Annotated in this window: 48 protein-coding genes and 1 riboswitch (2 of these 49 cut by a window edge); of the genes, 35 read left to right on the forward strand and 13 right to left on the reverse strand. The window is 48.5% G+C overall.

Annotated features, from left to right (window positions below; translation table 11 throughout):
* Positions 1-222 carry the 5' portion of a LysR family transcriptional regulator gene (locus OCU49_RS07385; protein WP_261844338.1) on the reverse strand. The gene continues 723 nt to the left of window position 1, outside the view, so only the first 222 of its 945 coding nucleotides appear in the window; its start codon is at positions 220-222; its stop codon lies beyond the left edge, outside the window.
* Positions 223-402: 180 nt separating this feature from the next.
* Between OCU49_RS07385 and OCU49_RS07390 the strand changes: the two genes are divergently transcribed.
* The 12 genes from OCU49_RS07390 to OCU49_RS07445 all read left to right on the forward strand — a co-directional run bounded on the left by OCU49_RS07390 (position 403) and on the right by OCU49_RS07445 (position 18,928).
* Positions 403-1,869, forward strand: coding sequence for an NAD-dependent succinate-semialdehyde dehydrogenase (locus OCU49_RS07390; RefSeq protein WP_261844339.1), 1,467 nt, complete (start codon positions 403-405; stop codon positions 1,867-1,869).
* Between the two features lie 69 nt (positions 1,870-1,938).
* Complete coding sequence (locus OCU49_RS07395; RefSeq protein ID WP_261844340.1) at positions 1,939-3,291, forward strand: aminotransferase; 1,353 nt, start codon at positions 1,939-1,941, stop codon at positions 3,289-3,291.
* A 234-nt stretch (positions 3,292-3,525) separates the two neighbouring features.
* The gene (locus tag OCU49_RS07400) at positions 3,526-4,869 is read left to right on the forward strand and encodes a DUF3422 family protein (RefSeq protein WP_261844341.1); all 1,344 of its coding nucleotides are present in this window, start codon (positions 3,526-3,528) and stop codon (positions 4,867-4,869) included.
* 123 nt (positions 4,870-4,992) lie between these two features.
* Positions 4,993-6,000: a metal-dependent hydrolase gene (locus OCU49_RS07405; protein WP_261844342.1), complete on the forward strand. Its 1,008-nt coding sequence runs from the start codon at positions 4,993-4,995 to the stop codon at positions 5,998-6,000.
* A gap of 260 nt (positions 6,001-6,260) precedes the next feature.
* Entirely contained in the window at positions 6,261-7,217 is a 957-nt protein-coding gene (locus OCU49_RS07410) for an EamA family transporter (RefSeq protein ID WP_261844343.1), read from the forward strand.
* Between the two features lie 96 nt (positions 7,218-7,313).
* Positions 7,314-9,191 carry an exonuclease subunit SbcD gene (gene sbcD, locus OCU49_RS07415; protein WP_261844344.1) on the forward strand — a complete coding sequence of 626 codons (1,878 nt, stop codon included), beginning with the start codon at positions 7,314-7,316 and terminating at the stop codon, positions 9,189-9,191.
* A 12-nt stretch (positions 9,192-9,203) separates the two neighbouring features.
* Positions 9,204-13,040 (forward strand): AAA family ATPase, encoded by a 3,837-nt coding sequence (locus tag OCU49_RS07420; protein WP_261844345.1) that lies wholly within the window; start codon positions 9,204-9,206, stop codon positions 13,038-13,040.
* Between the two features lie 674 nt (positions 13,041-13,714).
* Positions 13,715-14,224, forward strand: a complete 510-nt coding sequence (locus OCU49_RS07425; protein WP_261844346.1) for a hypothetical protein — start codon at positions 13,715-13,717, stop codon at positions 14,222-14,224.
* A 352-nt stretch (positions 14,225-14,576) separates the two neighbouring features.
* Positions 14,577-16,298, forward strand: a complete 1,722-nt coding sequence (locus tag OCU49_RS07430) for a protein adenylyltransferase SelO (protein WP_261844347.1) — start codon at positions 14,577-14,579, stop codon at positions 16,296-16,298.
* A gap of 83 nt (positions 16,299-16,381) precedes the next feature.
* Entirely contained in the window at positions 16,382-16,990 is a 609-nt protein-coding gene (locus OCU49_RS07435; RefSeq protein ID WP_261844348.1) for a 3'-5' exonuclease, read from the forward strand.
* Between the two features lie 277 nt (positions 16,991-17,267).
* The gene (locus tag OCU49_RS07440) at positions 17,268-18,125 is read left to right on the forward strand and encodes a PA4780 family RIO1-like protein kinase (protein ID WP_261844349.1); all 858 of its coding nucleotides are present in this window, start codon (positions 17,268-17,270) and stop codon (positions 18,123-18,125) included.
* Between the two features lie 440 nt (positions 18,126-18,565).
* Positions 18,566-18,928 (forward strand): SpoIIAA family protein, encoded by a 363-nt coding sequence (locus tag OCU49_RS07445; RefSeq protein ID WP_261844350.1) that lies wholly within the window; start codon positions 18,566-18,568, stop codon positions 18,926-18,928.
* 82 nt (positions 18,929-19,010) lie between these two features.
* Here the strand turns inward: OCU49_RS07445 and OCU49_RS07450 are convergent, their stop codons facing one another.
* From OCU49_RS07450 to OCU49_RS07465, 4 genes are all read right to left on the reverse strand, one after another.
* Positions 19,011-20,222, reverse strand: a complete 1,212-nt coding sequence (locus OCU49_RS07450; RefSeq protein ID WP_261844351.1) for a DUF790 family protein — start codon at positions 20,220-20,222, stop codon at positions 19,011-19,013.
* Entirely contained in the window at positions 20,222-21,643 is a 1,422-nt protein-coding gene (locus OCU49_RS07455) for a DEAD/DEAH box helicase family protein (protein ID WP_261844352.1), read from the reverse strand. Before OCU49_RS07455 ends, OCU49_RS07450 begins: the two co-directional genes overlap by 1 nt.
* Positions 21,644-21,841: 198 nt before the next feature.
* Positions 21,842-22,291: a GNAT family N-acetyltransferase gene (locus tag OCU49_RS07460; protein WP_261844353.1), complete on the reverse strand. Its 450-nt coding sequence runs from the start codon at positions 22,289-22,291 to the stop codon at positions 21,842-21,844.
* A gap of 25 nt (positions 22,292-22,316) precedes the next feature.
* The gene (locus tag OCU49_RS07465) at positions 22,317-23,060 is read right to left on the reverse strand and encodes a GNAT family N-acetyltransferase (RefSeq protein WP_261844354.1); all 744 of its coding nucleotides are present in this window, start codon (positions 23,058-23,060) and stop codon (positions 22,317-22,319) included.
* Positions 23,061-23,201: 141 nt separating this feature from the next.
* Here OCU49_RS07465 and pdxR point away from each other — a divergent pair, with 141 nt between their 5' ends.
* The 8 genes from pdxR (at position 23,202) to bluB (ending at position 33,467) form a co-directional block, all read left to right on the forward strand.
* A complete protein-coding gene (pdxR, locus tag OCU49_RS07470; protein ID WP_261844355.1) occupies positions 23,202-24,671 on the forward strand; it encodes a MocR-like pyridoxine biosynthesis transcription factor PdxR in 1,470 nt (489 codons plus the stop codon).
* 261 nt (positions 24,672-24,932) lie between these two features.
* Positions 24,933-25,910, forward strand: coding sequence for an AAA family ATPase (locus tag OCU49_RS07475; RefSeq protein ID WP_261844356.1), 978 nt, complete (start codon positions 24,933-24,935; stop codon positions 25,908-25,910).
* Positions 25,911-25,932: 22 nt separating this feature from the next.
* Positions 25,933-26,991: a DUF58 domain-containing protein gene (locus OCU49_RS07480; RefSeq protein ID WP_261844357.1), complete on the forward strand. Its 1,059-nt coding sequence runs from the start codon at positions 25,933-25,935 to the stop codon at positions 26,989-26,991.
* Entirely contained in the window at positions 26,991-27,560 is a 570-nt protein-coding gene (locus OCU49_RS07485; RefSeq protein WP_261844358.1) for a DUF4381 domain-containing protein, read from the forward strand. Before OCU49_RS07480 ends, OCU49_RS07485 begins: the two co-directional genes overlap by 1 nt.
* On the forward strand, positions 27,553-28,578 hold the full coding sequence (locus OCU49_RS07490) for a vWA domain-containing protein (RefSeq protein WP_261844359.1): 1,026 nt from the start codon (positions 27,553-27,555) through the stop codon (positions 28,576-28,578). Before OCU49_RS07485 ends, OCU49_RS07490 begins: the two co-directional genes overlap by 8 nt.
* The gene (locus tag OCU49_RS07495) at positions 28,568-30,541 is read left to right on the forward strand and encodes a VWA domain-containing protein (protein WP_261844360.1); all 1,974 of its coding nucleotides are present in this window, start codon (positions 28,568-28,570) and stop codon (positions 30,539-30,541) included. Before OCU49_RS07490 ends, OCU49_RS07495 begins: the two co-directional genes overlap by 11 nt.
* Positions 30,538-32,262 (forward strand): BatD family protein, encoded by a 1,725-nt coding sequence (locus OCU49_RS07500; RefSeq protein ID WP_261844361.1) that lies wholly within the window; start codon positions 30,538-30,540, stop codon positions 32,260-32,262. Before OCU49_RS07495 ends, OCU49_RS07500 begins: the two co-directional genes overlap by 4 nt.
* Positions 32,263-32,466: 204 nt before the next feature.
* A riboswitch (cobalamin riboswitch) is annotated at positions 32,467-32,667 on the forward strand.
* A 44-nt stretch (positions 32,668-32,711) separates the two neighbouring features.
* On the forward strand, positions 32,712-33,467 hold the full coding sequence (bluB, locus tag OCU49_RS07505; RefSeq protein WP_261844362.1) for a 5,6-dimethylbenzimidazole synthase: 756 nt from the start codon (positions 32,712-32,714) through the stop codon (positions 33,465-33,467).
* A 65-nt stretch (positions 33,468-33,532) separates the two neighbouring features.
* Here bluB and OCU49_RS07510 read toward each other — a convergent pair whose 3' ends face one another.
* Positions 33,533-34,636 carry a sensor domain-containing diguanylate cyclase gene (locus OCU49_RS07510; RefSeq protein ID WP_261844363.1) on the reverse strand — a complete coding sequence of 368 codons (1,104 nt, stop codon included), beginning with the start codon at positions 34,634-34,636 and terminating at the stop codon, positions 33,533-33,535.
* Between the two features lie 216 nt (positions 34,637-34,852).
* On the opposite strand from OCU49_RS07510, the gene OCU49_RS07515 reads away from it, so the two are divergent.
* The 7 genes from OCU49_RS07515 to OCU49_RS07545 all read left to right on the forward strand — a co-directional run bounded on the left by OCU49_RS07515 (position 34,853) and on the right by OCU49_RS07545 (position 41,385).
* A complete protein-coding gene (locus tag OCU49_RS07515; protein ID WP_261844364.1) occupies positions 34,853-36,040 on the forward strand; it encodes an acyl-CoA dehydrogenase in 1,188 nt (395 codons plus the stop codon).
* A 21-nt stretch (positions 36,041-36,061) separates the two neighbouring features.
* Positions 36,062-37,267: a CaiB/BaiF CoA transferase family protein gene (locus tag OCU49_RS07520; protein WP_261844365.1), complete on the forward strand. Its 1,206-nt coding sequence runs from the start codon at positions 36,062-36,064 to the stop codon at positions 37,265-37,267.
* Positions 37,268-37,457: 190 nt separating this feature from the next.
* Positions 37,458-38,921, forward strand: a complete 1,464-nt coding sequence (locus OCU49_RS07525; RefSeq protein ID WP_261844366.1) for an NAD-dependent succinate-semialdehyde dehydrogenase — start codon at positions 37,458-37,460, stop codon at positions 38,919-38,921.
* Between the two features lie 182 nt (positions 38,922-39,103).
* Positions 39,104-39,640, forward strand: a complete 537-nt coding sequence (locus OCU49_RS07530) for a GNAT family N-acetyltransferase (RefSeq protein WP_261844367.1) — start codon at positions 39,104-39,106, stop codon at positions 39,638-39,640.
* 59 nt (positions 39,641-39,699) lie between these two features.
* Positions 39,700-40,026 (forward strand): hypothetical protein, encoded by a 327-nt coding sequence (locus OCU49_RS07535; protein ID WP_261844368.1) that lies wholly within the window; start codon positions 39,700-39,702, stop codon positions 40,024-40,026.
* Between the two features lie 113 nt (positions 40,027-40,139).
* A complete protein-coding gene (locus OCU49_RS07540) occupies positions 40,140-40,655 on the forward strand; it encodes a DUF2799 domain-containing protein (protein WP_261844369.1) in 516 nt (171 codons plus the stop codon).
* Positions 40,656-40,731: 76 nt separating this feature from the next.
* On the forward strand, positions 40,732-41,385 hold the full coding sequence (locus OCU49_RS07545; RefSeq protein WP_261844370.1) for a class I SAM-dependent methyltransferase: 654 nt from the start codon (positions 40,732-40,734) through the stop codon (positions 41,383-41,385).
* A 32-nt stretch (positions 41,386-41,417) separates the two neighbouring features.
* Here OCU49_RS07545 and OCU49_RS07550 read toward each other — a convergent pair whose 3' ends face one another.
* From OCU49_RS07550 to OCU49_RS07570, 5 genes are all read right to left on the reverse strand, one after another.
* Positions 41,418-42,197 carry a metallophosphoesterase gene (locus OCU49_RS07550; RefSeq protein ID WP_261844371.1) on the reverse strand — a complete coding sequence of 260 codons (780 nt, stop codon included), beginning with the start codon at positions 42,195-42,197 and terminating at the stop codon, positions 41,418-41,420.
* Positions 42,198-42,304: 107 nt separating this feature from the next.
* A complete protein-coding gene (locus OCU49_RS07555) occupies positions 42,305-42,613 on the reverse strand; it encodes a cupin domain-containing protein (RefSeq protein ID WP_261844372.1) in 309 nt (102 codons plus the stop codon).
* A 121-nt stretch (positions 42,614-42,734) separates the two neighbouring features.
* Positions 42,735-43,232 carry a GNAT family N-acetyltransferase gene (locus tag OCU49_RS07560; protein ID WP_261844373.1) on the reverse strand — a complete coding sequence of 166 codons (498 nt, stop codon included), beginning with the start codon at positions 43,230-43,232 and terminating at the stop codon, positions 42,735-42,737.
* A 146-nt stretch (positions 43,233-43,378) separates the two neighbouring features.
* Complete coding sequence (locus tag OCU49_RS07565; protein WP_261844374.1) at positions 43,379-44,500, reverse strand: polyamine ABC transporter substrate-binding protein; 1,122 nt, start codon at positions 44,498-44,500, stop codon at positions 43,379-43,381.
* Positions 44,501-44,597: 97 nt separating this feature from the next.
* Positions 44,598-45,941 carry a glutamine synthetase family protein gene (locus OCU49_RS07570; RefSeq protein WP_261844375.1) on the reverse strand — a complete coding sequence of 448 codons (1,344 nt, stop codon included), beginning with the start codon at positions 45,939-45,941 and terminating at the stop codon, positions 44,598-44,600.
* Positions 45,942-46,419: 478 nt separating this feature from the next.
* On the opposite strand from OCU49_RS07570, the gene OCU49_RS07575 reads away from it, so the two are divergent.
* The 4 genes from OCU49_RS07575 (at position 46,420) to OCU49_RS07590 (ending at position 49,492) form a co-directional block, all read left to right on the forward strand.
* Positions 46,420-47,718: an NAD(P)/FAD-dependent oxidoreductase gene (locus OCU49_RS07575; protein ID WP_261844376.1), complete on the forward strand. Its 1,299-nt coding sequence runs from the start codon at positions 46,420-46,422 to the stop codon at positions 47,716-47,718.
* A 61-nt stretch (positions 47,719-47,779) separates the two neighbouring features.
* Positions 47,780-48,412 (forward strand): TetR/AcrR family transcriptional regulator, encoded by a 633-nt coding sequence (locus OCU49_RS07580; protein WP_261844377.1) that lies wholly within the window; start codon positions 47,780-47,782, stop codon positions 48,410-48,412.
* 53 nt (positions 48,413-48,465) lie between these two features.
* Positions 48,466-48,816: a cupin domain-containing protein gene (locus tag OCU49_RS07585; protein ID WP_261844378.1), complete on the forward strand. Its 351-nt coding sequence runs from the start codon at positions 48,466-48,468 to the stop codon at positions 48,814-48,816.
* Positions 48,817-49,138: 322 nt separating this feature from the next.
* Positions 49,139-49,492 carry a putative quinol monooxygenase gene (locus tag OCU49_RS07590; protein ID WP_261844379.1) on the forward strand — a complete coding sequence of 118 codons (354 nt, stop codon included), beginning with the start codon at positions 49,139-49,141 and terminating at the stop codon, positions 49,490-49,492.
* A 148-nt stretch (positions 49,493-49,640) separates the two neighbouring features.
* Here the strand turns inward: OCU49_RS07590 and OCU49_RS07595 are convergent, their stop codons facing one another.
* On the reverse strand, positions 49,641-51,050 hold the full coding sequence (locus OCU49_RS07595) for a multicopper oxidase family protein (protein ID WP_261844380.1): 1,410 nt from the start codon (positions 51,048-51,050) through the stop codon (positions 49,641-49,643).
* Between the two features lie 223 nt (positions 51,051-51,273).
* Between OCU49_RS07595 and OCU49_RS07600 the strand changes: the two genes are divergently transcribed.
* Positions 51,274-51,723, forward strand: coding sequence for a tellurite resistance TerB family protein (locus OCU49_RS07600; protein ID WP_261844381.1), 450 nt, complete (start codon positions 51,274-51,276; stop codon positions 51,721-51,723).
* A 133-nt stretch (positions 51,724-51,856) separates the two neighbouring features.
* On the opposite strand, the gene OCU49_RS07605 is transcribed toward OCU49_RS07600, so the two are convergent.
* On the reverse strand, positions 51,857-52,789 hold the full coding sequence (locus OCU49_RS07605) for a LysR family transcriptional regulator (RefSeq protein WP_261844382.1): 933 nt from the start codon (positions 52,787-52,789) through the stop codon (positions 51,857-51,859).
* Positions 52,790-53,104: 315 nt separating this feature from the next.
* On the opposite strand from OCU49_RS07605, the gene OCU49_RS07610 reads away from it, so the two are divergent.
* From OCU49_RS07610 to OCU49_RS07620, 3 genes are all read left to right on the forward strand, one after another.
* Positions 53,105-54,112, forward strand: a complete 1,008-nt coding sequence (locus OCU49_RS07610) for a TAXI family TRAP transporter solute-binding subunit (RefSeq protein WP_261844383.1) — start codon at positions 53,105-53,107, stop codon at positions 54,110-54,112.
* Positions 54,113-54,350: 238 nt separating this feature from the next.
* Positions 54,351-56,435: a TRAP transporter permease gene (locus OCU49_RS07615; protein ID WP_261844384.1), complete on the forward strand. Its 2,085-nt coding sequence runs from the start codon at positions 54,351-54,353 to the stop codon at positions 56,433-56,435.
* 64 nt (positions 56,436-56,499) lie between these two features.
* A protein-coding gene (locus OCU49_RS07620) for an NAD(P)/FAD-dependent oxidoreductase (RefSeq protein ID WP_261844385.1) crosses the window boundary here: on the forward strand, positions 56,500-57,671 show its 5' portion. Its footprint extends 82 nt past the window's final position; 1,172 of the gene's 1,254 nt are visible here — the first part of the coding sequence; the start codon lies at positions 56,500-56,502; its stop codon lies off the right edge, out of view.

Below are 57,671 nucleotides of genomic sequence, written 5' to 3' on the forward strand. Positions count from 1 at the left end.
CTGTTGTGTCAGGCTAAAGCCGCCGCGCCCGCGTTCACATAAACGCATACCCAGACGTTTTTCCAGATCAGATATGTAATTGGAAATTGTTGAGTTGGCCAGGTTGAGTTGCATTTCAGCGGCACTGAATCCGCCCGCCTCAACAACCCCTTTGAAGACGCGGAGTAAGCGCAGGTCCTGATCGGCTAACTGTCCGCTAATGGCGGCTTTTTTACGGCCCATAATGCGCTCCCGTACATTGCTAAAAAGCGAAGTTGATAATGTCGCTGAAAATTACATTTGAATATTCAAATGTTTGCTTGGATAAATAATTATATTAACAAATAGAAAATCTGACTATAACTGATCACAACGATATTTATCCGACTGACAAGTCGTAGCGAACAATACGCGGAGTGATTCATGGCAATTCAACTAAACGATTCTGGTCTGCTGAAAACCCAGGCTTATATTGATGGTAACTGGACAGCCGGTTTCGAAGGTAAAACCTTTGCGGTGACAAACCCTGCAAACGGTGAACATCTGGCTGATGTTGCTGATGTAGGTGCGGCGGAAACTCGTCAGGCGATTGAAGCTGCATCCCGTGCGATGCAGGAATGGCGTGCGCTAGCACCGGCAAGCCGCAGTGCTGTATTAGAAAAGTGGCATGCGCTGATCCTGGAAAATCAGGAAGACCTGGCGATTCTGATGACTGCAGAGCAGGGCAAGCCAATGTTCGAATCCCGTGGTGAAGTGGGTTACGGCGCGTCTTACCTGAAGTGGTTTGCCGAAGAAGGTAAGCGGGTGTATGGCGATATTATTCCAACCCCACAGACTGACCGTCGCGGTATCGCGATTAAACAGCCAGTTGGCGTGGTGGCGGCAATTACGCCGTGGAACTTCCCGAATGCGATGATTACCCGCAAGGTTGCACCGGCACTGGCAGTAGGTTGCGCGATCATTCTTAAGCCAGCTGCAGAAACGCCATTGTCTGCACTGGCACTGGTTGAACTGGCAGAGCGTGCCGGTTTACCTGCAGGCTTGTTCAGTGTGATCACTGGCAGTGATGCAGCTGCTATAGGCGGTGAAATGACCTCTAACCCAACGGTGAAGAAAGTCACTTTTACCGGTTCTACTCCGGTAGGCAAGCTGCTGATGCGCCAATGTGCAGACACTGTTAAACGTACTTCTATGGAGCTTGGCGGTAACGCGCCGGTTATCGTTTTTGATGATGCCGATCTGGATCAGGCAATTGCCGGTGCTCTGGTATCTAAATACCGCAACTCTGGTCAGACCTGCATCTGTGCTAACCGCCTGATCGTTCAGGAAGGTATTTATGATGCCTTCGTTGAAAAGCTGCGTGTTGCTGTTGCTGAATTTAATATTGGTGATGGCTTTGCGGCAGATACAACACACGGTCCGCTGATTACTGAAAAAGCAGTCCGTGACGTACACGCCAAAGTGACCAGTGCTATTGAAGAGGGTGCCAAGGTTGTTATTGGTGGTGAGCCTCAGGCAGGCGAAGGTAACTTTTATCAGCCAACGATTCTGACGGATGTGAATCCTTCAATGCGTGTATTCCGTGAAGAGATTTTTGGTCCGGTTGCGCCAATCTTCAAGTTCAGCACCGAAGAAGAAGCTATTGCGATGGCCAACGATACTGAGTTTGGTCTGGCGGCATATTTCTACACTGAAAATATGGGCCGTATGTGGCGTGTAGCCGAAGGCATTGATTACGGCATGGTAGGCGTTAATGAAACGGCTATCAGTTCAGAAGTGATCCCGTTTGGTGGTGTTAAAGAATCGGGTCAGGGTCGCGAAGGTTCGAAATATGGACTGGATGATTACCTGGAAACTAAATACATCTGTATGGGCGGTCTGAACCGCTAATACTGCATGGCGCTGTTCAGTTAGTTATAGACAGCGCCGCCTGTGAAACTTTTATAAGAGGACCCGGACATGAGCAATATCATTTATCCGACCACTAACCTGAAAAACACTGAAACCCTGACTATTGAACGTGGCGACGGTGTGTATGTTTACGATGATCAGGGCAACCGTTATCTGGAGGGCCTGGCGGGTCTGTGGTGCACCTCGCTGGGATACAACAACCGCGAACTGATTGATGCTGCCAATGAACAGATGGGGCAGCTGTCTTACTCGCACATGTTTGGCGGTAAAACCCATCAGGTCGGTATTGATTTAGCGGCTAAAGTGGCGGAAATGGTACCGGTAGAGAATGCCAAAGTATTCTTCGGTAACTCCGGCAGTGACGCTAACGATACACACATTAAAATGCTGCGTTATTACTTTAATGCGATCGGTAAGCCAGAAAAGTTTAAGATTATCTCCCGCGACCGTTCTTATCACGGGATTACCGTCGCTTCGGCTTCGCTGACCGGCTTGCCTGCTAACCATCAGCATTTTGATTTGCCATTCGATACGCTGGGCATTCTGCGTACCGATGCACCGCATTACTACCGCGGTGCTTTACCGGGTGAATCTGAAGCGGATTTCGTTACCCGGATTACCAATAACCTTGAACAGATGATTTTGCAAGAAGGCCCGGAAACGATTGCTGCTTTCATCGCTGAGCCAATTACCGGTGCCAGTGGTGTAATTGTTCCACCGCAGGGCTATTACCAGCGGGTTCAGGACATTCTGGCGAAGTACGACATTCTGTTCTGGGCAGACGAAGTAATTACTGGCTTTGGCCGTACAGGTAAAGACTTCGGCTGTAACACTATGGGTATCGATTCACCTGCGCTGATGACACTGGCTAAACAGCTTTCGTCTGCTTATATCCCGATCAGTGCTTCAGTGGTACGTGGCGATATTTACGAAGCCATGATAGAGCCAAGCTCACAGGTTGGCGTATTCGGTCACGGTTATACTTATTCCGGTCACCCGGTTGGTTGTGCCGTTGCTCTGAAGACACTGGAAATTTATCAGCGCGATAACATCTTTGGTAAGGCCGCAGAAACCGGCGCTTATCTGCAGGAAGGCTTGAGTAAGCTGGCGGATCATCCGCTAGTGGGTGAAGTGCGGGGCGAAGGTATGATCGCCGCTGTTGAGATGGTAGCCAATAAGCAGACAGGCGAAGCCTTTGCCGGTGGTGCTATTGGTGCATTTGCTCAGCAGGCCTGTGAACGCCATGGCCTGATTACCCGTGCGGTTGCAGGTTCATCGCTGGCATTGTGTCCACCGTTAATTGCCACTGAGCAACACATCGATGAAATCCTTGAGTCATTCGGTAAAGCACTGGATGACACTTTGGATCACGTCACTAAGCAGGGATTGCTGACTGGCTAACAGTCTCTGCTTGTATGTGATCATTCAGACCCTTGGCCCGTTTTGCGGGCCTTTTTTATTCTAGCCGTTAATTTTGTAAGAGGTCTTTTTAACAGAGTTATCATCTGTTTGGCGTGGCGTTGTCACAAAACTTCTCTAAATTAGCTTAAACACGACGTTTTTTACGCTAAGTGATTGTTTTATTGTGTATCTGACGGTATGAATGGTAGCCCTAAAATTTTTGAGGACATTACGTTGCGCCAGGCTCTACACCAGTTACCGACTCTGACCGACCCGTTAAATGAAACTTTCGGGCTGAGTCAGCATGCGCGTTTTCAGGGCAACTATGCTGATTTGCACGCCCGTCCGTTTCCGGTCGCAACAACACCGGTAAGGGTTTCGCATATGACATTGCTGCATACCGGTGCCGACCATTATCCCCGGGAGCTTAAGCACCTGAGTAGCCTGTGTAAGCGATACAGCATTAATCCGCCATCAGAAGGGGATGTGTGCTTCTATCAGAACTTTGGTGAATTCGAAGTACGCTGGGAACGCCATACTGAATTCAGCAGCTATACCTTTTTGCTGAAAGGTAAGAGTACGCAGTGTTTTTCGCAAACGGCAATCAGCCTGTTACCGGATGACTGGATCAGTGAATTACCCGGTGAAGTTGTTGCTGCGCTACATATTGAAGGTATCGACAGTGATACAGCAGTGGTTGATAAAGAAACCCTGCGGCCCTGTTTTGAAGGCCAGCGGCTGATCGCGTCGCAGCTGGGTAACGAAGCGGCCAGTGTCTGGAGTGCGTTGCGTTTACACAGTGATGGTTTTAATCGTGTTTTGCTGGTGAATCGTAGTCTGAATGAATGCCAGACCGGCCGGTTAATCCGGACACTGCTGGAACTGGAAGCTTACCGAAACATGATGTTACTGGCCTTTCCGGTGGCACAGCAGACCAGCGCGCAGGTCAGTGATATGGAAACTGAACTGGCAGACTTGCTGCGCCAGATCAGTGGTGAGCGGGTTATCAGTGAAGAACGTGAACAGTTAGAAAAGCTTTCTGATATGGCTGCCGCTGTCGCTGAGTTAATTGCTGAAACCCGTTACCGTTTTGATGCCGCACGAGCTTACTACCAGATGGTACAGAGCCGCCTTGATGATCTGCAGGAAACCGAGCTTAACGGCCTGCAAACAATGTCGGCGTTTATTGAGCACCGCTTAGGCCCGGCCTTTCGGACAACGGAAGCCACCAAACGCCGTCTGGATGATCTTTCCAGCCGGGTTGACCGGGCCAGTGACTTTTTGCGCACACGGGTAGATATGGCTATTGAGGCGCAAAATCAGGCTTTGCTGCAATCGATGGATAAACGGGCTCAGCTGCAGTTCCGCTTACAGCAGACAGTTGAAGGCCTGTCGATTGTTGTTATCACCTACTATGTGCTGGCCCTGTGTAGCTTTATATTCAAAGCTGCTGTGCCGTTTGCACCCTGGATGGATGTTGATCTCCTCAGAGCGGCGTTTCTTCCGGTAGTGCTAGCCAGCGTGTGGCTGGTGACTCATCGGGTGAAGAAACATCTGAAACGGGATGCCGAGAACTGATTCTGCCTGGCTGACCGGCTAAGTGTTATGTTTTGTAAAGCTGTTTGTAAATTGACAGACAGCTACGTAGCATGGGCTCTTTGCATGTCAGTTTCGGGCATAATTTGAGGCATAAGCAGTTACATGGATTCAGTTACGCAGATAGCGTTGGGTGCAGCGCTTGGGCAAGCCGTATTAGGGCATAAAGTAGGTTACCGTGCTGCGCTTTGGGGCGGTGTTGTGGCGACCATACCTGATCTGGATGTGTTTGTGTCCATGGGCAGTGCAGTGGCAGATTTTACCTATCATCGCAGTTTCAGCCATTCACTGATTACGCTTAGCATATTGGCGCCGCTTCTGGCCTGGCTGATTAATAAATTTCATAAGCAGTACCCCGGCCTGCAACGGCAATGGTTGTTGCTGGTCTGGCTGGCGTTAGTTACCCATCCTATTCTTGATAGCTTTACCATCTACGGAACACAACTGTTCTGGCCATTGCCTGTGGTGCCGATAGGTACTGGCAGTGTATTTATCATTGATCCTCTGTACACAGTGCCGCTGTTAATTGGCGTTGCGCTGGCCTTGTCTTCCCGACAGGCTGACTGGGGGCGGCGAATGAACCGTATCGGTCTGGCATTTAGCAGTTTATATCTTGTCTGGGGTTTGTCTGCGCAGGCTTACGTCACTGGGATTGCTGAAGAAAACCTGGCTTCGGTAACGACTACAAGTGATCAGAAAAACGAATTGCTGGTAACAGCTGGCCCCTTTAATACTGTGTTATGGCGGGTTTTAGTGATGCAGGATGATGGCTATCTGGAAGGCTATTACTCATTATTCGATCCGGACCGCAGTATTGATTTTAAGCATTATGCAAATCAGCCGGAATTATTATCTGACTTACAGGATCACTGGCCGGTAACGCGTTTGCAGTGGTTCAGTAAAGGTTTTCTCAAAGTAGAGCATAGCAACGAGAATGACGTGGTTATATCTGATCTGCGGATGGGGTCGGAACCTGCTTATGTCTTTACCTTTAAAGTCGCCGAACAGGAAGGCGAACAGATAGTGCCTGTTACGGATCAGCGCATAGAACAACCCCGTGACTGGGGGCTGGCTAAACAATTACTACAGCGAATTGTCAGCCGCGATAACTGATAGCTGATCTACACCGGCAGAACCTTATCTGCCGGTGTTTTACGTTCGTTCTGTTTTAACTCTCCGTTTGTTTCAACTGTCCTGTCCATTTCAACTCTCTGTCTATTTCAGCTGTGCTGTTTATTTCTACGGAGACTGTCTCTGGACGCCGGACAGATATTCCCATAACCTGCTGTTTCTCTCTTAGCTGATGGTCTGAATCGACGGCCACTGGCTCTCTTGCTGCGCTGGCAGCACCATGCGTCAAGGATGCGAATAGAATGAATCTCAGAGATACTCTGCTGGGCCTGATTATTGTTGTGGTCTGGGGGTTCAACTTTGTAGTTATTGCCTGGGGGCTGGAAGGTATGCCGCCTCTGTTACTGGGTGGTTTACGCTTTTTACTGGTAGCAGTCTTAGGTTGCTGGTTTGTGGCCCGACCGGATGTCCCTTTACGCTGGCTACTGGCCTACGGTCTGACACTTGGCTTTGCCCAGTTCGCATTACTCTTTACTGCTATGCATCTGGGAATGCCCGCCGGGCTGGCATCGCTGGTGCTTCAGGCACAGGCGTTTTTCACCTTACTACTGGCATCTTTCTGGCTGAAGGAAGAGATTCGCAGTTATCAGTTACTGGCGATTATGATTGCCGGATCAGGCCTGGTAATGATCGGTTGGGGGGATGTCTGGTTCTCATCAACAGAGATTATTGCAGAAGACGTGCAGCAAAGCATGACTGCAATTGGCTTTGGCCTGACGATTGCCGCCGCTATTGCCTGGGCATTCGGTAATGTTGTTAACCGGGAAATTCACCAGCGCGGTTTTAATAAAACTAAAAACGGGGCGATCAGTTTAGTGGTTTGGTCTGCCTGGATACCACCGTTACCGTTTTTTGCTTTGTCGCTGTATCTTGAAGGGCCTTTGATAGAAAATGCGTTACTGAACATTGGCTTCAGCTCCATCTTTGCGCTGGTATATCTGGCACTGATCGCCACTATTCTGGGTTACAGTCTGTGGGGATACTTACTGAGCAGCTATCCGGTTTCGCAGGTAGCCCCTCTGACACTGGGTGTACCGGTTGTCGGCCTGAGCTGTGCTGCGTTATTGCTGGATGAACAACTCAGCAGTATGCAATGGCTGGGCATTCTACTGGTGCTGGCCGGGTTGGGCGTGAATATGCGCGGACCGCATGTTATGCGATGGTTATCCGGGTTATCTAAGGCCAGCGCTGTTAAGTAATTAGTGCGTTTTTTACGTGCTAATCGTCAGTGCTGTTCATAAGCGCTATTCATAAGCGCTATTTGTAAGTGCTATGACGTTAAGAATAAGATTTTAATGGCTGCTCCGCAGCCGGTGAATGAGTTAAATAATTACATGCGAATTTTGCATACATCTGACTGGCATCTCGGTCAGAACTTTATGGGTAAAAGTCGGCTGGATGAACATCGTCAGTTTTGTGACTGGGTGTTACAGCAGGTTCAGGAACAGGCGGTCGATGCGGTACTGATTGTTGGTGATGTTTTCGATACCGGCGCACCGCCGAGCTATGCCCGTGAATTGTATAACCATTTTATTGTTGAACTCAGCCGGTTGAATTGCCAGTTAGTTGTACTGGCAGGCAATCATGATTCAGTCGCTATGCTGAACGAATCTAAAACTTTGCTTGAACAGCTGAACACCCGGGTAATTGCTGGTGTTGGCGACGCAATTGATCAGCAGGTTATCGTCCTGAATCAGGCGGATGGTGAGCCCGGTGCAGTACTTTGTGCGGTGCCGTATCTGAGGCCCAGGGATCTGATGGTTAGCGAAGCTGGCCAGACTGGCAAGCAGAAACAGCAACAGTTAGGTCAGGCCATCAGTGACTTTTACCAGAGCCGTTATGAACTGGCGCAGCAGGTAGCAGCCGAACAAGGCGCTAATGAGGCACTGCCTATAGTTGCTACTGGCCACTTAACAGCAATGGGCGTTCAGACCAGCGAATCCGTTCGGGATATTTATGTTGGCTCATTGGAGGCCTTTCCAGCCAGTCATTTTCCACCGGCAGACTACATTGCCTTAGGCCATATTCACCGGCCGCAGAAAGTCGCTAAATCCGACACTATCCGTTATTGCGGCTCACCCATTCCACTCAGTTTTGATGAGTTACGCAGCCAAAAGCAGGTATTGCTGGTGGATGTGGCTCCCGGCAAAACCGCAGATGTAACTGTCCTGCCAATTCCTATGTTTCAACCGATGGCACAGCTTAAAGGTGATTTACAGGTAATAGCCGAGCAGCTGGCAGAGCTGGAAACCAATGATGTTTTGCCAATCTGGCTAACCATAGAAGTGAGCGCACAGTCGTATCTGAATGACCTGCAGCAGCGGATCCAGAGTTTAACTGCAGACTATAACGTAGAGGTTCTGCAGTTACGCCGCAGCCGGGTACAGAAGTCTGAACAGTCCGACAATGAGCAGCGTGAAACACTGGCGGAGTTAAATCCGCAGGATGTGTTTGAGCAACGGCTCGCCCGGGAAGATTTCAGCAGCGAAGAAGAACAAAACCGCCTGCAGCGCTTACGGGTTAATTTCGCCCAGGTACTGGGTGAAGTCCGAGACAACCTGAACGATGAAGATCAGGAACTGGCGGCACAATTGACCCAGGCTGCAAATGCTGTGACTCAAGCCTCTGTCAGTGACAAAACGAATATTGAAGAAGCCGTCAGGGAAGAGGTTACCAGCGAAGAAATTGTTGATGAAGAGCGGGTAACTCAGGTTGCTGAAGATTCAAGTACAGAGCTTTCATCTCCCGATCTGGATCAGGAAGCTGTTGTCGCAGAGCCAGAGCCAGAGCCAGAGCCAGAGCCAGAGCCAGAGCCAGAGCCAGAGCCAGAGCCAGAGCCAGAGCCAGAGCCAGAGCCAGAGCCAGAGGCTATTTCTGAAGCTACAGCCGAGTCAGAAGTGCTGGCTGTGGATGATTTGTTCGGCGGTGACTTACCTGAAAATAAGCCTGTAAGTAAACAGCCTGCAAATGAGCCAGAGAGTCAGCCCGCTAATGAATCTGAGGGCAAGCCTGCAGCCAGCTCTGAAGTGAAAGGTCTCTTTGTAAAAGCTTCTGAAAAAACTTCTGAGAAAGCGTCTGGAAAGAAGCCAGCATCTAAAAAAGCCACAGCGAAAAACAGTAAAGCAGCTGAGCCAGATGGCATGCAGCAACAATCACTGATCGATTTATTTTAAGGGTTCAGACGCATGAAAATTTTAAGTTTACGGCTGAAGAACCTGAACTCTCTTCAAGGTGAGTGGAAGCTGGATTTCACCCAGTCTCCGTTTGTTGATAACGGCCTGTTTGCCATCATCGGTGCCACCGGCGCGGGTAAAACAACCTTGCTGGACGCTATCTGTCTGGCGCTGTATCACCGTACGCCAAGGCTGAATAACTTCTCAAAAAACAGCAATGAGATGATGACCCGTGGCTGTGCTGAATGTCTGGCTGAGGTTGAGTTTGAAGTGCGGGGGCAGGGCTACCGGGCTTTCTGGAGCCAGCGCCGTTCACGGGATTCTGTCAGCGGTAATCTGCAGGATGCCAAAGTTGAGCTGGCCCGTATCAGTGACGGTAAGATTCTCGCCAGTCAGGTGAATAAGAAGCTTAAGCAGACAGAAGAACTGACCGGGCTGGATTTCAGTCGCTTCACCAAATCCATGATGCTCTCTCAGGGGCAGTTTGCTGCTTTCCTGAATGCTGATGCCAACGATAGGGCAGAGCTGCTAGAGGAACTAACTGGCACTGAGATCTACGGTAAAATTTCCGAGCGGGTGTACGACAAACATAAAGAAAGTAAAACCCATCTGGATAAGCTGCGTGCAGGTTTAGCGGCGTATTCATTGCTTAGCCCGGAAGAAACCGAAGAACTGCAAACTATGACTGCTCAGTTGCAGCAGCAGAGTAGTGAGTTGGATCAGCAAGCTAAGCAGGCACAACAGGCGCTGCATAAACAGCAGCAGCTTGCTAACGCACAGGCTCAGGTCGATGCTGCCCAGCAAGAATTACAAAACTGTGAACAGCAGCAACAGGCCAATAGTGCAGACTTCGAGCGGCTAAATCGCGCGCAGCCCGCAGAAAAGTTACGTCAGCCATTACAACAGTTACATCAGCGACGTGAGCAGCAGTCGCAGGCCCGACAGCAGCAAACCGAATTGCAGGAGCGGACCGATACATTGCAGGCTGAGCAGCAAAAGGCTGAACAGCTTAAATTAAGTACAGAACAACAAAGCCAGGCGGCTCAGGAAGAGCAGCAGACACTGGATACTTTGCTGGCTGAAAAAGTCATCCCGCTGGATGAAAAGATTAAAGCCTTACAGGAACAGCAGGCCGCTAAAAAAGCTGAACAGACTCAGGCCAGCGAACAGCTACAGGCTTTAACAGCTGCTTCTGAACAACAGCAACAACTGACACAATGTCTGAATCGCGAAGCCGAACTGAATAGTCAGCTGGAAAAGATCAACACTGTCACTCCGCGGATGGCGAATCTGGCAGAGCAACTGTCAGGCTGGAAGGTACAGTTTGAGTCACTGCAGCGCCTGCATAAGGAAACTGCAAATGCAGCTGATACCCTGCGTAATGGCCAGCAACAGCTAACTACTAGCCAGCAGAAGCAGGAAAGCCTGAAAGCAGAGCTGCTTCAGATGGAACAAAAGCTAGTCGCCAGTGATACTGACATTGCCAATCGGCAGCAACAAATAGCTGAGCTGCCAGTAAGTCTGGATGAGGCAGCACAGCAGCAGGAAGAGCAGCGCTTTAATCAGCTGTATCAGGCACGGGTTGAAATGGATAGCCTGACCGCTAACTGGTTACAGGGGCAGCAACGCCAGCAGGAAGGGCTGACAGCAGATGCAACACGTCAGCAACAATTAGAGCAGCTGAATAACCAGCGGGAAGAATTCCGTCAGCAATATGCTACGCATAACCAGACCTACAAAGACTTGAAAACGCTGCTGGAGCAGGAACGTAAAATTGCCGACCTGACGCAGTTACGTGAGCAACTGGAAGCAGATCAGCCTTGCCCCTTATGTGGCTCAAAAGAGCATCCGCTGGTCAGTGAATACCAGAGCCTTAATGTGCCGGAAACCCGACAGCGTTTTGATGCGGTTGAACAGGAGCTTGAAAAGGTTAAGCAGCAGGGCATGAATGTTGCCGGTGAAATAAAGTTATTCACCACTCAGCAACAGGACTGGCAAACGCAGTTACAGCAGTTACAGGCTGAGCAACAGGCGAGTGAGCAGCGCTGGCAGGATATCTGTCAGCAACTGGCAACCCAGTTACAGGTTCAGCTGCAACACCCTCTGCAAATAGGCGATCAGCCAGCATTGCAGCAGTTCCATTCGGATATACAGGCTCAGCAAGAAGCCTTCCAGCGTGTACGCCAGCAGGTTACGCAATTACAGCAGCAACTGACGGAACTGCAGAAACAGCGTTTACAGACAGATGAGCGTAGTCAGGGCTTACGTCAGCAACAGCAGCAGGTGGTTGAGTTTCTGAATACTCAGACGGCAGAAGTCCAGCGCCTGGAAGCAAGCCGTAAAGAGTATCTGGCGAATGCAGAGCAAACGGTCAATGAGCTAACCGCAGCTATTACACGCCAGACATTGCCTGTGCCTGACCTGCATGATGCCGAAGTTTGTGAAAGCTGGTTAATGCAGCAAGAGACGCTGGTCGCTGACTGGCAGAGCTGCCGTGACCAGTTACAGCAACTGCAACTGCAGATTAAGCAACTACAGGAAGCGATGGCTGAACAGTTGTCACAACAGCAACAGCTGGAGCAAAAAGTTAAAGACTTGCAGGCAGAAGCTGTCACTACAGATGCCGGCTTGCAGGAACTACAGGCCAGTCGTAAAGAAGTATTTGCCGAAGCAGATACCGGCGCAGCCCGTCAGCAGGCGGCAGAGAAAACAACGCTTGCCCGGCAAACTGCCGAGCAGGCACAGCTGCAATACCAACAGCTGCATAGCCAGTTACAGCAACTCAGCGGTCAGTTATCAGAGCTGAGCAGCCGTACACAACAGCAACAGGCAGAGCTGGAAGCCACAGAGCAAAACTGGCTCACACAGCTCAGTGAGAGTGCTTTCAGCGATGAAACAGAATTACTGGCAGCACTTCTGGGACCGCAGGAACAGGCGCGCCTGAGTGATCTGCAACGTGAGCTTGAGCTGCAGTTAAATGCTGCTAAAACCCGTCTCGAACAGGCCAGTCAGCAATTAGCCACGCTGTTACCTGATGAAGATTCTATAGATGACTCTTTAAACAGTTCTGCTGAAGGCTCTTTAGACAATTCTGTTGAAGGCTCTTTAAACAGCTTTGAAGATGCGTATCAGCCAGCAGCAACTGCCGAACAGCTAGCTGAACAGCTGGAGCAGCTGCAGAATCAGCACCGTGATGTAATCGAACAACAGGGGAAGAACAGCCACCGACTGGAAGACGATCTGCGTAAACGGTCTGAGCAGACTCAGTTACTGGCAGATATTGAACAGTGTGAAGCCGACTATGAAGATATCGGCTATCTGACCAGCCTGATTGGCTCTCAGAAAGGCGATAAATTCCGCAAGTTTGCCCAGAGCCTGACGCTGGAACACTTAGTACATCTGGCAAATAATCAGCTGCACCGTTTGCATGGTCGCTATCAGTTAAAACCTAAACAGGATCAGGCCGAAGCACTGGAGCTTCAGGTAGTCGATACCTGGCAGGGCGATGCCGTACGGGATACCAAGACCCTCTCCGGTGGCGAAAGCTTCCTGGTGAGTCTGGCACTGGCACTGGCGTTATCCGATCTGGTCAGCCAGAAAACCAGCATCGACTCCCTGTTCCTTGATGAAGGCTTCGGCACACTAGACAGTGCCACCCTCGACATTGCACTGGACGCACTGGATAACTTAAATGCCAGCGGCAAAATGATTGGCGTTATCAGCCACGTAGCCGCCCTGAAAGAACGGGTGCCGGTACAGATCCGAGTCAGAAAAACCAGCGGCGTAGGCATCAGTAAACTGGATGACCGGTTTGCCTGTGCGGATGAGGTGCTGGAAGAAACGGCTTAAGTTGTATTAGGGATGTTATACGGGTAAATAGAAAGATAGTTATAAGAGCAGTTTGTGTTTAGTTACTGCTGCTTGAGTATTCGTATGATTATGGAAGATGAGTGTATCTTGCAAGCTTGTAAAGCTTAACAGATCTTTAACCTTGTATGGGCACAGTAATAAATTGTTAAGTTTCCAATGGAGAGCAGATGAAATACCGGAATTTGATTTTATCCTTTCTATTTTTTACTTCTTTCGCAATAGCGCAGGAAGACTCTACTAAGGGTACTGACCTAGAAAAACTCTTTGTTTCCAAAGCTGCTTCATACTTTTGCTATGGCAATAAAAACTTCTTGCCCTGTATAAACAGGGATGTTGAACTGAGGTCAGAATCATGTATAGCGTATGTAATTCGTAGCTCAAAGGCTTGTGCTGACCAGCATATATATGGGGCGAATCTATCCAATCCAGATGCAGTTGAGAACATTGGAGTTGCCTATACGCAGTGCTCAATGCTAGAGATGCTAGAAGTTGAGGGTAAAACCTATGGAAATTTTGAGCAGTGTTTCAATAGTAATTACAGTGAATCGAATGTGCATCAAACACTTAACAAGTAGCTGAATAGGAAAAAATACTCGCTGGGCTCCCATTTTTCCAGTGAGCTAGGCGTTAGATCTCAGGAGTGAATGTAACTAATGGAGCCCGATTATAGTCGATACAGTTTAGATGAACTATTTGACGTTCAGGACAGAATTGACTCTGAGAAATATCCTGAACGGTTCGCAAGAATAAAACAGCAAATTCTTAGCAAGCAAAGAGAGTCAGTTCAAAAAGTTAATGAACTATTCAATATGGAAGATGCAGGTGTCTCTTTTGTTATAAATAAAACAGATGAAGATGATTTTGAAGTTAAAGTAGCGATTACGTACAACTTTATAACCTCGTATCAAAAAAACTGGCATAGCTTTGAGCTAAGCTCTAAAAAATTAAAATATTTAATAGAGTGCTTAACTGAAGGTATTGAGTCAAAACATGGTAGTACTAGTATTTTGCAAGCTAACCAGATGATTGTAAAAAGACGAAAAGTACCGGTTAAATTTTGCGAAGTTAGAATGTATCGTAGGTTTTTTATATTAGGGTTTAATATAGTACCTACTTCAATTTCAGGAAAAATAATTACGGGATTAAATAGAATTGAGATATAAAAAACTACATTGAGTGGGGGCTGCTAACGGTTTACTCAGTTGCACTTTGCTACAGATTTTAGAAAACTATTATCAGCCCCTCGTTGTGGAAAAGAGTAAAGGGTCAGGTCTTTCGTTTTGCCTCTTTAGAATATGGAATATCAGCAGGTACCTCTTTCCTCTTCTCGACCCATGCCTGAGCGTTATTGCACAGGTAGTAACATCTACAAAAACAACAAGCTCGTGCACAAAGTATTACAATGTATCTTTACGAGCCTCGGTATAAATAACTATGAAAAACCAACTGTCCCAGAACACCTCCCCGACTATATCGACGCTCGATGACCTTGCGAAATTGGCAGATTATTCCCTCATGGACTCACTTAACTGTGATCCTGATGCCACGGAAAATGGTGCTGATTACCTGCCGCGACAAGTCTTTTCAGGCCATTATGTCCCAGTTAATCCGACGCCAATTAAAGACCCGGAGTATGTAGCGCACAGCAACACCTTTTTTGCCGAGTTGGGCTTTGCCGACAGCTTGGCTGAGTCCGCCGACTTCATCCGCATGTTCTCCGGCGATATTTCTCAAACGCCAGAGCCAATGCGTAAGGTTGGCTGGGCGACTGGGTATGCACTTTCTATTTATGGCAATGAATATATCCGGCAGTGCCCGTTTCAAACCGGCAATGGTTATGGAGACGGCCGTGCAGTGTCTGTGCTTGAGGCGGTTATTAACGGACAGCGGTGGGAGATGCAGCTGAAAGGTGGTGGGCGCACGCCGTATTGTCGTGGTGCGGATGGTCGCGCTGTGTTGCGGTCCAGTATTCGTGAGTTTCTGGCTCAGGAGCACATGCACGCATTGGGTGTACCTACGACACGGTCTTTGAGTTTGTATGTTTCAAAAACCGAAAAGGTAAAGCGCCCCTGGTATTCACCGGGATCACGTTCGGAAAATCCCGACATGCATATTGCTGAGGCTGTTGCTATCTCGACGCGTGTGGCACCGTCGTTTCTCCGTGTTGGCCAACTTGAACTTTTTGCCCGCCGTACCCGTAACAACGAACACCCGACAGCGAGGGAAGAACTCGAAAAGATCGTCTTGCATTTGATTGAACGCGAGTATGCAGAGGTTATCGATAAGCAGCTTACTACTCAGGAAAAAGTAGTATCGCTGGCGCGCGAGTTTCGTAGCCGTCTTACTGCTTTGGTGGCGAACTGGATTCGCGTCGGTTTTTGTCAGGGTAATTTCAACAGTGATAACTGCGCAGCCGGTGGCTTTACACTTGATTTCGGCCCTTTTGGCTTTTGCGATGTGTTCCATCCGCATTATCAACCCTGGACCGGTGGTGGTCAGCATTTCTCGTTCATGAATCAGACAAACGCAGCGCAGCGTAACTTCGAAAGTTTCTGTTCGGCGCTACGGCCGCTGCTGGTATCACATCAGGACTATTTGCAGGAGCTGGAGGAGGTTCAAACCGAGTTTTCAACAGTCATGCATGGGCAAATGGAAAAGATGTGGGCTGCCAAATTGGGGCTGGACCTGAATATAGGCACATTAAATACAGAGTCTGACAAGGCTCTTTATAAGACTCTTTATGAGGAAGTGTTCAGTGAGCTGGGAGCACTTATGGTGCAAACACCTGTCGATTACACGATTTTCTTCCGCGAACTCTCATCCATTCCCGATGATATAGAGCCACTCAGGAAAAGCTTCTACAACAGCTTATACAAAAATAAGGCGCAGGATGCAGAAGCCCAAGCGATGGATAGCCGCTGGACAGAGTGGCTCGCTAAGTGGAAAACGCTCCTCAATAGCACCATTGATGTGAATGGGGATTCGCCTCAGTTCATTGAGGATATTTCCAGGCAGATGAAACTCATCAACCCAAAATACATTTTGCGTGAGTGGTTTCTTATGCCGGCTTATCAGCAGGCAACTGAGGGGAATTATGCCCTGATTCATGAGTTGCAGGACGTGATGACACAGCCATATGCAGAGCAGTCGAAGGACGTGGAAGATAAATACTACAGATTGAAACCGCCAGAGTTCTTTGAGGTAGGTGGCGTGTCTCATCTTAGTTGTTCGTCGTGATATTTCTCTCAGGAATACAGCGTTAGTCTTCGGTTTAGCACGCCGTTTACATTAGTCATTACGTGAATATAGGATCCACTATTGTGTCAGCAGACTCCCTTGTTGTACTTGATTTTGAAACCAGCGGAATGTCTCCCGATTATGGTGATCGGGCGATTGAGATTGGTGCTGTGCGTTTAGAGAATGGCGTAGTTGTTGATGAATTTCAGGCATTGATGAATCCTGGTTTCAGAATAACGGGGTTCATAGAAGGTTTCACCGGCATTACTAATCAGATGCTGGCGAAAGCGCCGAGCTGTGAAGAGGTGATGGCACAGTTTGCTGATTTTCTCGGTGATTCAAATCTGTTGGCCCATAACGCCAGTTTTGATCAACGTTTTCTTGATCATGAATTGAAACTGATCAGGCGTGAATACGCAGGTGCGTTTTGCTGTTCTATGCTGGTTAGCCGTCGGGTGTTTCAGGCGGCACCTAATCATAAACTCGGCACACTGGTTGATTATGTTAATTTGCCTGTGGAAGGCCAGTTTCACCGTGCACTGTATGATGCCCAAATGACGGCGGGTATCTGGCTGGCGATGCTGGCAAAAATTCGTGCGGATTATGGCTGTGGCACGATTAACTTTTCTACAATGCAAAAACTGAGTCGGGTCAGTAAGAAGCAAGTCGGAAAGTTTTTGGCAGCAATTTAAGCGATAACCTTTTTAGGGATAATCTTTTTAGGGGGGGGGCCTTTTAGGGATTATCCCTTATAGAGAGCTGGGGCCTAGAGAGAATGAACTCTCAGCGAGCAGCTTTTTCTTCTGTGTAGCAGAGCAGTGCAGCTAGCAACAGGTTAGCCTGATAAACTGTTTGGAAGGAGTGAGGGATTTGTCTTTTGCTCTTTCTCTGTATCTGTAACAATATACAGACAAAAAGAAAGATATGATCTTGTTACAGTAATAGCCAACCACTCAAATCTGGTATTTCGTGAAAACCCCTAAACGCCTACAGCCTCTCGTCGACGACGGTTTAATTGATGAAGTTATCAGCCGCCTGATGAGCGGTAAAGAAGCCGATATATTTATTGTCCGTTGTCGTGACAAGATTCGTTGCGCCAAAGTCTATAAAGACGCCGCTAAGCGAAGCTTTAAAAATGCCGCGCAATACCAAGAGGGACGTAAAGTTCGTAGTGGTCGCCAGGCACGCGCCATGCAAAAACGGTCGAACTATGGCCGCCAGCAGCAAGAAGAGATTTGGCAAAATGCCGAAATTGATGCGTTATCCCGTTTAGCCCATGCCCGTGTGCGAGTTCCCGAAACCTATGGTTGCGTTGACGGTGTATTGTTAATGGAATTAGTCACTGACGAAGCGGGTGATGTTGCACCACGACTTGGCGATGTGACAATGTCAGAAGAGCAGGCGATTGAAGATCATACTCTGATGATGCATTACATCATGCTTATGCTTTGCGAGGGCATTGTGCATGGTGATTTATCAGAATTTAACGTATTGGTCGATGATTACGGCCCTGTAATTATCGACTTACCTCAAGCGGTTAATGCCGCTGCCAATAACAGCGCGGAAGAAATGTTCGCTCGCGACGTCAACAATATGCGTCGTTATTATGGCGAATTTGCCCCTGCCTTATTACAGACTCAATATGCCAGGGAAATGTGGGCATTATTTGAAGCGGGTGATTTAACACCGGACTCAACTCTCAGCGGTGAGTTTCATGATGACAGCGACAGTGCAGATGTAGATATCGTGCTGGAAGAAATCAAAGCGGTGATGCAAGAAGAACTGGAACGAAAAGAGCGTATACGTGAAGCCGAAGAAGAGGCATGATTTTAGAAGAAAGTAGAGTATGGGTCATAATGTATGGGCCGGCTCTTGCGTTTTGACTCTTTAGAATACGAACTTTCAGTAGCCACCTTTTCCCCCTTCTGTGCAGCTGAGCACCGCAGCTAGTAACAGGAAAAGCTGAGAAACAGATTGAAGGCGCATAGCGGGTGATCAGCTACTTACTAATGCGCTGCCGTTTAAGCGTGAAACGGCAAAGCATCCGGCGTCCCTAAAACTAATAGCTTCATGATTTTTGGAGTCGGTTTCAAATCTAATTTATACCGTTATCTATAGGTATGAATTACATTATATATTCCGTCTGACCTCCCAAGGTTAATCAGAGTCACTGTTCGACTGACTAACTGGCGAAGCTGTGCTTCGATACAGGCTCTTAGCGACTATATTTATACACATCAAAGCAACCCGCTCCGCAAGGAGGGAACATGTTAGAAATGATGGATATAGGTATTAATAATGCCGTTGCGTTTACCATCTCCGGAAAAATCACCGAACAGGATATGACGCTGGTTCTTGATGCTTCTAAAGAAAAAATAGAGCGTTATGGCAGCATTGTGATTCTGGAGAAGATTGAGTCATTCAATGGCGTAGAGCTTGCAGCCATATTTGAAGAGTTCAGATATCTCCGGGAAGTGGGGATGTCTAATATGCGTAAAGTAGCGATTCTGACGGATAAGACCTGGATCGAACATATTGTCCGCATCGAAGATAAACTTTTTTCGGGGATTGATATGCAATGTTTCGCTATGGACGAAGAAACGGCAGCGGTTGAGTTTCTGAAGGCCTGACTTCGGGTTTCTAAAAGTTATCAGGCCAGGATTTGATACCTTTTAATTCAGCTATCAGTTCTCAATTCTCAATACTCAGTTTTCAGTTCTCAACCGATTTGAGATATCGCTCGAGCGTTTTCTGCAGTCGTGATACTGCCGGGTAGTCACTGAACAGGAAGTGACGACTGTTATCCAGATCTTCCAATGCGTCCTGCCGATCACCTTTTGGCAGGCCTTTTAGCAGATAACGGTCGATGGCCAGAATCAGCGGCTCTTTCATTTTCTCCAGTTCTTCCATGCGCTGAATGAGTGGTCCCCGGTGCCAGCGGTGGAATATTTCCAGATAAACAGTAACACCTGAACTGTGTTGCAGGGTGAAGTCTGGAAAGATAAGCCGGCCTTTAGGACGTTTGATGAAAGGGGATTCAGCGACAAACTTCCAGTCTTCGACTGTGTTTTCGAAATGACTGGCGAACAGCCTGACTTCTTCCGGCACATATGCGGACATATGGCGGTAATGGCTGACCAGTTGTGAACTTTCATCCAGTTTGAGGGTTTTAACCGCCCGCTTAGGTTTAACTTTAGCGCTGATCTGCCACTGCTCCAAAAGGCAGATGACCGGAAAAAACGAGGCAATCTGTAGCCCGTATTTTTTAGTCCCTTCCAGCAGAGATAGCGGCCCGTCGATGACGACGGTGGTTTTATCTTTGCTTTGTTTTATTTCAGCCAGTAACCGGAAGAACTTCAGGCATTTGAAAATTCGGCGCAGGTTAGCGGCGGACATTTCATGGGTAGTCAGGGTTAACGACTGTGTAGAGAGTAACAGGGCCTGTACCTGTGCCATGTTGTAACGTTGCAGTAATTGGCGTGGCGTGAAGTCTCGTTTTATCCGGGTTAGCTGTTCGAAGGCGGGTAAGTCCGGGTATAGGGCTGTGTCGATATTCTGCTGGCTGAGTGCCTGAACTGCTTCACGATAGTCTTCTAAGGTTTGTGTCTCTGTGTTTTTTAACTGTTGAGCAGCGGCGCTTAATATAGCGTCACGGCGAGCGCCGGCATCTTCTTCCGCGAGGGTAAATTCGGCATGGTCCAGGAGGATTTTATACAGGCTTTTGCCGAACTTCAGATCCTGTTGGCCCTGTTGATAAAGCTCTGCTTCTGCTTCGATGGTTTCACGGGTTTTGCCTGTTCCCTGGTTAAAAACTGACAGTAGTTGTTCTGCAAAAAACAGTAATCCTGCTGCATCAACATCGATAAAGTTAGGGGTAATCCGGGTAGATTTAAGACTGTATGTCAGCAGATCTTTAGTTAACATCAGTCAGCCTCCGGACTGTCAGTAGTCCTGTTGTTAGGCGAAGCAACATCATAGGCCTGGTGTTGGCGGCGGCGCTCAGAGATATTGGTTTCTGATGAGCCGGCTGATATCAGTTCATACAGGCGGGCTTGCTTATCGGCGGAAGGTCGCAGAATTCGGCCAAGCCGCTGGACATGTTCCCGCACAGAACCGGAGCCAGAGACGATAATGCCGACGCTGGCTTCGGGTACATCAATTCCTTCATTCAGCACCTTACTTGTGACCAATACGGTAAATTCACCCTGCCTAAACCGGTCGAGGAAGCGTTTGCGTTCGGCTGCTTTGGTGTTGTGGGTAATGACCGGTAAAAGGAATCGCTCGCCAATGTAGTAGGCCAGCTTGTTCAGTGCTGTAAAAATGATGACCCGTTCGCCGCGATGCTGATTCAGCAGTTCCCATAACTTATCAAACTTGGCTGCGCTGGCGGCAGCAATTTCTTTTTGTGTCCTGAAGGCTTGTAATACCTGCCTTCCATCGGGAGCCTGCGCGCAGGCACGGAGGAAGTTTGACCAGCCATAGGGTGATGAGAAACTGATATGGTGGCTGCGCACAAAATCCAGATACTGTTGGCGGTTCTGCAGGTAGCTGGCCTGTTCTTTAGCAGTCATGGGTACTTCGATTACTTCAGTGTCGTACAGGGACAGTACGCCGTCATCAAAATCGTTAATTTCCCTGCGATAGACTTCGTTGCCGATCAGTTTGTACAGCAGCTGCTCGCCATTATCGTTACGCTCTGGCGTTGCTGTTAACCCCAGCCGGTAAGGGGCAGGGCTGAGTTCTGCTGCCTGGCGATTTACTGCACCGGGTAAGTGATGGCATTCATCAAAAACTATCAGAGGGAAGCGATCACCAATGTATTCCATCATTATGACGGCGGAGTCATAGGTAATAACGGTGATGGGGAGTAATTCTTTACTGCCGCCACCGTAGACGCCGATGGATTGCTGGAAATGCTTTTCCAGTTGGGTCGCCCACTGGATCATCAGGTCGATGGTTGGCAACACGATAAGTGCCGCTTCGCCACAGCGGCGAATGGCTTCGATTGCAACAATGGATTTACCTACCCCTGTTGGCAAAATGATTAATCCCTGACACTGGTTAGCTTGCCAGCTATCCACTGCCTGTTGCTGATAATCCCTCAGGGTAACAGAGAGCGTGTCCGGTACTGTTAGGGCAGGGGTTTCGAATACTTCATCATCCAGAGGACAAGTGTCTGTACTGGGCAGGTTTTCCAACTGCTGCCGGATGCGGCTGTACGCCCAGGCGGGTGCCCGCCAGGCATCGACACGGTTGTCGTACACCAGTTGCTCAATGCAGTGTTGTGTCAGGAGGGATGTATCTCCACTGAGTAGCAGAGAGCCTGCATCAAAGGTCAGCTTCATTGTTCCCCTGAATCATCGGATTACGTCAGTAAAAACGCATAATAACAGATGTTTAGAGGGATGTTGTCGTGCTGCTATTTGCCTCGTTACGGGGCTGAATTATAAGGCGAACATGCTAACAGGCTCTGATTGCAGAGCCTGTTATTTTAATGAGGTCAGTTTGACGCGTAGTTCCGGTATAGGTAGCGGTGAGATCTCTCAGCCTGCAGACATCTGATAGGTTACCCAACGGGTGCGGTCAGCGACTTTATCGTAGACTGCCTGGCCGCGATAATTATCCTCTGCAGTTATCCAGCGAACGAAGTGCCAGCCATGCCCGGCAGCGGATTGTTCCAGTGCCAGAAACAGTGCGTCAACGGCGCCACTGCCCCGGGCGTCAGGCGATACAAACAGATCATCCAGAAAACCTACCCAACCGCCACGTAGCGGTGATTGCATAGCGCGATAGTGCATCAGGCCGATGAGTTGGTTTTCTGCATTGCAGGCGACCAGGCAATAGAATTGCTGATCGTCTGAAAATATCCATTTCCATACCTGATCAAGGGTTTCCTGGCTCATAGGCATGCCGTAGAACTCGGCATAACCTTTATATAGTTCTTCCCATTGTTGCCTGTCTTCAGGCTGAAGAACGCGGGTTGTAGCTGACATGTGTTTGTCCTGATTTAATAGACGCTTAGGTGTTGCCTTCATGGGCAAGAGTTTGCATTTCCTGCAGTGTTTTCAGTTGCTGGCCTTGCGTGTTGAAGTTGTCAGCTGCCAGCCACTGCTGGAATGCCTGCTTCAGAACTGGCCATTCTTTGTCGATGACAGAGAGCCATGCGGTGTCACGGTTGCGACCTTTATAAGTTATTGCCTGGCGGAAGATACCTTCAAAGGTAAAACCTAACCGCGCGGCGGTTTTTTGGGATTGTTGGTTTTGTGAATCACATTTCCATTCATAACGGCGGTAGCCCAGCTCATCAAATACCCGCTGCATCATCAGAAACATAGCTTCGGTTGATACAGGTGTGCGTTGCATGAGTGGTGAGAAGTGAATGTGGCCCACTTCGATAACCCCCATATCCGGGGTAATACGTAAATAGCTCGCCATGCCGACGGCTTTATTCATGCTTTTGCTACCAGGGTTTTCATCGATTACGACGAAGAACAGAGGGTCCTGTCCTGTACAGGTGATTTCCAGCCACTGGTTAAAGGTTGCCCGGTCAGTAAAAGGTTCACTGAACAGGTAGGTCCAGCCTTTACCGCTAGGGTCTGCTGCGAAAGCTTCAAACAAATCATCAGAATGAAGGGCAATGTTCAGAGGCTCCATACGGCAGTACTTACCCTGCATTGTGGTATGCGGTGGGAATGGCCGCGGCTGCCAGTTGTCTACAGGTTCACCAACCGGCATCTGATTTTGATCCTGATAAGTGGTCATTATTGTGTCCTTAGTATTTGATTCTGAATAAATAATAATTGTTGTCTGGCCGTCAGAAGGGCACTTGTAACTGATCTCAGATTAGGTGTTTAATGGGGTGATACAAAGATCCATTATTTTTCAGATATAAGGCCCACTTTAATGCAGTCCCGTGATGAGTTTCCTTCCGAACTGTTTTTGCCGTTTCTTTCCTCTGAAAGCGGGCCACAGTACAGGGCTTTGTTCCGTGGTTTTCAGCAAGCAATCCTCACCGGGCAGTTAGATGCCGGGAGTAAATTGCCAGCCAGCCGGCCGTTGGGAAAAAGCCTGGGTGTATCACGAAATACAGTAAAAGCCGCTTATGAATTGCTGCAGGCAGAGGGCTATATTGAAACCCGTCATGGAGCCGGTAGCTTTGTATCAGCAGCAGTACCTGATCAGATTTCTAAGAAAGCTCCGGATGAAGCACAACAGCAAATAGCACAGCCAAAATTATCAGAAGTATCGAACCGGATTTCTGAGGCTTTTGCAGAGCGGCCGCTACTGGGTGGTGGTTTATTGTTACCGGCGACCCCTTGTGTCAAAAGTTTTCCCTGGCTTAAGTGGCAGCGTCATGCAACGGCAGCCGGGCGCAAGATTAAGTTTGAAGGTTCTGTTTCCCGTTCCGGTTATCTGGGGCTGCGTCGACAGATTGCTGACTATCTGAATGTTGTCAGAGGCGTAAAAGCCAGCGCAGAGCAGGTGCTAATCTGTTCAGGCTCTCAGCAGGCTATTTATCTGGCGGCTTTGCTGTTGCTGGATAAAGGCGACGATATTTTGGTGGAAGAACCCGGATATTACGGGGTGGATGGTGCATTGGCGGCAGTAGGCGCGAATAAAGTAGCAGTGCCTACCGATGAGGAAGGCTTTCAGTTGGATGCTGCTTTACAGCGCTCGGATAAGGCTCGGTTAGCATTGCTGACGCCATCCAGAAATTACCCTATGGGTTACACTCTGAGCTTGTCCCGCAGGCTGGCGTTGCTCAATTGGGCCCGTGAACAGGATGGCTGGATTATTGAAGATGACTACGACAGCGAATTTCGTTTTGATGGCCCGCCATTAACGTCTTTGCAGGGGTTGTCTGGTGGTGAGCGGGTACTTTACATGGGTACATTTAGCCGCATATTGCATCCATCTATACGCCTGGGATATTTAGTATTGCCGGATGCGCTGGTGGAACCCTTTAGTCATGCCCGTGCGTTTATTGATGGTGGCCTTTCGTTACTGCCGCAAATCGCATTGGCAGACTTTATGGCCAGCGGAGACTTTTCCAGCCATGTTCGTCGCATGAGAAAGTTATATCAGCAACGGCGGGAGATACTGAATACACTTGTTGAGCAGCGTTTTTCAGAGCTGCTGTTGCGGGTAGAAAGTGATGGAGGCATGCATTCAACGTTTTTATTTACAGATGCAGTAACAGTGACAGACCGCGAACTGGCAGTGGCTGCTCAGGCTAAGGGGTTAGGCCTGCGGCCATTATCGGATTTTTATAACGGTAGCAGCGGTCCGCAGGGTGTTGTCATCGGTTTTGCCGGTTTTGATGAAAACGATATGGTCAGAGGTATGAACATTTTGGCGAGTGTACTTCGCTGAGCTGTTGAGTAGATTCCGGGCACGTTTTAAGGGATTACCAGGTTGTTAACCCCTTGTATTTTTTTGCTTTGAACACATCTATTACAGGAACCATTGTAAGGCTGCTTGTTCAAAGCTTTCAGCTATAAATAATTCGGAAGTACCGCTGATAGCAGGCATGGCTTTTTAATTAACAAAGCTATTAGTTAAAAAAGCAATTAGTGAACAAGCTTTCAGCTATAAAAGCCATTAGGTAACACTCTCAGGAATAAGGGATATATTTTGGACGCCGTTAATCTCAGTGAAAATTTTCAACGTCTGCAAGCCTGGTTATCGGCGCAGATTATTGGTCAGCCTGCGCTGGTCGAGCGTTTATTAGTTGCGCTCCTGGCGGATGGCCATTTGTTGGTAGAAGGCGCGCCTGGATTAGCAAAAACCCGCGCAATAAACAGCCTTTCAAAAGGGCTGGAGGCAGACTTTCAGCGGATTCAGTTTACCCCTGATCTGTTGCCTGCAGACATTACTGGCAGCGATATTTTTCATCAGGAAGATTCTAGCTTCAGTTTTCAGCAAGGGCCTATTTTCCATAACTTAGTACTGGCTGATGAAATAAACCGGGCGCCTGCCAAGGTTCAGTCTGCGTTATTGGAAGCGATGGCAGAACGTCAGATCAGCGTTGGCCAGAACACCTTTCCGTTACCGGAAGTATTCATGGTAATGGCTACTCAAAACCCGCTTGAGCAGGAAGGCACTTATCCATTACCGGAAGCACAGCTTGACCGTTTTCTGATGAAAGTGCTGGTGGAGTATCCTGATGCTGCCGCTGAACGAGCTATCTTACGGTTAAACCGGAAAGAGGCTGGTGGTCCTTCCGATAAGAATGAAGTGGAAGTGCCGCAACTGAGTCAGGCAGATATTCTTGCAGCAAGAAGAACAATTCTGAATATCCACATGGCAGAGCCGGTGGAAGAATATATCGTGCAGCTGAGTATCGCGACCCGACAGCCGCATCTTTATGACGCTACGCTTGCCGGTTGGATAGAAGTAGGCGTGAGCCCAAGGGCCAGTATTGCACTGGACCGATGTTCCCGTGCCCATGCCTGGTTAGCGGGCCGGGACTTTGTAACCCCTGAAGATGTGCAGCAGGTTTTACATGATGTGTATCGTCATCGTCTGTTACTGAGCTTTGAAGCTGAAGCTAATGGCATAGATGCGGATCAGGTTATCGATGCGCTGGTGTCTGTTGTACCGGTAGGCTGAGTAGGTTGTATCGGGAATGAAAATGTTTGATTTTCTGCACAAAGATGACAGTGTGAGAACTGCTACAAAACCGTCAGTGGCTGAATATACAGATGCTGCAAAAGATGCCTTCGCGGGTGCTTATACCCGGCTGGAGAGTCTGGTGCAGTTACAGCAATACAGCCGCCAGATGAACCTGTTAAGTGCTCCGCGCAGAGCCGCTCAGCTGAGTGGTAACTGGCAAACCCGGATTCGTGGTCGGGGGATGGATTTTGCAGAAGTGCGAGAGTATCAGCCCGGGGATGATATTCGTAGTATGGACTGGCGGGTAACCGCCCGGACAGGTTCACCCCATAGCCGGGTATTTACTGAAGAGCGGGAACGGCCGGTTATATTGGCGGCAGATCTGCGCTCATCAATGTTCTTTGGTTCGACGTTGGGCTTTAAGTCTGTTACGGCGGCAGCTTCACTGGCGCTGATTGGCTGGGCGGCACAAAACAGCAGAGACCGGGTAGGCGGCTTAGTCATGGGCGATAATGCACATCGGGAAAGCCGGCCAAAGAACGGTAAGAAAGGTGTGCTTGGCGTGTTGCATAATCTGGATGATTTTAGCCGTTTGTTAACGAATCCGTTGCATACCGCTGAGCAAAGCATGTTGGACCTGTTACTTAAACTACAACGGGTTACCCGGCCGGGCAGCTCTGTATATCTCGCCAGTGATTTTCACGACTTTAATGATGACTGTGTACCTCATTTACAGCGACTGGCACGGCATGCTCAGCTTACGCTTTTGTGTATTTCGGATCCGTTGGAATGGAAACTACCAGAAGGTAACAGTCTTTGGGTGACTGATGGTCAGCAGCGTCAGCTGTTATCTCAGCAAGATCAACTGAACGAGCTGTTGCCACAGCGTATTGAGCGATTGCGCGCCTGTACAGGTGATGGAATTGAGTTGCTGGATATTCGAGGCGATGGTCAGGTACTGGATTTGCTACAGCGCCGCTATGGGCAATCCCGTGCCAGCTCTGGAAAAATAGCTTCTGGAAAAAGCGCATCACAAAGAGACAGGTCACGCAGAACGTCCTCGGGAGGGCAGCCTTGATGTCAGCCGCGAACACATCTGCATCTGCAAATAATTCAGCTGTAGCAACTGATCCGTTAGCCGGTCTGCGGGATATTCATATGCCCGTTGAGATCGGCTACTGGCCACTGGCACCCGGCTGGTGGCTGCTGATGATCAGTGCTGTCGTTATCATGGCTCTGCTGTTTTGGAGCCTGCGCCGTTACCGGTTAAATGCTTACCGACGCCATGGTGCCAGGCAGCTGGAGCAAATACATCAGCAGTATTTCGCTGCGCCAGAGACCGGGGACGCAGGTAAGGAGTACCTGCAACAGGTAAACCGGCTGCTGAAACAGGTATATATCACCCAGGGGCAGGTAAACCGGGTAGCGGGGTTAAGTAGCCAGCGCTGGCTTGATGAACTGCAGCGGGTGGCGCCAGGTACTTCACTGGATAGTTTCTCTGCCAGCCTGACCTCGCTATATGCGCCAACGCTGACACTGAAAGAAACTGATGTGGTGGCTGTTCACCAGGAGTTACTGAAATGGCTGCGCAGCCATAAGCTAAGCCTGTTAACAGCAACCCGGAACGGGGAGCATGAGCATGCTTAGTTTACAGCTCCCCTGGCTATTACTGGCATTACCTGTACCGGCACTGGTTTATTGGCTATTGCCGCCAGTGGCCCGGCCTGAAGCGGCGTTACGGATACCCTATTACCAACAGTTGCAGAGTTCACAACAAGCGCCGGGGCAAGTCATACAGGGACGGGCACCGTTGATTCTGTTGATAGCTATCTGGCTATTACTGCTATTGGCCGCCGCCCGGCCTGTCTGGTTAGGTGAACCGCAACCATTAGCCGCCAGCGGTCGGGATCTGATGTTAGCCGTGGATGTGTCCGGCAGTATGGAAACTAAAGATATGGTGTTGAACAAGACTTCTCTGAACCGCTTGCAGGGCATTAAAATTGTTATGGATGGCTTTATTACCCGCCGCCCGCAAGACCGGTTGGGCCTGATTTTGTTTGGCAGTAATGCCTATATACAGGCGCCACTCACGTTCGATCACGCCACACTTGGACAATTCCTCAACGATTCTCAAATTGGCTTTGCCGGGCCTGAAACGGCAATCGGTGATGCAATCGCACTGGGCATTAAACGGCTGGCAGACCGGCCTCAGCAAAGCCGGGTAATGGTCTTACTGACCGACGGCGCAAATACCGCCGGTGCGATTGATCCTTTGGAAGCTGCCAGAGTTGCAGCCGAACAGGGCGTGAAGATTTATACCCTGGGTTTTGGTGCCGATGAAATGATAGTGCGCAGCTTTTTTGGCAACCGCAAGGTGAATCCTTCGGCTGACCTTGATGAGGCAACGCTGCAGCAGATTGCTGAGAGTACCGGCGGTCGTTATTTCCGGGCCCGTAATATTGAAGAATTAATCAAGATTTATTCTTTGCTGGATGAGCTGGAGCCCACCGAACATGACGCTCAGCAGGTTCGCCCGCAACAGGCGTTGTTTTTCTGGCCAGCTGGCCTGGCATTGTTGCTGAGTATGGGGTGGGCGATGGTGAATCTGTTATCCCGCCGTCGTCGCTCAAACACATCGAAAAGTGAGGTGAAGCATGCTGGCTGAATTTCACTTTATTCGCCCCTTATGGTTATTACTGTTACCGGTAATTCCTGCTCTGTTGTTTGGTTTATGGCAGATACAGTCTGCCCGGGTGAGCTGGCAGACACTGATTGCCCCTGGCTTGCGGGATTATCTGATAGACGGACAAAGTGGCCGTTTATCAACACGGGTATTTGTCGCGTTGGGAATTGGCTGGTTACTGGGTATATTGGCATTGGCGGGGCCTGCCTGGGAAAGGCTGCCTCAGCCGGTATATCAGACAGGCGATGCTATGGTCATCGTGATGGATTTATCCCCTTCGATGATGGCGCGGGACGTGGCGCCCAGCCGGCTGGAACGGATGCGCTATAAGCTTACCGATCTGATTAAAGCTCGTGATGAAGGTATGACTGCGCTGGTGGTATATGCCGGAGACTCTCATGTGCTGGCTCCCCTGAGTGATGACCAGCAAACTTTGCTGGCGCTGTTGCCGGGATTATCGCCGGCCATTATGCCCATTCAGGGCAGCCATACAGAAGAAGCAGTTGCTCTGGCGCTGGAGCTACTCAGGCAGGATAAACGCCAACAGGGCTCGTTGGTATTACTGACCGACGGTGTAACCGCTCAGGCAGCTAGCGCAATTGGTCAGCTGTTTAATGAGTTACCTGCGGGTACGGATTTTACATTGTCAGTCATGGGCATTGGGACGGCAGAAGGCGCGCCTATCCCGCTTGCTGAAGGGTTTGCAAAAGATGCAGCAGGTAAAATTGTGGTGGCGCGCTTAGATGCTGGAAGGCTGAGTAAACTGGCGACTGATACCGGTGGAATTTATACCCCGATGCGTCTTGATAACAGTGATATTGAAGGCCTGATTACTGCTGCTTCAGACTTTTTACCAACGGATACGGATGATTCACACACAAAGGCTCTGGAGCAAACTTTTGATCAGTGGCAGGAAGCTGGTAGCTGGTTAGTCCTGCTGATGTTGCCATTGGCTGCACTGGCGTTTCGGCGCGGCTGGTTGTTGACAGTACTTTTTGTGCTGGCGTTACCCGTAGCGCAGAGCCCTCCGGTATATGCCGCTGAAGTGGCAGAGGATAAAGTGGGAAGCCGTTGGCAAAGCTTGTGGCAGACGCAGGATCAGCAAGCCGCCGAGGCTTTAACCCAGGGGGATAATGCAACGGCAGCTGAGTTGTTTCAGCACCCGGACTGGCAGGCCACGGCCCGTTACCGTAATGGTGATTTTACCGCAGCTGCTGAACAGTTCGCTGCTGCAGGCGATGCAGAAGGACTGTACAACAGCGGTAATGCGCTGGCTAAAGCCGGTAAGCTGAATGAAGCGCTGGATGCATATAAGCAGGTTCTGGAACAGCAGCCACAGCACGAAGATGCTCAGGCGAATAAAGATCTGATTGAGGAACTGATTAAGCAGCAACAAAATCAGCAAAGTCAGAGCCAGCAGAGTGACAGTCAACAAGATCAGAGCCAGCAGGATAAAAGCCCGGAAGATCAGAATAAACAGGGCCAGAATCAGCAAGATCAGAACCAGCAAGGCCAGAATCAGCAAGATCAAAACCAACAAGGCCAGAATCAGCAAGATCAAAACCAGCAGGGCCAAAGTGAATCTGACAATAGCGAGTCAGAGCAAAGCCAGTCTGAGCAAAGCCAGCAGGATCAGGCAGAACAACTTCGCCAGCAGTTAGAGCAGCAACAACAGGAGGCGCTGGATAAACAGCAGGCCCAGGCTGAACAGCAGGCAGACTCAGCCGAAGAAGGCTCGCAGGATGAACAGCAAAGTGCTGCTCAACAGGTAACTCAGAGCCAGCCTGAACAGACTGACGAAGAAGCGGCTTTGCAAAAATGGCTGGGGCAGTTACCGGAAGACCCCACAGGGTTACTGCGTAACAAGTTTGATTACGAATATCAGAAGAAACGTCAGGCCTATCAGAATGGCGACTGGCAACCGGCGCAGGAGCAACGGTGGTGAGACAATATATAGTTCAGCTTTTAACCAGCATGTGTATGGTGCTGGTTACGAATAGCGTATTAGCAGCGAGTCTGGAAGCCAAGGTTGACCGTAACAGGATTGCACTCGGTGACAGCCTGACGCTTACAGTTGTGGCTGAAGGCTCGGTTGATGGCGAGCCAGACTTTGGCTTGCTTGAACCTTTTTTTGATGTAATTAATCGCGCAGTTGGCCGCAACACTTCAATTGTGAATGGCGATATTACCCGCACGGTTAAGTGGCGTCTGATCCTTAACCCCAGGCAAAAAGGCACGCTGGTCATCCCCGCGTTTGAGCTGGATGGTATTCGCAGTGAAGCCATTACCATTGAAGTAACTGAGCCACCACCGCTCACGGACTCTACAGATGATTTGCGGGTTGAACTGCATCTGGATAAGTCAGAAGTATTTGAAAATGAGCAGCTGATAGTCACCCGTCGACTGTTATACGGCATTGCTGTTGGTGGCCTGGAAATGCAACCGTTTGAGTTGCCTGATGCTCAGATAATAGAGCTGGGTGATAACCAGTATGAAACTACCCGGGACGGCCGGCGTTTCGGCGTTTACGAAGTGGCTTATGCGGTATTCCCACGTAAGGTCGGCGTATTAGATATTCTTGCTCAAAGTCTGGAGATTCAGGTTGGGCGACGTAATTTGTTGAATAACCGTAGTGCGCAAAAGGTACGTCTGGAGATGGGAGCTGAAACTGTTAAGGTCAAAGCCCGTCCGGCGGGCTTCACGCAGGCAGACTGGCTGGTAGCGAATAAGCTGGATCTTTCCGAAGGTTGGAGTCAGCTACCGGAGCAGATTCGTTTAGGAGAGTCCCTTACCCGAACCATTACTCTGGCAACTGTAGGTGCTGCGCCTGAGCAGTTACCAACCCTGGAACTGGCGGATATTACCGGGGTGAATATTTATTCTGAGCCGCTGCAAAATACCGAAGATAATACATCCCGCGGGGTGATCCACGCCCGGCAACGTAGCCTTGCCATAGTACCTGTTCAGGAAGGACAGATTGAAATACCTGAACTGGTCGTTAAGTGGTGGAACAGTACTGAAAACCGTGAAGAGCTGGCGCGATTACCTGCCCGCAGTATAGAAGTATTACCTGCGCTTGCGGGCAGCGCTTCGGCCACGCCGGCTGCGACTGTTCAACCAACTGCTCCGCTACAAAATAATGTGGCTCAGCAACAGAACGAAGTACAAATTGTTTATCAGCAGTCACCATTGGCTGCATGGTTAATTTGGGCAAACCTTGCCTGGGCATTGTTGCTGGTTGTATTGGCAATACTCTTGATTAAACAACGTCAGCAGATTCGACGTTTGTTAGCAGCTACTGCCACTGATTCAAAATCGGATCACAAACTCCGTGCAGCAATTAAAGATTCTTTTTCTACTGTGCAGCAAGCGCTTGCCGGGCAGGAATTGGTTGCAGTTCACCGGGCGGTAAAGCATTGGGGTGATGGCTGTTATCGTCAGGGACAATTGCCGGTTGGCGGTATTACCGGGCTTAAATCTGTTGCTGATGGTGAGCTAAAAGAACAGTTGAGATTATTAGAGCGGGTGTTGTTCGCTGCGTCGGAAACCCAGATGCCAGATCTGAATAAACTAGGCAGTGGTTTGACGCTGTTAAATAAACAGCTTTCAGCCCGACAGTCTGAGGCATCTTCTGACACTGGCCTGGCGTCATTCTATCCGGGTTAAGCAGGAGCATGCTGCTTTGTTAAGCCCGGATGATGTCATTGTCCGGGCTTGTTCATCTGCGGTTTTTTCCCTGCTATATGTTGATCCCTGTCTAAACTCTTAACGATTTCACTTGTTTGTTATCTGCAGTCTTTATATAAATGTTTTTTAGAATAGCTTTCTTTAATGGTTTAGCAGAGACATTCAGTTAGAGAAGTTTTACAACCAAAAAATCCACATACAGGTGCCGCTGATGCTTTAAATAGCGTCAGAGGAGAATCGGGAAACTGGTGAGAATCCAGTACGTGCCCAGCGCTGTAAAGGGGATTCTGTAAACAGGTTACGACCAGCCACTGAGTATTCTCGGGAAGGTGTTTACAGAAGTTGATCCTGAGTCAGAAGACCGGCCTGTAAGTATCAGAAAAGTGTTTGGACAGGCACTTACCGCCACCATATTAAGGGGAATACCTATGGGGCACTTACCAATCGATTTTCCGCATCAGGAAAATATCAGCTTTAACCCGGAAGAAATTCACGGCCTGTATAAAACCATTTTTAACCGTCGCGATGTGCGTGGACAATTCCGTCCCGACAGCATTCCCGACGATGTACTGAGCAGGGTTTTGTATGCGGCTCATCATGCGCCTTCGGTTGGCTTTATGCAGCCCTGGGATTTCATGGTGATTCGTGATGCCGGGGTACGTCAGCGTGTCAGAGGTTTGTTTGATCAGGCACATGATGAAGCCGCCGAAATGTTCACCGAAGACAAACAGGACACTTATAAATCTCTGAAACTCGAGGGTATTCTTGAGTCACCTTTGAATATCTGTATCACCTGTGACCGCAAGCGAACCGGACCGACGGTTATCGGGCGCACGCACATGAAGGTGATGGATCTCTATAGCAGTGTATGTGCCGTGCAAAACCTGTGGTTGGCAGCCCGGGCAGAAGGGCTTGGTGTCGGCTGGGTGAGTATTATGGAGCAGGAAAAACTCCAGCAAGTATTGGGTATTCCTCAGGATATAGTGCCTGTTGCATATCTGTGCATCGGCTATGTGGATCACTTTTATGACAGACCTGAACTGGAGTCAGCCGGATGGTTGCCTCGTCAACCGCTGCAGGATCTTATTCATTTTGATCAGTGGGAAAACCGTTGTTCAGAGGAACAGGATTCCCTGATGGGCGCGATAGCAGCACATGCGGGTTTTCCTTCTGAATGTGTCTGAAGGTTTGATGGCTAAAGAGACTGAATAGCAGAAGGTCAGAGAAGCGATGTTGAGTCTGTGTTCTGTCAGGCTACAGTCTGATCGGAAATGACACGGTTTCGACCCTGACGTTTAGCCGTTAACAGCGCTTTATCTGCCGCATCGAATAAGTCTTCCGGAGACTGTCCCCGGAATTCGGCAACACCGATACTGATGGTAAGCTTTTCACTGTCAAAGTCAGTGTTGGCGACAGTCTCCCGATATTCTTCAGCCAGTTTAGCGGCGCCCTGTAATTCGGTGCCTGGCAGTAGTACTACAAATTCTTCACCGCCATAGCGGGCACAGAAATCCTGACTACGTGCACGTTGTTGCAGCAAACTGGCAACCTGCGTCAGTACTGTGTCGCCAAAGCTATGGCCACAGTTATCGTTAAGTGTTTTGAAGTGATCAATATCAATTACCAGCAGGCTAAGCGCTGTGTTGTTCTTGTTTGCCAATAAGGTATTTCGGGTGAGGGCGGTATTGAACGCCCGGCGGTTATTCAGCCCGGTGAGTTCATCGGTAATGGTCAGGCGACGTAACTCATGGTTTGCGCCATCCAGCCGACGCTTAGACTCGCTCAGTTGTCGTTCCCGCATTTCCAGTACTTTAAGCGACTTGCGTAGCCGTAATAACTGCATAACCTGATTCCCCAGTGCAGTGAGGGCTTCAGTCTGCTGCTCCGACATACTTTGCGGTTGGGTATCTACCGCACACAAAGTGCCTAGTACCATACCGTCATCATCAATCAGTGGGACGCCGGCATAAAAGCGCACGAAAGGCGGATTGATGACCATACCTATATCTTTTACCCGTGGGTCTTTTTGTGTATCGGTAACGATAAAAGGCTCAGTGCCCATGACGGTTTGCGAGCAAATCGCAAAGCCGCGGGGGACTTCAACCGGGGCAATGTTATGTTTGGCTTTGTGCCATTTTCGTTCGGCATCGACGAAGGCTACCATGGCTTTATCTACACCGCAGACAAAGGCTGCCAGTTTGGCTATATCGTCGTAGGCCTGTTCAGGGAGAGAGTCGAGAATATCGTAATCTTCCAGTGCCAGCAGGCGCTGTGATTCGTTATCCGGAAGCGGGAAGGGGTATGTCATCGGCTTACCTGTACCTCTGAATGTATCCATCCAGTGGAACGTCATTCTATTTCTTTTGATTCTTTAGCCAGACTGTTGTGCTGGCAGATCTATATCAACGCATACATATGTAATATCTATGAAAATAGAACGTTAATACAGGGTTTACTGCTTTGTGCTACCCATAAAGGGTATGTACCCCTTCTGGCGGAGGGGAGTAGTATGAATTCTATCTCGTTTATTTTTCGGTTATCCGGACATCGATTTTCAAGGGCAATGAACATGAGTAAGTCTGTTAAAAAGCCGGCGTTTGACTGGCAGGATCCGTTATCTATTGAAGCGCAACTGAGCGAAGAAGAACGCATGGTACGCGACACTGCCAGAGAATATTGCCAGGAGCGATTGCTGCCGCGGGTAACCGAAGCAAACCGTCATGAAATTTTTCATACTGAAATCATGCCCGAACTGGGTGAACTGGGCTTACTGGGTGCAACTTTGCCGGAACAGTATGGCGGCGCTGAAGTGAATTATGTGTGTTACGGACTGGTTGCCCGGGAAGTTGAAAGAGTCGATAGCGGCTACCGCTCCGCGATGAGCGTGCAGTCATCACTGGTCATGCATCCTATTTATAGCTACGGCACCGAAGAGCAGCGTATGAAATACCTGCCAAAACTGGCCAGTGGTGAATGGATTGGCTGTTTTGGTCTGACTGAGCCGGATGTCGGTTCTGATCCGAATAATATGAAAACCCGTGCAGTAAAGGTTGATGGTGGTTATCAGCTGAAGGGCGCGAAAATGTGGATTACTAATTCACCGGTAGCGGATGTGTTTGTTGTCTGGGCGAAGCTGGATGGCGAAGTACGTGGTTTTATTCTTGAAAAAGGTATGCAAGGCCTGAGTGCGCCGAAGATCGAAGGTAAATTTTCTCTGCGGGCATCGGTGACCGGTGAAATCGTTATGGATGATGTTTTTGTACCTGAAGAGAATATGTTTCCGGATGTTAAAGGTCTGGCAGGTCCGTTTGGTTGTCTGAACAAAGCCCGTTTTGGCATTGCCTGGGGTGCGTTAGGCGCTGCTGAATTCTGCTGGCACAGTGCGTTGCAGTATACGCTTGACCGGATCCAGTTTGGTCGCCCACTGGCGGCTAACCAGCTGATTCAGAAGAAACTGGCAGACATGCAGACAGAAATTACTCTGGGTTTGCAGGCTTGTCTGCAAATGGGTCGTCTGATGGATCAGGATGCCTGCCCGGTTGAACTGATCTCTCTGTTAAAGCGGAATAACTGCGGTAAATCGCTGGATATCGCACGTATGTCGCGGGACATGCACGGTGGCAACGGTATCTCCGATGAGTTCGGTGTTATCCGTCATGTGATGAATCTGGAAGCGGTAAATACGTACGAAGGTACGCACGACGTTCACGCACTGATTCTTGGCCGGGCACAGACTGGCATTCAGGCATTCTTCTAAGTGTGACAGGAGGTTATTCCGATGGGCGCACTTTCACATATCCGGGTACTGGATCTTAGCCGTATTCTGGCGGGTCCCTGGGCGGGGCAGACACTGGCGGATTATGGTGCTGAAGTAATTAAAGTTGAGCGTCCTGAAAGTGGTGATGACACTCGTCGCTGGGGACCTCCTTTTGTAAAAGATGCTGAAGGTAACCCGGGTGATGCTGCCTATTATCACAGTGCTAACCGGGGCAAAAAATCAGTCGCCATTGATATCACCACAGAAGATGGCCAGGCGCTGGTACGCAAACTGGCCGCGGAAGTGGATGTGATTATCGAGAATTACAAAGTGGGTGGCTTGAGCAAATACGGCTTGGACTATGACAGTCTGAAAGCGGTTAACCCGCGACTGGTATATTGCTCGATTACCGGTTTTGGTCAGGACGGTCCTTACAAACATCGTGCCGGTTACGACTTCATGATTCAGGCAATGGGAGGCCTGATGAGCATCACCGGTGAGCCTGAAGGTCAGCCTGTGAAGGTTGGCGTAGCGCTGGCGGATGTTATGACCGGCTTATATGCAGTCACCGCTATTCAGGCTGCGTTATTGCACCGGGAACAGTCAGGTGAAGGTCAGCATATTGATATGTCCTTACTGGACGTTCAGGTGGCTGCTTTGGCGAATCAGGCAATGAATTTTCTGGTCGCAGAAGAGGCCCCGCCAAGGCTGGGGAATGCGCATCCGAATATAGTGCCTTACGAAGCCTTTGCGACAGCAGATGGCCATATCATTCTGGCGGTTGGTAATGACAAACAGTTCCGGGCGTTTTGTGAACTGGCTGGTGCAGCTGATCTTGCCGAGAATCCTGCGTTTGCCACTAACCCGCAGCGGGTAGCGAACCGTACCGATCTGATTCCGTTAATCAAACATCTGATGCAGCAACATAGCAGTGACTGGTGGCTAACTCAGTTGGAAGGTTGCGGCGTACCTTGCGGGCCGATTAATACACTGGATCAGGTATTTACTGATCCGCAGGTGCAACACCGCAAAATGCAGCTGAACTTACAACACCCGGAGATAGGTACTGTGCCTGGTGTGGCGAATCCGGTTAAGTTTTCCGGAACACCTGTTGAATATGGATCGGCATCACCTTTGCTGGGCGAGCACAGTAATGAAGTGCTGGAAGGGCTGGGGCTGGATGCTGCAGAGATCGTTAAGTTACGTCAGGACCGGGTTATCAGTTAACGCTGCTACCGGGTAATGAATATTAAAAACCGCCCGCTGGCGGTTTTTTTATACCCATAGATTTATGGCTATAGATTTAAAAATAGAGATTTATAAATACAGATTTATACATAGAAGCCTTTGCATGAGGCGCGGGATCACACTAGTGATGTGCACGTGCAAAGACCACACATAGAATTCAGGAGACAACATGTTGAATTTACAGGATGCGGATCTGTTCCGTCAGCAAGCATATATTAATGGTCAGTGGCTGGATGCGGATGAGGCGAAAATTAACACTGTGGTGAATCCGGCCAATGGTGAGCAGCTGGCAACTGTTCCTGATATGGGCGCTGCAGAAACTCAGCGGGCGATTGAGGCTGCAAATTGTGCCTTGCCTTTGTGGAAAGCAAAAACCGCTAAAGAGCGGGCCGTCATTCTGCGTAAGTGGTACGAACTGATTGTTGCTGCAAAGGATGATCTGGCATTACTAATGACTGCTGAACAGGGCAAGCCACTGGCAGAAACCGGTGGTGAGGTCATGTACGGCGCATCATTCATTGAGTGGTTTGCAGAAGAAGGTAAGCGTACTTACGGTGATGTTATTCCAACCCACGCAGCAGATAAGCGAATTCTGGTCACTAAAGAGCCGATTGGTGTGGTTGCTGCCATTACGCCCTGGAACTTCCCTAATGCCATGATAACCCGTAAGGCCGCACCTGCGCTGGCTGCCGGCTGTACTATGGTGCTGAAGCCAGCGGAAGATACGCCGTTATCTGCTCTGGCGCTGATGGTATTAGCAGAACGTGCCGGGATTCCTGCAGGAGTGCTGAACGTCGTGACAACTAAGCGCCCGGTTGAGGTAGGTAAAACACTGACTGATAGCCCTGTGATACGTAAGTTATCTTTTACCGGTTCAACGGCAGTGGGTAAGCAACTGATGCGTCAATGTGCTGATACTGTTAAGAAAATGTCGCTGGAACTGGGTGGTAATGCACCTCTGATCATCTTTGATGATGCCGATCTGGATAAGGCCGTACAGGGAGCAATTGCTTCTAAATTCCGTAATGCCGGTCAGACCTGTGTGTGTGCTAACCGTGTATTGGTACAGAGCGGAGTGTATGAAGAGTTTGCTGCACTATATGCGGTAGAAGTAGCAAAGCTGCAGACCGGTAACTGTCTGGAGGGTAATTTCCAGCAAGGGCCGATGATTAATGGTCAGGCGGTAGAGAAAGTCACCGGTATGCTTAATGATGCGGTGGAAAAAGGTGCCCGAGTTCTCTGTGGTGGTCAGCCCCATGCATTGGGCGGTAACTTCTTTGAGCCTACTGTGCTGGCAGATGTAACACCGCAAATGCGGGTAGCAAAAGAAGAAATTTTTGGCCCGATTGCACCGTTGTTCCGGTTTGAAACAGAAGCGGAAGCGATTCAGATGGCTAATGATACTGAGTATGGTCTGGCGGCGTACTTCTTCAGCCGTGATCTGGGCCGGGTATTCCGTGTATCGGAAGGTCTTGAATACGGCATGGTGGCAGTGAACGAAGGTATTCTTTCTACTGAGGTTGCGCCTTTCGGCGGGGTAAAAGAATCCGGTGTTGGTCGTGAAGGCTCTAAGTACGGCATCGAAGATTATCTGGAAATCAAATACACCCTGCTGGGCGGTATCCACGACTAGTTTTAAGACAAAGCTAAACCCTTTTTCTTTAAGCTTCTTTTCATAAGCCGCTTATCTGTATTTTGCAGATAAGCGGTTTTTTTATGTGTAGTGATTTTTTAACTCTTAATCCTGATGTCTTGCTTATTTAATTGTTAACTTAGATATTAAGTGTATTAAACAACGTTTTAAGGTGTTTCTGAGTGGCTCAGACATTAAGTATCAGAGAAATTAAAAATAGCGAATACGCACTTCTTGGCGATTTGACTGTTACTGTGTATTCGAAACTCGATGGCTTTCCCAGTCCGACAGAACAGCCTGATTACTATGTGACGCTGAGTAACATCGGTAGTCTGAACGAACAGCTTTATACGCAGGTACTGGTGGCAGAAAATTCAGAGAATGAAATAGTAGGTGGCGTTGTTTATTACAGCGATATGTCCGCATATGGTTCCGGGGGAATTGCAACGCAGGAGCAGGAGGCTTCTGGAATCCGTTTACTATCAGTGCATCCTGAATCTGCGGGGATGGGAGTAGGAAGTGCACTTACCAATGAATGTATCAGACGGGCTAAGGAAAGTGGCAATAAGCAGGTGATTTTACATACGACACAGGTGATGGATATTGCCTGGAGGTTATATGAAAAAACCGGTTTTAAGCGCTCGCCTGATCTGGACTTTTCTCAGCAAGGTTTTCCGGTGTATGGCTTCCGGCTGATGTTGAATAACGAAAAGCACTAAGCATTTTGTGAATAGTTGTTGTTAATAGCTCATGATGAAAAAGGATTTTTATTCTACATATGACTCCTGAACAAAAAGTAGCAAGACTGAAGCGGTTAGTGTCTGCAGCACGAAGTTTTGTTGCGGGTCAGCAAGGTATAACCACGGGAGTCAATCATATACTGGCTTGCCTTTATAATCTTGGTGACGAATGGGTGGAAAAGTATCCTGTTTTTAGTGACTTTAGACAGGCTATTCCTGCAGAGCTTCCTATAGGTTCGGAACGGCTTCTTTGGAATCTTGAAAGGATAATTGAGCTGGACCCTATTTTGGCGAAAATTGAGCAGGAATATCGTGCGAAGCTTATGAATGAGTGTTGTGGGTTAATAGGAAAGTATTCTGAGTAGGCTCCGTGCTGCTTATTTATAAATGGTTAGCTCATTCATTATTACCTTTCTGGGAATCACTCTGTTGATTACCTGTCAGAAGATCATATACAGCCGGTTAAGAGGCGATGATTATGAAGTATGTGTTGTTATTGACGACAGTGCTTATGCTGTCGGCCTGTGCGAGTTTGAATAAACAGCAATGTCTGGATGGCCAGTGGCAGGACATTGGTTATGCAGATGCCATGAAAGGGGCGACTGTTAATCGGTATGATGAGCACCGGGATGCCTGTTTTGAACATGGAATTAGTCCTGACTACGAAGCTTACAGTGCCGGCCATAAAGCTGGTGTGCCTGATTTTTGCACAGCTGAGTCCGGCTTTATAGCGGCCCGTAAAGGCTATAAGTACCAGGGATTTTGCATCGATCATAACGAGTCAGCTTTTTTGGACGGTTACCGCGAAGGGCAGGATATTTACTGGATTGAACGACAGATAGGCACAGCCCGGCAGTTTCTTTACAGTGCTGATATGGACTACAGCCTAGGTGGTGGTTTTAGTGAAGCCTATTACGAACGTAAAATAGAGCGTTTGGAACTGAGACGGGATGAGATGTTAGACCGAAGCCGCTATTACCGTTCGGCAAAGTAAGTCGAGCTATACATACAAAAAGCTATACAGAAAAAGTGCTATAAAGATAAAGAGTTATAAGGAAATCCACCCAGTGATGAATGAGGAAGCGGCTGAAGCTCGCTGGCAAAAATACTATGCGCAGGTCAGTGCGCAGCCGCACCGTAAACTGACGGCTATGGCGGTAAAAGCATTACTATTGAAAGACAAGGCGTTAAAAGATCAGGAATTAAAAACTCAGGAAACAGAGCTACCGAAAACTGTTCTGGATTGTGGTTGTGGTACCGGCAGTGATATTGCTTATATGCTGGAGCAGGGGTTTCAGGTACATGGCTTTGATGTACGAGAAGAGCCTCTGAATGTTTGTCGGCAGCGCTTTGCCGGTGCATCTGGGTTGAGTCTTTCTCAGGCGAGTTTTGCTGATTTTCAATATTCCCCGACAAGTTTGATTGTTGCCAACTCGAGTTTGTTTTTCTGTCCTCAGCCTGTTTTTGCCGATGTATGGCAAAAGATATTGGCTGCGTTACCTGTCGGTGGAATCTTTAGTGGTGATTTACTGGGTGTAGAGGATAGCTGGGTAAATAGCCCTGATCATGATGTATCCGCGTTTATGCCGTCTCAGGTAGATGCACTTTTTGACGGATTTGAAATTATCTATCGTCATGAACGGAATGATTTGGGACAGACGGCCCTTGGGCGAAGTAAGCACTGGCATATGCATACACTGATTGCCCGGAAACTGGCTGATTAACTCCTGTCAGTTGATTAATCCCTGTCTGTTGATTAAAACCAGGCAATTCGCGTTGCTGTTATTTCTGCACCGTTGATATCTATGATCCGATAGCCTTGCCGGTTGATGTCCAGTTGATGAGAGGCCCAAAAATCTTCGTGGTCAACATTGTCTTCTATCTGGGCATGATGAGCATAGGCAAAAGTTGAAGGACAGGTGAGTACCCGTATGCCGTTGACTGACTGGTCACTGTCGTTATGGGTGTGCCCTGCGATGACTGCCTGAACATTGGGCGCTTCAGAGAGCATATGTAGCAAGTCTTCAGGCTGGTGTAGCTGGCAACCGGAAGAGGGGCAAACTTTACCGGGTGTGTGGTGAAGGGCGACAAGTACAGGGGCCTGTCCTGCATTCTCTAAGCCCTGCTCAAGCAGCAGTAACTGATTGTTATCTAACTGACCAAACTCTTCTCCTGGCACTTGAGAGTCCAGTAGTAACAGATGCCAGCCATTGAGTTCGATGTGTTGCTGGTACTTAATGATGGGGGATGTGGCGAAGACACTGGCCATGTTTGCAGGCAAATCGTGATTCCCCGATAAAACATATACCGGGCAATTCAGTGCTTCCATCAATTTGGCGAATCGCAGGTAGCTCGTCTCAGATCCGTCTTCAGTAATATCTCCGGTGACAATGATCAGATCAGCAGCTGGCTCAAGGTTTTGTATATCAGTTATTGCTCTTTCCAGGGAGTTAGCTGTATCGACACCGTAGAGATCCTGGTTCGGGTAGGCTGTCAGATGGATATCACTGATCTGAATGATGCGTCGCTGTGTCATAGCAGTATTGTCCCTTCCTGGTCAGTAGCGCTTATCTGATGTGTCTGGTTATTCAGTATTTGCTTACGGCGCTTGCCAGGTTTTAACCGTAGCAAAACGACAACAGTCTAACGTTTTAACTCTATTTCGATAAACACAAATTCGTGTTCGTTAGCGTTAACAACGTTGTGTTCTATTCCGGCAGGACGGTAATAGGATTCTCCGGCGGTTAGTTCGGAAAATTGTTCGCTTTCCTGTTTTCCGTTTTTTGTTTCCAGTAATAATCTGCCGCTGGTTTGTGGCACGACGATATAAGCCATTGAATGTTTGTGCCAGCCGGTTTCAGCGAATGGTGCAAAGCGCCACTCTGTGACAACAACATCCTGATTATCAATTTGTATCTGGCTTTGAGCCTTAATTCTGTCGCTTTGTTGCATAACCTGCCCCTCAACTGTCCGTTGTTTTAGTCAGGCTTTCAGCTTACGCCTGTTTAAAAACTGAACAGTAGGGCCACGTTTCTGTGGTTTGATAGTACCAGAGGGAGAGGGTGCCTGAAGTTTATTGGATAGGCAGTTTCATTTTATAGCCGCCAGTAACCTCAAAGCCCTGATTGCTGTAAAAGTCGACGGTACGCTGGAATTCAGCAACTGGAGGCGTACATAGTTCGAGTCTTTTCCATGCCTGACTTTTGGCGTATTTCTTTGCCTCATGTAGCAGAGCTTCACCGACTTTCTGGCTGCGATGTTCTGGCAGTACGTAAAATTCCTGAATAATACCGAAGCTGCCTTCTGCATAGAGTGCAAAGCTTTCACACAATGCCAGAAAACCAATAATCTGCTTATCTTGCCAGGCGGCCAGAACCTGATAACGCTGTTCCTCAAGCAAGCGTTTGCAGAGGGCGGTTGTACCAGGCAAGTCGACATCGAAATGCTGAATGCCGGTTCGCTCAATGATTTCATTGGTAAGGCATATCGCTAAGGCAGCAATTTCAGTGGCGCTTTTTGAGCCAACTTTTTTTATGTTAACTGTTTTTGAGTCTAGAACGGTGATATTCACTGTGGCTTCTATGTGACAGATTGAATGTTAGGCAGGCTCTAAGCGTAACGGTTTTTACGGTGGATGCAAAAAAGCCCCTGGGGAAATCCGCAGAGGCTTTTTGATCTACTTAACCTTAGTGCACTAAGTTCAGCTTAATTTAGAGCTTAGCGACCGGTTTTAATGTCAGACCAGGTGCGGTTCTGTACTTTTGCTACCTTTGGAGGTGTCTGAGTACCCAGGAACAGACGTTCACGCACTTCTATTGTTGGGTAAATATTTGGGTTACCGGTAATTTCCGGATCAACCAGTTCGTTAGCTGCAGCGTTAGGGTTTGCGTAAGCCACGTATTCAGTGATTGGTGCAATTACATCCGGACGCATAACGAAGTCGATAAATTTGTGCGCGTTTGCAGCATTCTTTGCATCAGCTGGAATCATCATCATATCGAACCAGATTTCAGCACCTTCTTTAGGAATAGTGTATTCAATGTTTACACCGTTTTCAGCTTCAATGGCGCGGTACTGTGCCTGGAAAACATCACCGGAGAAACCGATAGCAACACAGATGTCGCCGTTAGCCAGATCGTTGATGTACTGCGAAGAATGGAACTGACGTACGTATGGACGGATGCTCTTCAACAGTTTTGCAGCTTCTGCGTCTGTTTTATAGTCGCTACGCTTGTTGCTGTTAGGGTCTTTACCCAGGTAGTTCAGTACCAGTGGCATAACTTCGTTAGGGGAGTCGAGAATAGTGACACCACAGTCAGCCAGTTTTTCGATGTTTTCTTTCTTGAAGATAAGATCCAGGCTGTTTACCGGGGCGTCTTCACCCAGTGCAGCTTTTACCATATCGACGTTGTAACCAATGCCGGTGGTTCCCCACAGGTATGGCAGACCGTATTTGTTACCCGGATCAGCGCTGGCTAATGTTTCCAGCAGTGAAGAGTCTAAATTTTCAAAGTTAGGTAGCTGGTTGCGGTCCATTGGCTGGAAAATGCCAGCGGCAATTTGCAAACGCATGAAGGTGGAGCTTGGTACAACCAGATCGTATCCTGAGTTACCTGCCAGCAGTTTAGCTTCCAGTGTTTCGTTACTGTCGTAAACGTCGTAGGTCACCTTAATACCGGTTTCAGCTTCGAAGCGTTCAATAGTGTCTTCGGCAATATAATCAGACCAGTTATAGAAGTTCAGAACTTCTTCCGCCTGGGCAGACATAGTCATGCCGGATAAGCCGATCGCCATTGATGACGCGATAAGTTTTAATCGGGATGGTAAAGCTGTTTTCATTATTTTCTGCCTCACGTTTTGGTGCCTGCGAATGACGCTGGCCAGTAGTTAGTGCCGCAGGGTATGGCTGCGGCACGGTTTTATTACATCTGGTTGTTTATACGTTCAGTAGCAGGAACTCACGCTCCCATGAACTGATAACCTGATGGAAAGTTTCAAACTCCGCCCGCTTAACACCGATGTAAGCATCGATGAAGCGTGAACCCATAATTTCCTGCAGTTCAGGACATTCTTCCAGTAAACGCAGACCTTCTTCCAGAGAACGGGCCAGTTCAACGGAATCGCCGTCTTTAACTGCTGGGCCTAAGGTTGGCTTGGTCGGTTCAATCTTATTAACCAGCCCCAGATAACCGCAGGCCAGGCTGGCAGCAATTGCCAGATAAGGGTTGCAGTCTGCCCCCGGGAAGCGGTTTTCGACTCGGGTTGCTGCCGGTACGGCTTCAGGTGCTCGCAGGCCAGTTGTGCGGTTATCAATGCCCCATTTCATATTAACGGGCGCAGCAATGTCCGGTGCAAAACGGCGATACGAGTTCACGTTTGGTGCATAGAAGCTGATGGCATTTGGAGTGAATGTCTGCAGGCCACCCATGTAGTGATAGAACATATCACTGTAACTACCGTCTTCATTGGCAAACACGTTTTTACCGGTGTTGTCGTCAATCAGACTCTGGTGGATGTGCATCGAGCTACCAGGCTCTGCTTCCATAGGCTTAGCCATGAAAGTTGCATAAATATTATGCTTAAGAGCGGTTTCCCGCAGGGTACGTTTGAAAACGAATACCTGATCAGCCAGTTTCAGTGCGTCACCGTGCAGGAAGTTGATTTCCATTTGCGCCGCACCGGACTCATGAATCAGGGTATCTACATCAAGGCCCTGGGCATCACAGTAGTTATAAAGTGTGTCGATGACCGGGTTAAATTCGTTTACTGCATCAATACTGTATGACTGACGGGCAGTTTCCTGACGACCGGAGCGGCCTGTTGCCGGACGGATTTCATAGTCAGGATCAAGATTCTTTTCAATCAGGTAAAACTCAACTTCCGGTGCGATAACCGGACGTAAGCCTTTTTCTTCATAAAGCTTCAGTACCCGGCGCAGCACATTACGGCTGGAAAGTGGGTGTGGTTCGCCGTCGAAGGTGAAACAGTCGTTGATAACCTGAGCTGTTGGTTCGTCAGCCCAGGGGACGAGTCGCAAAGAGTCAGGATCGGGAACCAGAACCATGTCTTTATCGGTTGGGTCGACAATGTCGTCGTGGTTTTCTGCCCATTCGCCGTTAACTGTTTGTACCAGAAGTTGTTCCGGAATCCGGCCGCCTTTCTCTGCCAGGAATTTATTCGTTGGATAGAACTTGCCCCGGGCGTTACCGGTCATGTCCGGCATGGTGGATTCAACTTCAGTGATACCGTGTTCTTTGAGAAAGCTTTCTACGGCTTCCATAAGTCACCTTCTTAAATGTCTTGTCGAGGAGAGTAGCTGATGGACGAATTCCGTACAGACCTACTTTCTGCAAAATTGTGTTAATAAACAGATTGTTAGCATACAAGTACAAGAATAGCTTAGCAGTATTAAATTAGCCCTTATATGCCACCTAGGGGATATATTTTTTACTGTATCTTGCTGTTAAGTACTTGCCTGTTAACTGAGTGATAGATGGAATGAAAACTCTTAATCCGAAATATCATTCGAGTTTTAGGGTATTTTATTGAACAGCTTAAAGCAATACGAAAAGATGAAAAAATTATTGTTTTATGGTGCTTGTAACTATGATTTAATCGAATTATTATTCGGTTTATGAGTTTTGTCTGGTGCGCTTTTTTAATAGGTTTTTCTAGCTATTTGACAAAAAACAATGATAATTCAGCAGCTTGTCAGGCTCTTCTGGCAGACATGCACTGAGGCAGTTGGAGACCCACATATGACATTGTCAGGATACGAACCTTCTTATTACTCGGCGACAGCGAATGTTTCGCAGACGCTTGCCGGTATACAGGGGCAGGCACTGCGTGGAGAAACCGAAGCCGATGTTTGTATTGTTGGTGCAGGTTTCACCGGTTTATCTGCTGCGTTACATCTGGCCCAGAAAGGCTATTCAGTGGTGTTACTGGATGCGGAGAAAGTAGGTTGGGGCGCATCTGGTCGTAATGGTGGTCAGGTATGCCAGGGGCAGAATATGGATCATGAAGACATGATCGATAAAGTTGGCCGCCAGGCAGCAGACAGTCTTTGGGATATGTCTGTTGAGTCTGTTGAACTGGTTAAGTCGCTGATCGCTGAGCACCAGATAGAATGCGACCTCAAGCAGGGGGTCTTACATGTAGCGGCTAAGCCGGGCCATGTTGAAGAGATTCGCGAGAGTGTTGAATACAAGCGCAATGTCATTGGTTACAAAGATATTGAATATGTAGATACGTCTGACGTGCAAAGCATGCTTGGCACTGACCGTTATCATGGCGGAGAGCTGTGGAAAGAGGCTGTGCATCTGCATCCGCTGAATTATGCGCTGGGCCTTGCTGAAGCAGCGGCAAAAGCGGGTGTACGTATTTATGAAAATACCCGGGTAACTGACTACACCAAAGGCGAAAATCCAGTCGTCACAACCACTGAAGGTTCTGTAAAAGCTAAGTATGTTCTGCTGGCCTGCAATGGTTATCTGGGTAAGCTTGAGCCGCGTATCGCCGGTAAAATCATGCCGATTAATAATTTTATTATTGCTACAGAGCCACTTTCTGATGAGCAATGCCGGGCGATTAACCGGGAAGACTACGCGGTCGCGGATTCCCGTTTTGTGATTAATTACTTCCGTTTGTCCGGCGATAACCGATTGCTATGGGGCGGTGGTGAAAACTATACCTCGACCTTCCCGGCAGATATCCCGTCTTTTGTGCGTAAGTATATGCTGGAGTTTTATCCGCAGCTGAAAGACGTGAACATTGATTATGGCTGGGGCGGCACCCTGGCTATTACGCTTAATCGTATGCCGCATTTTGACCGGATCGATCAGAATGTGTTTGTGGCGCAGGGCTATTCAGGCCATGGCGTGGCGCTGGCAACTTTGGGTGGAAAGCTAATGGCTGAGGCGATTAGTGGCAGTGCTGAGAAGTTTGATACCTTTGCTAAAGTACCTACACCGACGTTTCCTGGTGGTACTTTATTACGATGGCCGGGATTAGTCGCTGGAATGCTGTATTATTCGCTTCGTGACCGCTTTTTTTAACGTCGATCAGTTTGGCAGCTTCTGAATATGCCTTGCTGGTCCTGCAGGTATATTTGGAAGTATGAAAACAAAGCAGAATCTATCGCCAAGAAACGCACCGGTTCAGGGGCGCTCAAAACTTCGTTCAAAGCAGATCATCGATGCAACCGGTGAATTGTTGGAACGGGTTGGCCTGGATGACCTTAATACCATTCTGATTGCCAAAGAAGTTGGTATTTCTATTGGTTCTCTGTATCACTATTTTCCCAATAAACAGGCAATTTTGTACGCCATAGGGCTGCGCTGGCTGAATGAGATCGATGCAATTTTGCAGGAGTTTCAGGGCTGGCCAGTGGAAGAATATGAGCTTGAAGAGCTGGTAGACAAAATGGTTCAGCTGAACCTTAAGGCATACCGCAAGCAAAAGGCTATGCTGACGCTGGTGCAAGCAATGTTCTCAGTACCTGAGTTGCGGGAACTGGATACCCAGCACGATGAGCTGGTGATCAGCAAAATGGCAGATATTTTCAAACGCATGGGCATTAATGCACATGTGAAAGAGCGGGAACGGTTAGCGCGGGTGTATCTGGAAAGTACGCATGCGTTGTTCCTGACAGTTGTGAATCAAAAAGGTGAGCGTGCTAAGCGCACCTTGCAGGACCTTAAATTCATGGTTTGCAGCTTGTTGCGCCAGTATCAGGAAACCTATCGCTGATCGGCATACCGGGCTGTAAACATTTCATAATGTTTCAAGCCCGGAGTATACCGATGTCAAAACTACAACGCCTGCCGGCTTCTACCGGTGATGCAGAAGCTTCTCCAATTGCTGCTGAAAAGCTTATCAGTGGTAATCCAACAAACATGCTCAATAACATGTTTACCAATACTAAGGAGAATTTCTTCTGCGGTGTCTGGTCGTCCACTGAAGGTAAGTGGGAACTGAATTACACAGAAGATGAGTTCTGCTACATCATTAGCGGTAAAGCGATTATTACTGATGTAGAAGGGCATAGTGAAACTGTTGTTGCGGGCGATGCTTTTACAATCTCAGCTGGCTTTAGCGGCAGCTGGGAAACCATCGGTGAAGTGAAGAAGTTTTACGCGATTTACGAAGAATAAATATAGCTTTTTCGCCGTGTTATTTTCAAAAGCACACTCACGATGAGTGTGCTTTTTTGTATCCGTTTTAATTCTCTTTCCCTACTCAGTTTTCAGTACCGGGGCTAAATATATTCTTTTTTTTTGGCTGTTTAGCCGATGTCTTGCCATTCTTGTACTTACGTTATTGGAAGCAGTGTCTTTCAAATAACTACAGTGTCAGATCTCTCGGGGTGTTTATCGGGTTATGTTTTGTGACCGTTTAAGCAGTGAAGAGCAAATACCATAAAAGTATCTGCTATTCAGGTTTCTGGCGGACAGACATTCTTGAGAGGTATGAGTTATGGGTAATCAAATCTATTGGACGCTGATCTGTGATGTTAATGACGGTCAGTTAGATGCTTTGAAAACAGTCACGAAAAAGTTTTGCGAACTTACAGCACAGGAAGAAGGTGCCGTTGCCTATGAGTGGTCGCTCAGTGCTGATTCGAGTGTGTTGCATGTTCATGAGCGTTATGTGGATAGCGATGCAGCACTGGCGCATCTGGGGAATGTAGGGCCGCACTTAGATGAGCTGTTCGCATTAGTTACTCCAAGAGAAATTGTCTGCTACGGCAATGCCAGTGATGCATTTCGGGACGCGGTAAAGGACTTTCCAATGACATATATGGACATGTTTGATGGTTTTAATCGGTAAGAGAGTTATTGCTCAAGCTCTGAATCTGAAGCACAGAATCTGAAGCTATCTGATATTTCTGAAGTAACAGGTTACTAAGCCCCCGATGTTTGCGGGGGGTTAGTTTTTAGTAATATATTACAGCCTGATTGCTTTGAAAAAAGCAGGTTTAAGCGATAGTGATATAGCCCATCAGGCCTGTTTTCATATGTTCGATTACATGACAGTGGTACATCCAGCGACCTGGGTTGTCTGCTACAAACGCAATCTGAACCTGTTCGTTACGTTCCATCAATACGGTATCTGTAAAGAAAGGATCAATCTTTTTTTGGTTAGAGCGAATTACTTTGAACATCACCCCGTGGATATGAATCGGGTGTCGGTGTGGTGTCGCATTCTTAAGATCAAAGATATAGGTTTTGCCCAGTTCCAGTGTGGCCAGCGGTGCCGGAATATTGTCTGCGCTCATACCTGTCCATGGAATGCGGTTAATGGCCCAGAACCGGGGCATGGATTTACCGTTGCTATCGGCGGGCGTGACAGCACCTTCCCATTCAAAAGTGAAACGCTTTACTGTTGCATTAGCCAGATCTGGCTCTGAAAGCGGATTCAGTGGCGGCAATGGCGGGGCTTCTGCTGCAGGCTGGTTTAATGGCCGGGAAACAGTTTTTAACCGCAGTAACTCCCGGTAAGAGCGCTTACCTTTACCGTTCTCAATCAGGATTTCTTCACCGGCTGCCGGGGTTTTAATAGCTATATCTACCCGCATACCTGCACCGATGGAATAGTTATCGAGTCGCTTAGGCTCTGCCAGCGGATTAGCATCAATACTGATGATGTAAGCGGGGTAGTCTTTAATCCGCAGTTTATAGACCAGCGTGTTGTCGACGTTGGCGAAACGCAGGCGTAACCAGCCTTCAGCGGGTACATCTATGATCGGTTTATTAATCCCGTTTACGGTGGCGTAGTTGCCCGGGGTGCCCATACGGGCCGCGTTGCGGGGTGTGGTGAGTGGTTTGAAAGAACCATCTTTGTTTAAGTGCCAGTTCTTCAGCATCAGCGGTAAGTCGGCAGCAAACTCGTTGGGCGAGAATGTATCTGAATCGGATTCTTCAACGATCAGTAATCCTACTAGTCCTTTACCTAACTGTTCCACGCTGTTGACGTGAGGGTGGAACCAGAAAGTGCCTGCGTCCGGTGGGGTGAAATGATAGATAAAAGTTTCACCTGGCATGATCGGCTTTTGGCTAAGAAAAGGCACGCCGTCCATTTTTATATCAATGCGTATACCGTGCCAGTGAATGGTCGTTGGTTGCTGTAGCTTGTTAACGACCCTGATTGTGATGGGCTTTCCCTGCTTTGCCTTCAACGGTGCATGAGGATATTCACCATTGAATCCCAGACCTGGCGTGACAGTGTCGGGCCTTATTTCCAGATCAGCCGGTTCAACGCTCAGGGTATAGTCGTATTCGCCGTTCTGTTGCATTCGGGTAACAGGTACGCAGCCGGTAAGAACTGCGCTCGCCAGCAAACTGGTTTGCAGGCTGGTTTTTAAAAAGTCGCGGCGGTTTACGCTCATGCTAAATCTCTGTTGAAAGACTCAATGGCAAGATCTCAGATGAAGAGATTTTGTTTTATGAACTTACTTTTATTAATCACAAATGGGAATTATTTGCGTTTTTATAGGGTCATACTTCTAATGTCAAACTTTACGTATAAGCTTCGTATATGTTCGCATTTTCATAATTGATCAAGTTAAGCTAAAAGAACGACTAAAAAGCGAGCTGAGCCCGGAGGCTATAGTGATAGATAAAATAAAGCATTTTTTCACCCAGCAATTATCCGTTGATGATGCGAATGACTCTTCTGAGACGTTACAGCTGGCGGCTGCAACTTTGCTTATTGAACTGAGTAAGGCTGATTATAAGCGTGACCCGGAAGAACAGCAGGCAATAAAAACGGCATTAAACAAGTGCTTTGACCTTGATCAAAAGCAGTTGAATGCGGTTATGGAGCTGGCAGAGCAGCGCAGCAATAGTGCAACATCACTGTATCCGTTTACCAGTTTGATCAGCGATCACTACAGCCCCGAGCAACGTTTTGAGTTAGTTAAAATGTTATGGCAGGTTGCTATAGCAGATGGCGAAATCAGCAAATACGAAGATCATTTAATACGCAGAATTGCTGACTTGATACATGTTTCACACAGCGATTTTATTCGCGCAAAACTTGCGGTTTTAGATGAACAATAACGGCTTGATAAGCTGTTTTTCCAGCTGTGAATGTAAAAGATAACTGAGGCGCGGGATACGCCTTTTCGGTATCTTATGTATCTGTCTATTTCCCGGATACCCAACATAAGCAAACTTTATATTGTTGCCCGCTTTAGCTTCCCCAGCTGAGTAATTTCTGAGGGTTGCTTTGAATATCCAGAATTTTTTCCCTTAATAGCTCCATGAATGCCACTGTGATTTTAGAACGGGGGTTATGCGCCGGGAAGATCATGCCGATCTTTAACGAGACCTCTGGGGCAAAATCGCGGAATACCACTTTGCCGGGCTGTGCGTAGCTGCAATAGCTGGATGCAGAAATCGGATCGAGAATACAAACCCCTAATTTACGCTCGACAAATGTTAGCGCCGGAATAAAGAACCGGGTCTGCAGGCGTACATTCATATGATAACCACTTGATTCAAAGCAACGCAGAAGATCCTGAAAGATCATATGATCCGGGTGCAGGGTGATCATGGGTTCGCCGTCCAGCAATTCCGGCGTGATGAGTTCTTCTTTTGCTAACGGGTGATCAGCGGGCAGGGCGCACATGGCTCTCAGGTTGAACATTTCTGTTTTACACAGGGTGATATTGTCCTGTGTGACTTCTGCCAGGCCGAGGTCGTACTGGTTGGATGACACCCATTCGGCGATAGCATCTGAGGTGCGGGTCTGTAGTGAAGCCTGAACCTTTGGGTGTTCTTCCAGAAAATCGGCCAGTAGCTGCGGCATAAAAAAGGTCGAGGGGCCCGGCATACAACCGATTCTCAGGAAACCGTATTGCTTGTTCTGGATATCCTGTACGGTTTGGCTGACGTCATTAATCCGCTCAAAAATTACTTCGATTTCAGTGTACAGGTAGTCAGCTTCCGGGGTGGGGTAGAGGCGTTTCTTGCGGCGTTCAAATAGCTGAAAGCCGATGTCCTGTTCTAATGAATTGATCAGCATACTCACTGCTGGCTGGGTCTTAAACAGCTGCTTTGCGGCCTGAGAAACAGAGCCATACATCATGACGGCCCGGAAGGCTTCCATCTGGCGAAGATTCATAGCTAACCTCTTTACTGATCTGTAGAGCTAAAATATAAGATAATCTGATGAATTGTTAAAATAATACAATTTGCGATTATGTTTGTCGCGTCGAATAATAAAGTCATCAAGAACAAAGTCGAAAATAACTATAAAGAAGGCCTTGGGTTGATCCCGCGTATGCGCTATACAGGCGCCCTTTCTTTATTGGTTATTTTTCCTTTTCCTGATCGCAACCCATCAGGTTGCAGGCTGGCTATACTCAATTACAGCTGGCGTAACGACAGTATTGTTTGACTTGAAAAGTACTGATAAAAACAACTAGGAGTACGCGTAATGCAATTCAAAAAATTAATCGTAGGTTCCGTCATCGCAGCGACTGCTGCCTTGTCTACTCTTTCTCATTCTGCCGATATGCAATTCTTCCGCATAGGCAGTGGTAGTGCTGGTGGTTCTTACTTCCCTATCGCAGGTCTGATCGCTAACGCAATCAGTAACCCGCCTGGTTCACGTCCTTGTGAGAAAGGTGGCAGCTGTGGTGTTCCGGGTCTGGTTGCAATTGCGCAGTCTTCAAATGCTTCTGTTGCGAACGCTACTGGCGTTCAGACAGGGCAGATGGAATCTGGTCTGGCTATCGCAGGTATCGTTGATACTGCATACAACGGTACCGGCAAGTTTGCTGAAAAAGGCCGTTACGAAGATATCCGTGTTATCGCAAACCTGTTCCCTGAAGAATTGCACCTGGTTCTGCCAGAAGGCTCTTCGCTGAAATCGATTCAGGATCTGAAAGGTAAGCGTGTTGGTATTGCACAGGCGGGTTCTGGTACGCAGGTAGCGGTACTGAAAATGCTGAAAGAATTCGGTATCGATCGTTCTAACATGGACGAAGCAGAGCTGAATAACTCCCAGAGTGCTGAGCACATGGCTGATGGTCAGCTGGATGCCTACTTCTACGTAGCAGGTACGCCTGTTGCAGCGATCGTACAGCTGGCATCGACCAAAGGTATGGAACTATATTCCTTCAGCGATGAAGAGCTGGAAATACTGCAGAAAGCACTGCCTTATTACTATGCAGAAACCATTCCTGCCGGTACTTATGAAGGCGTTGATTACGACGTAAATAGCCTGGCTGGTGGTGCACAATGGATGACCAGTGCGAAAGTTTCTGATGAGCTGGTGTACAACATCACTAAAGCGTTGTGGAACGACAGCTCTAAGAAGTTGTTCAGCAACGGCCACCCTAAAGCGAAGATGATCCAGCTGGATACTGCGTTAAGTGGCGTAACTGTGCCTCTGCATGCCGGTGCTGAGAAGTTCTACCGCGAAGTTGGTCTGATCAAGTAAGCAGACACCTCCTGAGTCAGGGTATGCCAGCCATGCCCTGATTATCCGAAGGCTTAGCCTTCACAGACGCTTAACAATCACAGTTGTTATCTATGATTGAGGGGGGAACCTCCGGTTAAAACCCGTTATATCGGTAACTGATATTACGAGTTTTAAGCAGGGGCTCACCGGGCGTGATCAATGAAGTTATGGCAGTATTGCCAGATTCGGGTGTGTATGACCCGATTGAGGTTCCGATATGGAAAATAAATTAACGGCTGATGAGCTGCAGGCACTGGAAGAGAAATACGATTCCGAATTGCAGACCCGCAAGCTTGTACCTTCATTGGAGATGGCCTGTGGTCTGTTTCTGGTGATTTTTGCCTCTTATCATTTTATTACCGCGGGTTTCGGTATACCTGCAGATTACTGGCACATGGGCATTCATTTGTCTGGTGTGCTGTCGATGATCTTTATTTACTACGCAGCATTTAAGAAGAGTGAACGTGCGGATGCGAACGGTTACCACCGGGTGCCTTTCTATGATTTCGTGCTGGCGGGTCTGAGTGTTTTTGCCTCCCTATATATCGGTATGACCTGGCTGGGTGTGGATATCAGCATCTTTGGATTCGAGGTTAAACTGGACGAACAGGCGTTGCGTCAGGGTAATCCCGCTGGTCTTGATGTGGTGCTGGGTAGTTTGCTGATCTTTCTGGTGCTGGAAGCAACCCGACGTACTTTAGGGCCGGTGTTGCCACTGATCATTATTCTGTTTTCCTGCTATGCGTTGTTTGGCCAGTTAATTCCGGTCGATATTCTGCGCCACCCGGGTGTGACCTGGAATCAGTTCATCAATAATATCTACTTCCCTGCGGAAGGTATTTTCGGCATTACGCTGTGGGTGGTATCAACCATCGTCTTCCACTTTGTACTCTTCGGTGTCATTGCACAGCGAATGGGTCTTGGTCAGTTCTTTATTGATATTGCGACTGTAATTGCCGGTAAGTACTCCGGTGGTCCGGCCAAGGTGAGTGTCGTGTCATCTGCTTTCTTTGGCATGATTTCAGGGTCTTCTGTTGCGAATACAGTATCAACCGGCTCTCTGACCATTCCTAATATGAAACGTTTGGGATATCCGGGACATTTTGCTGGCGGGGTAGAAGCAGCCGCTTCTGCCGGTGGCCAGATTACACCACCAATTATGGGTGCTGCGGCATTCATCATGGCTGAAAACCTGCAGATGTCGTACGGCACAATCGTTTTAGCGGCAATGACCCCAGCGATTATGCATTACATAGGTGTACTGACTATCGTGCACTTCCAGGCTAAAAAGCTGGGTCTGAAAGGCTGCGCTAAGGAAGATATTCCTCAGCTGCTGGCCGTACTGAAGAATGGCTGGCCAACACTGATTCCGCTGATTGTACTGATTACGGTACTGTTTACCGGTTTCACACCTTACATGGCTGCGTTCTCTGGTATTGCTGCCTGTCTGTTGGTTGGGATTCTGAACCCGTATCAGCGTATTGGTTTTCATGATGTCTACGACGCCTTTAAGACAGGTGCGAAATATGCGCTTGCAGTGGGTGCGGCCTGTGCGGCAGTGGGTATCGTGGTGGGTGTTATTACGACGACCGGTGTGGCATTCCGTCTGGGTTTCCTGGTTACCAGCGGTGCGCAGGATATCGGTGAAACCTTGATCGCAATGACAGCGTGGCTGCCGTTTGAATTGTTCTCGCTGGATCAGGTAACTCTGTTTGTTTCCCTGTTACTGATCGCTATTTCCTGCATCCTGATGGGCGCGGGTCTGCCAACGGCTGCGCTGTACATCATGCTTAGTGCAGTTGCACAGCCTGCTTTATCGAACCTGGGTGTTCCGGCACTGGCCGCGCATTTGTTCGTGCTGTATTACGGTGTTCTTTCTGAAATTACACCTCCGGTATGTACCTCGGCGTATGCTGCAGGCGGTATTGCTAATGCTAACCCGTTCAAGACCGGTATTTCTGCCTTTAAGTTGGGTAATGCCAAGATCATGATGCCGTTTGTATTTGTATACTCGCCGGCGATGCTGATCGTACTTGATGATTATTTCAGCTGGGCTGAATACATCCAGACAACTCTGACCTGCATGGTAGGTATCTTTGTCTTCGGTATTGCGATCTCCGGTTATGCATTACGGACACTGACGCTGTTCCCAAGACTGCTGACTTTCCTTGGCGCACTGATGTTAGTTATTCCGGGCGTTCAGTCAGATATCTATGGCCTGGTTGTTCTGCTGCCAGTGATGGCTCATCAATGGATGGCCGGCCGTGAAAAACAGCCCAGTCTGAGCAGTAGCGCTTCATAGTATCCCCGTAGCCGTGCCACATCAGTGGCGCGGCTTCTGAGCTATCAACAAGAGAGTTTTTCTTATGAGTCATGATATGCACGTGGGGATTATTGGCGCCGGCGTGGTGGGTTTGTCTACGGCACTTTGGTTACAGCGCCAGGGGGTTAAGGTAACCATCATTGACCGTCAGGCACCGGGTAACGGTGCATCTTTTGGTAATGCTGGTTTGTTTGCGGATTATGCCCGCTTACCTTTTGCCAACATGGATGCCCTGAAAAGCTTGCCGAATATGCTGCTGGATAAAAAAAGTCCATTGTCGCTTCAGGCAGGCTATATGCTGAATCTGATTCCGTACGGCTGGCGTTTTGTGCGCGCCTGTATGGATAAGAACTATCAACATGGCCGCGCTGCATTAACTGAAATTCAGAACCTGACGGTTGCCGCAGATAACGCACTGTTTGATCAGACTGCTACCCGTGATCTGATTAAGGCTGAAGGTTGTCTTGGGCTTTTTAGCACGACAGAAAGTTATCAGGCTGCCCGTGATGGCAGTCTGGCGGAACGCGCCCGTCAAGGTGTTGCTATGGAATTGTTATCAGCAACTGAGGTTAAAGCACTTGAGCCTGATATTGCTGATTTTCATGCCGGTGGTGTGTTCTATCCCAATACCCGGTTTACCCTGTCACCGGTGCAGCTGTGTCAGCGTTACAGTGAAGAGTTTCTCCGCGTTGGCGGCGAGCTGTTGTGTGAAGATGTCATCGCGATTCAACCGGCGGCTGAAATGTCGCAGGGTGTGGATGTACAGCTGCACAATGAAACGCGAAAGTTTGATCGCTTAGTTGTGGCTGCGGGTGCGGCTTCAACGAGTCTGCTGAAAACCATTGGTCTGAAAGTGCCGGTAGTCAGTGAGCGGGGCTATCACCTGACGCTTAACGGCGAAGGCCGGACAATTAACCGTCCGGTTGGCTGGTTAGATAAAGCCATTTTTATTACGCCTATGCAGGATGGCTTACGGGTTGCCGGTACTGCTGAGTTTGCAGCGGAAGATGCACCGCGGAATGAAGAAAAAGTGAATGTCATGCTGGAGCATGCGAGTGAAATGCTTGGGGCGGAGCCTGAAGTGAAATCCAGCTGGGTTGGCAGTCGGCCATCAACACCTGATTCGCTTCCGGTTATCGGTCAGGTACCGGGCTGTCCACAAGTATCGTTGGCATTTGGTCATGGTCATCTGGGGGTTACGCTTGGGGCGATTAC

This window comes from Aliamphritea ceti, assembly GCF_024347215.1.
In the GTDB taxonomy this organism is placed as follows: Bacteria; Pseudomonadota; Gammaproteobacteria; order Pseudomonadales; family Balneatricaceae; genus Amphritea; species Amphritea ceti.

Bases quoted from the DNA above. Each gene is read 5' to 3' on its own strand.
- OCU49_RS07390 (WP_261844339.1), top strand. From the start codon at position 403: ATGGCAATTCAACTAAACGATTCTGGTCTGCTGAAAACCCAGGCTTAT.
- OCU49_RS07395 (WP_261844340.1), top strand. From the start codon at position 1,939: ATGAGCAATATCATTTATCCGACCACTAACCTGAAAAACACTGAAACC.
- OCU49_RS07405 (WP_261844342.1), top strand. From the start codon at position 4,993: ATGGATTCAGTTACGCAGATAGCGTTGGGTGCAGCGCTTGGGCAAGCC.
- OCU49_RS07410 (WP_261844343.1), top strand. From the start codon at position 6,261: ATGAATCTCAGAGATACTCTGCTGGGCCTGATTATTGTTGTGGTCTGG.
- sbcD (WP_261844344.1), top strand. From the start codon at position 7,314: ATGGCTGCTCCGCAGCCGGTGAATGAGTTAAATAATTACATGCGAATT.
- OCU49_RS07420 (WP_261844345.1), top strand. From the start codon at position 9,204: ATGAAAATTTTAAGTTTACGGCTGAAGAACCTGAACTCTCTTCAAGGT.
- OCU49_RS07425 (WP_261844346.1), top strand. From the start codon at position 13,715: ATGGAGCCCGATTATAGTCGATACAGTTTAGATGAACTATTTGACGTT.
- OCU49_RS07430 (WP_261844347.1), top strand. From the start codon at position 14,577: ATGGACTCACTTAACTGTGATCCTGATGCCACGGAAAATGGTGCTGAT.
- OCU49_RS07445 (WP_261844350.1), top strand. From the start codon at position 18,566: ATGTTAGAAATGATGGATATAGGTATTAATAATGCCGTTGCGTTTACC.
- OCU49_RS07450 (WP_261844351.1), bottom strand. From the start codon at position 20,222: ATGTTAACTAAAGATCTGCTGACATACAGTCTTAAATCTACCCGGATT.
- OCU49_RS07455 (WP_261844352.1), bottom strand. From the start codon at position 21,643: ATGAAGCTGACCTTTGATGCAGGCTCTCTGCTACTCAGTGGAGATACA.
- OCU49_RS07460 (WP_261844353.1), bottom strand. From the start codon at position 22,291: ATGTCAGCTACAACCCGCGTTCTTCAGCCTGAAGACAGGCAACAATGG.
- OCU49_RS07465 (WP_261844354.1), bottom strand. From the start codon at position 23,060: ATGACCACTTATCAGGATCAAAATCAGATGCCGGTTGGTGAACCTGTA.
- pdxR (WP_261844355.1), top strand. From the start codon at position 23,202: ATGCAGTCCCGTGATGAGTTTCCTTCCGAACTGTTTTTGCCGTTTCTT.
- OCU49_RS07480 (WP_261844357.1), top strand. From the start codon at position 25,933: ATGTTTGATTTTCTGCACAAAGATGACAGTGTGAGAACTGCTACAAAA.
- OCU49_RS07485 (WP_261844358.1), top strand. From the start codon at position 26,991: ATGTCAGCCGCGAACACATCTGCATCTGCAAATAATTCAGCTGTAGCA.
- OCU49_RS07490 (WP_261844359.1), top strand. From the start codon at position 27,553: ATGCTTAGTTTACAGCTCCCCTGGCTATTACTGGCATTACCTGTACCG.
- OCU49_RS07495 (WP_261844360.1), top strand. From the start codon at position 28,568: ATGCTGGCTGAATTTCACTTTATTCGCCCCTTATGGTTATTACTGTTA.
- bluB (WP_261844362.1), top strand. From the start codon at position 32,712: ATGGGGCACTTACCAATCGATTTTCCGCATCAGGAAAATATCAGCTTT.
- OCU49_RS07510 (WP_261844363.1), bottom strand. From the start codon at position 34,636: ATGACGTTCCACTGGATGGATACATTCAGAGGTACAGGTAAGCCGATG.
- OCU49_RS07515 (WP_261844364.1), top strand. From the start codon at position 34,853: ATGAGTAAGTCTGTTAAAAAGCCGGCGTTTGACTGGCAGGATCCGTTA.
- OCU49_RS07520 (WP_261844365.1), top strand. From the start codon at position 36,062: ATGGGCGCACTTTCACATATCCGGGTACTGGATCTTAGCCGTATTCTG.
- OCU49_RS07525 (WP_261844366.1), top strand. From the start codon at position 37,458: ATGTTGAATTTACAGGATGCGGATCTGTTCCGTCAGCAAGCATATATT.
- OCU49_RS07535 (WP_261844368.1), top strand. From the start codon at position 39,700: ATGACTCCTGAACAAAAAGTAGCAAGACTGAAGCGGTTAGTGTCTGCA.
- OCU49_RS07540 (WP_261844369.1), top strand. From the start codon at position 40,140: ATGAAGTATGTGTTGTTATTGACGACAGTGCTTATGCTGTCGGCCTGT.
- OCU49_RS07545 (WP_261844370.1), top strand. From the start codon at position 40,732: ATGAATGAGGAAGCGGCTGAAGCTCGCTGGCAAAAATACTATGCGCAG.
- OCU49_RS07550 (WP_261844371.1), bottom strand. From the start codon at position 42,197: ATGACACAGCGACGCATCATTCAGATCAGTGATATCCATCTGACAGCC.
- OCU49_RS07555 (WP_261844372.1), bottom strand. From the start codon at position 42,613: ATGCAACAAAGCGACAGAATTAAGGCTCAAAGCCAGATACAAATTGAT.
- OCU49_RS07565 (WP_261844374.1), bottom strand. From the start codon at position 44,500: ATGAAAACAGCTTTACCATCCCGATTAAAACTTATCGCGTCATCAATG.
- OCU49_RS07570 (WP_261844375.1), bottom strand. From the start codon at position 45,941: ATGGAAGCCGTAGAAAGCTTTCTCAAAGAACACGGTATCACTGAAGTT.
- OCU49_RS07575 (WP_261844376.1), top strand. From the start codon at position 46,420: ATGACATTGTCAGGATACGAACCTTCTTATTACTCGGCGACAGCGAAT.
- OCU49_RS07580 (WP_261844377.1), top strand. From the start codon at position 47,780: ATGAAAACAAAGCAGAATCTATCGCCAAGAAACGCACCGGTTCAGGGG.
- OCU49_RS07585 (WP_261844378.1), top strand. From the start codon at position 48,466: ATGTCAAAACTACAACGCCTGCCGGCTTCTACCGGTGATGCAGAAGCT.
- OCU49_RS07590 (WP_261844379.1), top strand. From the start codon at position 49,139: ATGGGTAATCAAATCTATTGGACGCTGATCTGTGATGTTAATGACGGT.
- OCU49_RS07595 (WP_261844380.1), bottom strand. From the start codon at position 51,050: ATGAGCGTAAACCGCCGCGACTTTTTAAAAACCAGCCTGCAAACCAGT.
- OCU49_RS07605 (WP_261844382.1), bottom strand. From the start codon at position 52,789: ATGAATCTTCGCCAGATGGAAGCCTTCCGGGCCGTCATGATGTATGGC.
- OCU49_RS07610 (WP_261844383.1), top strand. From the start codon at position 53,105: ATGCAATTCAAAAAATTAATCGTAGGTTCCGTCATCGCAGCGACTGCT.
- OCU49_RS07615 (WP_261844384.1), top strand. From the start codon at position 54,351: ATGGAAAATAAATTAACGGCTGATGAGCTGCAGGCACTGGAAGAGAAA.